The organism is Novacetimonas hansenii, assembly GCF_014843995.1.
Lineage (GTDB): Bacteria > Pseudomonadota > Alphaproteobacteria > Acetobacterales > Acetobacteraceae > Novacetimonas > Novacetimonas hansenii.
In genome coordinates this window covers 2,453,536-2,511,206 of sequence record NZ_CP062147.1, presented here as the reverse complement: position 1 = coordinate 2,511,206, position 57,671 = coordinate 2,453,536, and the positions used below count along the sequence as shown (strand labels likewise).

Annotated in this window: 47 protein-coding genes (2 of these 47 only partly in view); 27 read left to right on the top strand and 20 right to left on the bottom strand. The window is 54.8% G+C overall.

Annotated features, from left to right (window positions below):
- Nucleotides 1–794 carry the 5' portion of an aminotransferase-like domain-containing protein gene (locus IFJ82_RS10975; RefSeq protein WP_192266500.1) on the bottom strand. It extends 568 nt beyond the left edge of the window, so only the first 794 of its 1,362 coding nucleotides appear in the window; it begins with the start codon at nucleotides 792–794; its stop codon lies beyond the left edge, outside the window.
- 170 nt (nucleotides 795–964) lie between these two features.
- On the opposite strand from IFJ82_RS10975, the gene IFJ82_RS10970 reads away from it, so the two are divergent.
- Both IFJ82_RS10970 and IFJ82_RS10965 read left to right on the top strand, forming a co-directional pair.
- On the top strand, nucleotides 965–1,825 hold the full coding sequence (locus tag IFJ82_RS10970; protein WP_192264569.1) for a DMT family transporter: 861 nt from the start codon (nucleotides 965–967) through the stop codon (nucleotides 1,823–1,825).
- 443 nt (nucleotides 1,826–2,268) lie between these two features.
- Nucleotides 2,269–3,183: a dihydrodipicolinate synthase family protein gene (locus IFJ82_RS10965; RefSeq protein WP_192264567.1), complete on the top strand. Its 915-nt coding sequence runs from the start codon at nucleotides 2,269–2,271 to the stop codon at nucleotides 3,181–3,183.
- 125 nt (nucleotides 3,184–3,308) lie between these two features.
- On the opposite strand, the gene IFJ82_RS10960 is transcribed toward IFJ82_RS10965, so the two are convergent.
- Entirely contained in the window at nucleotides 3,309–3,977 is a 669-nt protein-coding gene (locus IFJ82_RS10960; protein WP_159107947.1) for a DUF1826 domain-containing protein, read from the bottom strand.
- A 386-nt stretch (nucleotides 3,978–4,363) separates the two neighbouring features.
- Here IFJ82_RS10960 and zigA point away from each other — a divergent pair, with 386 nt between their 5' ends.
- Nucleotides 4,364–5,587 carry a zinc metallochaperone GTPase ZigA gene (gene zigA, locus IFJ82_RS10955; RefSeq protein WP_192264565.1) on the top strand — a complete coding sequence of 408 codons (1,224 nt, stop codon included), beginning with the start codon at nucleotides 4,364–4,366 and terminating at the stop codon, nucleotides 5,585–5,587.
- A 368-nt stretch (nucleotides 5,588–5,955) separates the two neighbouring features.
- Here zigA and IFJ82_RS10950 read toward each other — a convergent pair whose 3' ends face one another.
- Nucleotides 5,956–6,849 carry a LysR family transcriptional regulator gene (locus tag IFJ82_RS10950; protein ID WP_192264563.1) on the bottom strand — a complete coding sequence of 298 codons (894 nt, stop codon included), beginning with the start codon at nucleotides 6,847–6,849 and terminating at the stop codon, nucleotides 5,956–5,958.
- 921 nt (nucleotides 6,850–7,770) lie between these two features.
- Here IFJ82_RS10950 and IFJ82_RS10945 point away from each other — a divergent pair.
- Nucleotides 7,771–8,631: an aldo/keto reductase gene (locus IFJ82_RS10945; protein ID WP_192264562.1), complete on the top strand. Its 861-nt coding sequence runs from the start codon at nucleotides 7,771–7,773 to the stop codon at nucleotides 8,629–8,631.
- An 81-nt stretch (nucleotides 8,632–8,712) separates the two neighbouring features.
- Here IFJ82_RS10945 and IFJ82_RS10940 read toward each other — a convergent pair whose 3' ends face one another.
- Both IFJ82_RS10940 and IFJ82_RS10935 read right to left on the bottom strand, forming a co-directional pair.
- Nucleotides 8,713–9,456, bottom strand: coding sequence for an SDR family oxidoreductase (locus IFJ82_RS10940; RefSeq protein WP_192264560.1), 744 nt, complete (start codon nucleotides 9,454–9,456; stop codon nucleotides 8,713–8,715).
- A 30-nt stretch (nucleotides 9,457–9,486) separates the two neighbouring features.
- Nucleotides 9,487–9,882 (bottom strand): (R)-mandelonitrile lyase, encoded by a 396-nt coding sequence (locus IFJ82_RS10935; protein ID WP_062809307.1) that lies wholly within the window; start codon nucleotides 9,880–9,882, stop codon nucleotides 9,487–9,489.
- Nucleotides 9,883–9,997: 115 nt separating this feature from the next.
- Between IFJ82_RS10935 and IFJ82_RS10930 the strand changes: the two genes are divergently transcribed.
- Nucleotides 9,998–10,894, top strand: coding sequence for a LysR family transcriptional regulator (locus tag IFJ82_RS10930; RefSeq protein WP_003619176.1), 897 nt, complete (start codon nucleotides 9,998–10,000; stop codon nucleotides 10,892–10,894).
- A gap of 244 nt (nucleotides 10,895–11,138) precedes the next feature.
- Here the strand turns inward: IFJ82_RS10930 and IFJ82_RS10925 are convergent, their stop codons facing one another.
- On the bottom strand, nucleotides 11,139–11,738 hold the full coding sequence (locus IFJ82_RS10925) for a TetR/AcrR family transcriptional regulator (protein WP_081254453.1): 600 nt from the start codon (nucleotides 11,736–11,738) through the stop codon (nucleotides 11,139–11,141).
- A gap of 131 nt (nucleotides 11,739–11,869) precedes the next feature.
- Here IFJ82_RS10925 and IFJ82_RS10920 point away from each other — a divergent pair, with 131 nt between their 5' ends.
- Nucleotides 11,870–13,093 (top strand): MFS transporter, encoded by a 1,224-nt coding sequence (locus tag IFJ82_RS10920; RefSeq protein WP_225578642.1) that lies wholly within the window; start codon nucleotides 11,870–11,872, stop codon nucleotides 13,091–13,093.
- Nucleotides 13,094–13,303: 210 nt separating this feature from the next.
- Here the strand turns inward: IFJ82_RS10920 and IFJ82_RS10915 are convergent, their stop codons facing one another.
- From IFJ82_RS10915 to IFJ82_RS10905, 3 genes are all read right to left on the bottom strand, one after another.
- On the bottom strand, nucleotides 13,304–14,863 hold the full coding sequence (locus tag IFJ82_RS10915; protein ID WP_225578641.1) for an oligopeptide:H+ symporter: 1,560 nt from the start codon (nucleotides 14,861–14,863) through the stop codon (nucleotides 13,304–13,306).
- A gap of 1 nt (nucleotide 14,864) precedes the next feature.
- Entirely contained in the window at nucleotides 14,865–17,213 is a 2,349-nt protein-coding gene (locus IFJ82_RS10910; RefSeq protein ID WP_408901685.1) for a TonB-dependent receptor, read from the bottom strand.
- Between the two features lie 725 nt (nucleotides 17,214–17,938).
- Nucleotides 17,939–18,394 carry a hypothetical protein gene (locus tag IFJ82_RS10905; protein ID WP_003619186.1) on the bottom strand — a complete coding sequence of 152 codons (456 nt, stop codon included), beginning with the start codon at nucleotides 18,392–18,394 and terminating at the stop codon, nucleotides 17,939–17,941.
- Nucleotides 18,395–19,123: 729 nt separating this feature from the next.
- Between IFJ82_RS10905 and IFJ82_RS10900 the strand changes: the two genes are divergently transcribed.
- Together IFJ82_RS10900 and IFJ82_RS10895 are read left to right on the top strand one after the other, a co-directional pair.
- Nucleotides 19,124–20,188 (top strand): hypothetical protein, encoded by a 1,065-nt coding sequence (locus IFJ82_RS10900; protein WP_062809301.1) that lies wholly within the window; start codon nucleotides 19,124–19,126, stop codon nucleotides 20,186–20,188.
- A gap of 319 nt (nucleotides 20,189–20,507) precedes the next feature.
- Nucleotides 20,508–21,122, top strand: a complete 615-nt coding sequence (locus IFJ82_RS10895) for a YceI family protein (protein WP_192264558.1) — start codon at nucleotides 20,508–20,510, stop codon at nucleotides 21,120–21,122.
- Nucleotides 21,123–21,246: 124 nt separating this feature from the next.
- Here the strand turns inward: IFJ82_RS10895 and IFJ82_RS10890 are convergent, their stop codons facing one another.
- From IFJ82_RS10890 to IFJ82_RS10855, 8 genes are read right to left on the bottom strand one after another with little or no spacing between them, the layout of a single operon-like run.
- The gene (locus IFJ82_RS10890) at nucleotides 21,247–22,161 is read right to left on the bottom strand and encodes a LysR family transcriptional regulator (protein WP_003619191.1); all 915 of its coding nucleotides are present in this window, start codon (nucleotides 22,159–22,161) and stop codon (nucleotides 21,247–21,249) included.
- Nucleotides 22,162–22,170: 9 nt separating this feature from the next.
- Nucleotides 22,171–22,590, bottom strand: a complete 420-nt coding sequence (locus IFJ82_RS10885; protein ID WP_192264556.1) for a hypothetical protein — start codon at nucleotides 22,588–22,590, stop codon at nucleotides 22,171–22,173.
- Nucleotides 22,591–22,640: 50 nt separating this feature from the next.
- Nucleotides 22,641–23,930: a cation:dicarboxylate symporter family transporter gene (locus IFJ82_RS10880; RefSeq protein WP_192264554.1), complete on the bottom strand. Its 1,290-nt coding sequence runs from the start codon at nucleotides 23,928–23,930 to the stop codon at nucleotides 22,641–22,643.
- Nucleotides 23,931–23,955: 25 nt separating this feature from the next.
- Nucleotides 23,956–24,924, bottom strand: coding sequence for an LLM class flavin-dependent oxidoreductase (locus IFJ82_RS10875; RefSeq protein ID WP_192264553.1), 969 nt, complete (start codon nucleotides 24,922–24,924; stop codon nucleotides 23,956–23,958).
- A gap of 4 nt (nucleotides 24,925–24,928) precedes the next feature.
- Nucleotides 24,929–25,939 (bottom strand): LLM class flavin-dependent oxidoreductase, encoded by a 1,011-nt coding sequence (locus IFJ82_RS10870; RefSeq protein WP_075631841.1) that lies wholly within the window; start codon nucleotides 25,937–25,939, stop codon nucleotides 24,929–24,931.
- Complete coding sequence (locus IFJ82_RS10865) at nucleotides 25,936–27,717, bottom strand: hydantoinase B/oxoprolinase family protein (RefSeq protein WP_192264551.1); 1,782 nt, start codon at nucleotides 27,715–27,717, stop codon at nucleotides 25,936–25,938. The genes IFJ82_RS10870 and IFJ82_RS10865 overlap by 4 nt, the downstream gene beginning before the upstream one ends.
- A complete protein-coding gene (locus tag IFJ82_RS10860) occupies nucleotides 27,714–29,792 on the bottom strand; it encodes a hydantoinase/oxoprolinase family protein (protein WP_192264549.1) in 2,079 nt (692 codons plus the stop codon). The genes IFJ82_RS10865 and IFJ82_RS10860 overlap by 4 nt, the downstream gene beginning before the upstream one ends.
- Before the next feature lie 36 nt (nucleotides 29,793–29,828).
- On the bottom strand, nucleotides 29,829–31,100 hold the full coding sequence (locus IFJ82_RS10855; RefSeq protein WP_192264547.1) for a pyridoxal-phosphate dependent enzyme: 1,272 nt from the start codon (nucleotides 31,098–31,100) through the stop codon (nucleotides 29,829–29,831).
- Nucleotides 31,101–31,356: 256 nt separating this feature from the next.
- Between IFJ82_RS10855 and cofH the strand changes: the two genes are divergently transcribed.
- From cofH to IFJ82_RS10800, 11 genes are all read left to right on the top strand, one after another.
- The gene (gene cofH, locus IFJ82_RS10850; RefSeq protein ID WP_192264545.1) at nucleotides 31,357–33,759 is read left to right on the top strand and encodes a 5-amino-6-(D-ribitylamino)uracil--L-tyrosine 4-hydroxyphenyl transferase CofH; all 2,403 of its coding nucleotides are present in this window, start codon (nucleotides 31,357–31,359) and stop codon (nucleotides 33,757–33,759) included.
- A gap of 35 nt (nucleotides 33,760–33,794) precedes the next feature.
- Nucleotides 33,795–34,805, top strand: coding sequence for a glucose-6-phosphate dehydrogenase (coenzyme-F420) (gene fgd / locus IFJ82_RS10845; protein ID WP_192264543.1), 1,011 nt, complete (start codon nucleotides 33,795–33,797; stop codon nucleotides 34,803–34,805).
- A complete protein-coding gene (cofE, locus tag IFJ82_RS10840; RefSeq protein ID WP_075594895.1) occupies nucleotides 34,802–35,572 on the top strand; it encodes a coenzyme F420-0:L-glutamate ligase in 771 nt (256 codons plus the stop codon). The genes fgd and cofE overlap by 4 nt, the downstream gene beginning before the upstream one ends.
- Complete coding sequence (gene cofD, locus IFJ82_RS10835) at nucleotides 35,569–36,534, top strand: 2-phospho-L-lactate transferase (RefSeq protein WP_192264541.1); 966 nt, start codon at nucleotides 35,569–35,571, stop codon at nucleotides 36,532–36,534. The genes cofE and cofD overlap by 4 nt, the downstream gene beginning before the upstream one ends.
- A 70-nt stretch (nucleotides 36,535–36,604) precedes the next feature.
- Nucleotides 36,605–37,213 (top strand): 2-phospho-L-lactate guanylyltransferase, encoded by a 609-nt coding sequence (gene cofC, locus IFJ82_RS10830; protein WP_239026117.1) that lies wholly within the window; start codon nucleotides 36,605–36,607, stop codon nucleotides 37,211–37,213.
- On the top strand, nucleotides 37,198–38,463 hold the full coding sequence (locus tag IFJ82_RS10825; protein ID WP_081380259.1) for an MFS transporter: 1,266 nt from the start codon (nucleotides 37,198–37,200) through the stop codon (nucleotides 38,461–38,463). Before cofC ends, IFJ82_RS10825 begins: the two co-directional genes overlap by 16 nt.
- A 76-nt stretch (nucleotides 38,464–38,539) precedes the next feature.
- On the top strand, nucleotides 38,540–39,340 hold the full coding sequence (locus IFJ82_RS10820) for an IclR family transcriptional regulator (RefSeq protein ID WP_062809288.1): 801 nt from the start codon (nucleotides 38,540–38,542) through the stop codon (nucleotides 39,338–39,340).
- A 453-nt stretch (nucleotides 39,341–39,793) separates the two neighbouring features.
- Complete coding sequence (locus tag IFJ82_RS10815; protein WP_075594900.1) at nucleotides 39,794–42,121, top strand: TonB-dependent receptor; 2,328 nt, start codon at nucleotides 39,794–39,796, stop codon at nucleotides 42,119–42,121.
- An 84-nt stretch (nucleotides 42,122–42,205) separates the two neighbouring features.
- Nucleotides 42,206–43,543: an MFS transporter gene (locus IFJ82_RS10810; protein ID WP_192264538.1), complete on the top strand. Its 1,338-nt coding sequence runs from the start codon at nucleotides 42,206–42,208 to the stop codon at nucleotides 43,541–43,543.
- 49 nt (nucleotides 43,544–43,592) lie between these two features.
- A complete protein-coding gene (locus IFJ82_RS10805) occupies nucleotides 43,593–44,558 on the top strand; it encodes a cupin domain-containing protein (protein WP_075623878.1) in 966 nt (321 codons plus the stop codon).
- Nucleotides 44,559–44,763: 205 nt separating this feature from the next.
- Entirely contained in the window at nucleotides 44,764–45,588 is an 825-nt protein-coding gene (locus IFJ82_RS10800; protein WP_080545428.1) for an IclR family transcriptional regulator, read from the top strand.
- Between the two features lie 9 nt (nucleotides 45,589–45,597).
- Here IFJ82_RS10800 and IFJ82_RS10795 read toward each other — a convergent pair whose 3' ends face one another.
- Complete coding sequence (locus IFJ82_RS10795; RefSeq protein ID WP_192264536.1) at nucleotides 45,598–46,437, bottom strand: alpha/beta fold hydrolase; 840 nt, start codon at nucleotides 46,435–46,437, stop codon at nucleotides 45,598–45,600.
- Nucleotides 46,434–47,360 (bottom strand): cupin domain-containing protein, encoded by a 927-nt coding sequence (locus tag IFJ82_RS10790; protein WP_192264534.1) that lies wholly within the window; start codon nucleotides 47,358–47,360, stop codon nucleotides 46,434–46,436. Before IFJ82_RS10790 ends, IFJ82_RS10795 begins: the two co-directional genes overlap by 4 nt.
- A gap of 489 nt (nucleotides 47,361–47,849) precedes the next feature.
- Between IFJ82_RS10790 and IFJ82_RS10785 the strand changes: the two genes are divergently transcribed.
- Genes IFJ82_RS10785 through IFJ82_RS10765 form a run of 5 tightly spaced genes read left to right on the top strand, consistent with a single transcriptional unit; the run spans nucleotide 47,850 to nucleotide 53,583 of the window.
- Entirely contained in the window at nucleotides 47,850–48,722 is an 873-nt protein-coding gene (locus tag IFJ82_RS10785; RefSeq protein WP_192264532.1) for an IclR family transcriptional regulator, read from the top strand.
- Between the two features lie 19 nt (nucleotides 48,723–48,741).
- Nucleotides 48,742–49,527, top strand: a complete 786-nt coding sequence (locus IFJ82_RS10780) for an SDR family oxidoreductase (RefSeq protein ID WP_239026116.1) — start codon at nucleotides 48,742–48,744, stop codon at nucleotides 49,525–49,527.
- Nucleotides 49,528–49,540: 13 nt separating this feature from the next.
- Nucleotides 49,541–51,229 carry a thiamine pyrophosphate-binding protein gene (locus IFJ82_RS10775; RefSeq protein WP_192264530.1) on the top strand — a complete coding sequence of 563 codons (1,689 nt, stop codon included), beginning with the start codon at nucleotides 49,541–49,543 and terminating at the stop codon, nucleotides 51,227–51,229.
- An 8-nt stretch (nucleotides 51,230–51,237) separates the two neighbouring features.
- The gene (locus IFJ82_RS10770; RefSeq protein ID WP_192264529.1) at nucleotides 51,238–52,062 is read left to right on the top strand and encodes an aspartate dehydrogenase; all 825 of its coding nucleotides are present in this window, start codon (nucleotides 51,238–51,240) and stop codon (nucleotides 52,060–52,062) included.
- 18 nt (nucleotides 52,063–52,080) lie between these two features.
- Entirely contained in the window at nucleotides 52,081–53,583 is a 1,503-nt protein-coding gene (locus tag IFJ82_RS10765; RefSeq protein ID WP_225578638.1) for an aldehyde dehydrogenase, read from the top strand.
- Here IFJ82_RS10765 and IFJ82_RS10760 read toward each other — a convergent pair.
- Nucleotides 53,578–53,829: a hypothetical protein gene (locus IFJ82_RS10760; protein WP_192264527.1), complete on the bottom strand. Its 252-nt coding sequence runs from the start codon at nucleotides 53,827–53,829 to the stop codon at nucleotides 53,578–53,580. The genes IFJ82_RS10765 and IFJ82_RS10760 overlap by 6 nt on opposite strands.
- A 392-nt stretch (nucleotides 53,830–54,221) precedes the next feature.
- On the opposite strand from IFJ82_RS10760, the gene IFJ82_RS10755 reads away from it, so the two are divergent.
- The 3 genes in view from IFJ82_RS10755 to IFJ82_RS10745 are tightly spaced (at most 55 nt apart) and all read left to right on the top strand, a layout consistent with a single transcriptional unit that may run on beyond the window.
- Nucleotides 54,222–56,384, top strand: coding sequence for an alpha-ketoacid dehydrogenase subunit alpha/beta (locus IFJ82_RS10755; RefSeq protein WP_192264525.1), 2,163 nt, complete (start codon nucleotides 54,222–54,224; stop codon nucleotides 56,382–56,384).
- Nucleotides 56,385–56,439: 55 nt separating this feature from the next.
- Nucleotides 56,440–57,180 (top strand): SDR family NAD(P)-dependent oxidoreductase, encoded by a 741-nt coding sequence (locus IFJ82_RS10750; RefSeq protein WP_062809276.1) that lies wholly within the window; start codon nucleotides 56,440–56,442, stop codon nucleotides 57,178–57,180.
- 24 nt (nucleotides 57,181–57,204) lie between these two features.
- A protein-coding gene (locus IFJ82_RS10745) for a dihydrolipoamide acetyltransferase family protein (RefSeq protein WP_192264523.1) crosses the window boundary here: on the top strand, nucleotides 57,205–57,671 show its 5' end (the start). It continues 784 nt past the right edge of the window; the window shows 467 of its 1,251 coding nt (coding positions 1–467); it begins with the start codon at nucleotides 57,205–57,207; the stop codon falls past the right edge of the window.

Here is a 57,671-nt window from a genome sequence, read left to right as displayed (position 1 = left end):
AGGAGACCCGCAGAAGAAGCAGTATTTAAAAGGCGAAAGGCAGTCTGGGGTGAAACCATCGCCCCCGTAGGATTGTGCAGCACCGAGTTGGTAAGATAAAGATGCGGTTTTTCATGCAGGACAATCCGTTCGAAAGCTTCGATGTCCGGGCCAGTCGCGGTATATGGAACCCCTATAATCCGGATTTCATGTGCCCGGAGCAAGGCTTGGAAATTGAAGTAACATGGATCATCCACCAGTACCGTATCACCGCGACGCAGCAGCAGGCGGCAGATCAGGTCAACAGCCTGCGTACCCGAACCTGTCAGCAGAACCTGATCGGGGCTGATCTCCAGCCCTTCTTCAGCAAACTGGGCTGTCAGGAAGCGGCGCAGGCGCATTGCGCCCCTGGTACTGCCATATTCTGACAGAATGGCGTTTTCTCTACGTGCCACGGCCCGAAATGCCTTGCGCAGGGCTGCATTGGGCATCCATTCCGTCGGAAGCCAGCCGCATCCCGGCTTTAGAACTGTAGGGTCGGAATCAAGGGACTGGCGCGATACCCAGAACGGGTCGATGGCCCTTGCCGCCGGTGTCGTGGCATCTGCCAGCGCCAGAGGAGGAAGTGCGCGCCCTGTCACATAAAAACCCGATCCCTGACGTGGTGCAATAACTCCCTCGGCAGCAAGCCGATCATAAGCCTGCACGATGGTGGAAGGGGAGGCCTGCATGGTTCTGGCCAACTGTCGGATGGATGGCAGGCGATCACCAGGAACAAGGGCGCGGGTTGCTATGCGTTGTCTGATCGCCTCCATGATGGTGGATGTGCGTGTCTGTGGATGTCCCAATGCCAGCCCCGGAAAGTGTATGGGTATTATTACCAATACAGTTTTTCATAACTGTATCATATTGTGGCTGGTCCGAGCAATTTTATCTTCATAATTTCGAATATACGCAGACATCATGATACCAAGGATTCCCGTCGATGAAACGGACAACAGAAGGATGGGGCAGCGGTTTGCTCGCTGTCATCATCTTCAGCGGTTCTCTTCCTGCAACGCGGGTTGCTGTTGCTGATTTCTCCCCGATTTTCCTGACCTGTGCACGGGCCGTGATTGCTGCCCTGCTGGGGGGGATTTTCCTGGGCGCATTCCGTCAGCCTCGGCCGCAACGATGCGATAGTGTTCCGCTCATTCTCGTGGCGGTCGGTGGGGTGGTTGGTTTTCCACTGCTGACGGCACTAGCGCTGCAGCATATTACCGCTGCCTATTCAATTGTGTTTATCGGCTTGCTACCACTGGCAACAGCAATTTTCGGGGTTTTGCGTGGTGGCGAGCGACCAAAGCCTGCTTTCTGGTTATTCTCCATTATTGGTGCGACTGCTGTCGCCGGGTTTGCATTTTATGGCAGTCAGGCCGGGAATTTTACAGGTGATCTCCTGATGGTGGCGGCCATTCTTGTCTGTGGTCTTGGATACGCGGAAGGGGCAACACTCTCCCGCCGCCTGGGGGGATGGCAGGTTATTTCATGGTCCCTGCTGTTGTCTCTACCGCTCATGGCGCTGATTGGCCTGGCCTACCTGCCCACCAGTTGGGGGAATATCCATGTCTCTTCATGGATTGGCCTTGGTTATGTTTCAATTTTCAGCATGCTGATCGGCTTTATCTTCTGGTATCGTGGTCTGGCGATGGGGGGGATTGCCAGTGTCGGGCAGCTTCAGTTGCTTCAACCTTTTTTCGGGCTGCTGCTTGCTGCATTTTTGCTTCATGAACCGATTGCGTGGACTATGCTGGCTTCAACGTTTATCGTTGTTTTATGTGTGGCTGGTGCAAAACATTTTTCCTGACTATGGTGGATAATACAGATCGTTGTATAATCGCGACTTCTGCCGACCTATGTCCTCGCCGAAACCAACGACTGCGGGTGGCTGACCACCCGCAGGATATGATGGAATGCAACAGGTAATTCCATCATCGTCGGCGTAATGTGCTATTCGGGAGTTTTTCCTGCTCTGGAAGGGGATAGTTCCGCGCCAGATGCCTGCATGTGCACATGGGCGCTTGTGCCGCCAGTGCTTACATATCTGGGGAGTCTGGAGTTTTCCAGACGGCCTCTGTGCCCATGCCAGGGTGGCGGCTGTCGCAGCGATTGGATATCGTGCTCAGGGCGAAGGTTCTGCCTGTGTCGTAGTGGTGGTAAACAAACAGCGTCTTTGCCAGGTGACGTGCTGAATCAGGCGTTATCTGAAATCGATGGGCCTCAATGTTTCATCAGGGAATGATATTTAACATGTCTATTTTTCATGGTCTGTCGGCGTTTCCCATTACGCCAGCCAATGAACATGGCGCCGTCGATGCGGAAGGTGTCATGCGTCTGACAGATCATCTGTCGATCAATGGCGTGGATTCCATTGGCCTGTTGGGCAGTACCGGAACTTATGCCTATCTAAGCCGTGTCGAGCGGCGTCGCGCTGTTCGTGCGGCGGTCAAGGCTGTCGGGGGGAAAACGCCCCTGATCGTGGGGATTGGTGCGCTGCGTACTGATGATGCGCAGAACCTTGCACGTGATGCCGCAGCCGAAGGGGCGGATGGATTATTGATGGCCCCGGTTTCCTATACCCCCCTGACACAGGACGAAGTGTACCAGCATTATGTTGCGGTGGCCGGTGTCACGTCTTTGCCGCTGTGCATTTATAATAACCCCAGCACGACCCGTTTCAGTTTCGGGCGTGAGTTACTGGAGCGGCTGTCTGATGTCCCTAATATCGCGGCCATAAAAATGCCCCCTCTGGCAGAGGGGGCATTGGCACAGGAGTTGACGGCATTACGGGGCAGCCCGGTTGGAAAACTCAACATCGGCTACAGCGGGGACTGGATCGCCGCTGAAGCCCTGCTGGCCGGATGTGATGCATGGTTTAGTGTGCTGGGTGGTTTCCTGCCAAAACTGGCCAAGGCACTGGTGACTGCGGCCTATGCAGGTGATGTTCATGCAGTGAACCATTACCAGCAAACCCTGCAGCCGATGTGGCTGCTCTTCAGGGAGTTTGGAAGCCTGCGTGTGGCTTATGCCGCGACCAATGCCATGGGGCTTTTGACGGCCCGACCGCCTTTGCCGATCCTGCCACTCGACTCCCACAACCAGAACAGAGTTGTTGAGGCACTGCAGGCATGCCTTGGCCATGATGGCGCGATGATTATGTCGTGACGCATGTATGATGATGGTGCGCTTATGACTTCATATGGACTGATGTTGAGCCGTGATGGTCGCATGTCCTGTGACATGCGAGGGCGCAATGAAAAAGCGGGGTATCTCCGTCTCCGTGTGCGTCATCAGATGACGGTATCAATGATGAGGTGAATGCCAGATGTCGTCTCGTCAGGGGCCGCACGACAGAAGCGATGCAGACATCCATGCCCACTGTCACGCGTCCCTTTGATTAACGCCACGGCGTATGGTGGCAGGGACGTGATACCCGCTGAACTGCGCCACTCTGTGCTGCTGGACCCATAGCAGCATACAAGCCTGAGCCTGTTGGGGGCAGGCGCAAACTCGGGCCCATCCGTGGCCCCCACCAATAATCTGAGGTGTTGTCGGCTGTCATGTGTGATCGCCGAAAACAGGCTCGATAATTCGATTGCATCGCCAAGGACCAGCGGCGACAGCTCCCGGTTTGCGGCTTTTGATGCAAGGACATTGGCAATCTCAGTGGAACTGGCCAACATGTCAAAGATCGTCCCGGACGAAGCGGGCTTCCCCAATGCCATCTGCCATGTGTTCGGAACCCTGCGCCCCCAGACGACCATGTCGATTTCTGCGCGATGCAGATCCAGCAGGACCGCAGCATGGGCGCAGGCAATCACATGAGGGGCAGGATACGCCGAGGGAGGAGGGGCGGTATCGCCGAGTGCTGGAGCTGGCCAGCTTTCCATGAACAGCATGGCGGTGCCGTATTGTTGAGTCTTCTGGGGCGGGATGTCGAGGGCCGCTTGGAACTCCATGGGGTGTCTTTCCATAAAAGGCTATGTCCGGGGAAGCGAAGGCATGAATCGGATGCTTGACGTTATGTGATGGTCGCCTGTATTGTTATATTATAACATAACGTTTTTCAACGCCGATCACGAGGGCCTAATGGACACAACCGTCGAGATGCACCCATCGTCGCGGATGCTCGCCCGAATATCATGGGTCAGTACGGCTGGCTTCGGGGAAAACTGCCATGTGGGGGATTGGAACTGCTTTTATCGGCATGTCGATCTTCCTGCCGATGATGCTGTTCCGGTGCCATTAGCCCGTCTTGTTTTTTGCAACATACAGAAGGTTTTTGGCCCGACTTTCGCGTGCGGCGATGTGCCGAACCTGACACAGCACTGAAGGACGATCTCTGATGGATAACAGGCTTCCCGTTACCGTACTGTCCGGCTTTCTTGGCGCGGGCAAGACGACCCTGCTTAATCATGTCCTGAACAATCGCCAGGGACATAAGGTTGCGGTTATCGTAAATGACATGAGCGAGGTCAATATTGATGCTGATCTGGTGCGTGAGGGCGGCAGTAATCTGTCGCGTACAGATGAAAAGCTGGTCGAGATGACCAATGGCTGTATCTGCTGCACCTTGCGTGACGATCTTTTACAGGAAGTACGACGTCTCGCAGGGGAGAATAAATTCGATTATCTCCTTATTGAATCGACAGGGATCGCCGAACCATTGCCAGTGGCGGCTACGTTCGAATTTCGTGATGAAAATAATATCAGCCTGAGTGATATTGCGCGGCTTGATACGATGGTTACGGTGGTGGATGCGGTGAACCTGCTACGTGACTACTCTTCGCGTGATTTCCTCAGGGATCGCGGCGAAACTGCGGGCGAGGATGATGAGCGCGCTTTGGTTGACCTTCTGGTCCAGCAGATTGAATTTGCGGATGTCGTCGTGATCAACAAGGTCTCTACCGCCATGCCCGATCAGGTGGATGCAGCCCGCAAGATCATTCGTGCCCTGAATTCAGATGCCGATATCATCGAAACCGATATGGGGCAGGTTCCAATCAACCGGATACTGAATACCGGGCGTTTTGATTATGACAGGGCGCATCAGCATCCATTGTGGTTCAAGGAACTTTATGGTTTTTCCAATCATATGCCAGAAACCGATGAATATGGCATCCGTAATTTCGTTTATCGTGCGCGTCGTCCTTTCGTGCCTGAGAAATTTCAGGCATTTCTGGACAGAAGTTGGTCCGGGGTTGTCCGTGCAAAAGGGCATTTCTGGCTGGCGACCCGTCCTGAATGGGTGGGGGAGATGAGCCAGGCAGGTGCGCTGGTGCGCAGCGAGGCCATGGGATTATGGTGGGCCTCAATTCCAAAAAACCAATGGCCAGACAGCGATCAATGGCGTGACTTTGTTCTGGGGAACTGGGATCCAGTTTACGGCGATCGTCGGCAGGAAATTGTCTTTATTGGGACGGGAGAGATGGATGAGATCGCATTGCGTCGTGATCTCGATGCCTGCCTTGTCGCAGAGGTGAGATTTTTTGATCCGGATCTTTATACCGGTTTGGCGGACCCGTTTCCCATCTGGCGGCGGCAGGTTGAAAATCATGAACCAGCCTGACCGATGAGATCACCACGCATATAGTTGTCCCTGGGATATTATTAGCCTTGATCTGGCGTAGGTCATGGTCATGAACTGAGTGCTTAATATGTTCAGGATATGATTTCGTGGCGCAGTCCCCTGTCATTTTCGATCATGACGGTGGGACTGTATCAATAATACCGGCAGATCCGGAACCGTAGATCATCTGCCATGATACGACGCGGTGACGGGCAGAGAGATACGTTCCGCTTCTGTTGATGTGTCATGGGTATATATTTATGGTATTTAAGTAGGTTATGTATGATAAATTTATCTGAAATGTCCTGTATATATTTCTTTATCATTAATAATTATATATAATATTCACCTTGTTTCATTTCTATATTTCAACGGTAGCGTAGTGCTTCAACCAGGGTAAGAAAAGCCGGTGAAGATTGGCGCCTGCTGGGATAATAAATGTAATAGCCATCCCAGTAAGGCGACCATTTTTCGAGGACACGAACAAGGCGTTCCTGAGAGATATAGGGAAGTGCAAGGTCTTCCGGCAGGTAGGCAAGGCCAAAGCCGTCAAGCGCTGCCTCGATGATATTAAAAATATTGTTGAAGGCAAGCTGACCATCGACCCGGATCTTGATCTCTGGTCCGTCTTTCTCCTGAAACTCCCAAGGCCAGAAGCCACCCAATGTCGGCAGGCGATTGTTGATGCAGGTGTGGCTGACCAGATCGCGGGGATGAAGCGGTGCTGGATTATTCTTGAGGTAGGATGGCGCGCCGACGACCGCAAACCGGATATCGGGACTGATCCGGGCAGAGATCATGTCCTTGGCCAGTTGTTCGCCCATGCGGACGCCTGCATCCAGGCGTTCGGTTACGATATCCGTAAGCCCATTGTCCTGTACAAGTTCCACCTTGATGTCCGGGTATTGGTGCAGGATGGTCCGTAATTTGGGCCACAGGATGTGCTTGATTGCATGGTCCGACGCACTGAGGCGAATGGTGCCAGCAGGCTTGTCACGTAACTCGCTAAGTGCATCAATATGGGCATCGACCTCATCAAGCAGTGGTCCCACCCTGTTTAACAGCCGTTCGCCAGCCTCGGTCGGGGATACAGCCCGGGTTGTGCGGGTCAGGAGCCGGATGCCCAGCCTGGATTCAAGATGACGTATGGTATGGCTGAGGGCTGATTGCGAGATGCCGATTTTGGCTGCTGCTCTGGTAAAGCTCCGTTCCCGCGCGACGGACAGGAAAACTTGCAGATCATTGAGGTTTTCGCGCGGCATTTATGAAATATCCTCATCCTGATGTGCGGGATGTAGTGTTTAATTGAAAAGACGGGCAACCGGTAGGTGGTTCTTTGCATACTGTTGAAATGAGCAAGGCGGAGGGCAGAGAGCCGATGCATCTGTCCTGCGGGATCAGGGGGCTTGGCAGATGACAGGTGGGTCGTTGTGGGAATGAGGACGGTCACTGATAATGTGCGCTTAGAGAGGGGAGGGGGCTGACGTCTGGCTATTTACCGGGGGGCATGTTCACAATACGGATCGGAAAGATCAGAGCCATGCCATCATTTGCAGCATATCTGTTTATGTTCTTTCTGGACACGGCATTGGTCTGGAGTTTTTTATTTATTAAGTTCTGATTTTTGTTTAAAATCACGGATTTCCAAATTATTGCAAAATAATTAATTTTTATTTGTTTGTAATTAATTTGTATTTAATAATGTTAATGCAGTCTGGGCTGCTAAGTTATGATATTTTCTTGATGTATATTGTGTGGAAGGCATTCTTATTTACCGAACAAGGGAGCGTATCGCCCTTATTCCTGATTGATGAATTTTTCTCATAACAACATGCTGATTTGATGCGCTAGTGGTCAGTGAGGTGTATTGATAAATAAGGGCACCCAGCAAATGATTGACATGTGTGGTGTATGCGATGTGCAACACATGCATCTCAGTGGCGGTAGGAGTTGGAACGGACCATTTTGTGCATTCAGGTATCAGGCCAGTCGTAACCAGATCCTATGCCGGATTGTTGGGGGATGGGCGCAAAACTGCAAGTGTTAAGGAATGCAGGTGCAGGCTCCGGTTGCATGGCATGTGACGGATCGTGACGTTCAATGCGTGTCCTTATGCCCTGCCCTGATGATGGTGGGCGTCCACATCATCGGCTTTGACCTGTTTGGATAAGGAGGCGTATGACATGACGCAATGTCCCATTGTGACACTGAATAACGGCGTGGAAATGCCCCTGCTCGGGTTCGGTGTTTATCAGATGGCGGATGCGGTTGAGTGTGAAACCGCTGTACTGGAAGCTTTACAAACAGGTTATCGCCTGATTGATACTGCTGCTGCTTATGAGAATGAAGAAGCAGTAGGACGTGCAATCGCTGCGAGTGGGATTCCACGAAGCGAGATTTTTGTTACCACAAAGCTTTGGGTGCAGGATGCGGGCTATGAAAATGCCAAGGCAGCGTTTCACCGTTCCCTTGCGCGTTTGAAACTCGACTATCTCGATCTCTATCTGATCCACCAGCCGTATGGGGATGTGTATGGGTCCTGGCGTGCAATGGAGGAGCTTCAGGAATCTGGCAGGACCCGTGCGATTGGAGTAAGCAACTTTCATCCTGATCGGGTCATGGACCTGATTGCCTTTAACCGGATCAGGCCCGCGATCAATCAGATCGAGACGCACCCTTTTCATCAGCAGAGAGCAACACAGGAATTCCTACGCGAAAATGGTGTTCAGATCGAATCCTGGGGACCTTTTGCCGAGGGCAGGAACAATTTGTTCAGTAATCCTGTATTAACGGAGATCGCGTCCAGGCATAATCGTTCCGTCGCGCAGGTCGTGTTGCGATGGCTGTTGCACAGACAGGTGGTGTCTATCCCAAAGTCAGTCAATGCAGAGCGTATTCGAGAAAATTTCTCGATCTTTGATTTTGACCTTGATACAGAAGATATGATGTCAATTGCTACGTTGGATACCGGGAAGAGCGCTTTTACCGACCATCGTGATCCAGAGCGTATCAAGAAAATTGCCAAGATACGCTTCAAGACCTGATGTCGGTGCTGCGTTGGTCTGCCAACGCAGCATATTTTAAATTTTATGGTATCAGAAGGATTTTTTCTATGGAGTGGTACTTTACCATGCCTGATTCGTGGGACCGACTGTAAATTCGTTAATTGTTGTATCTGCCGGGGCTGAGATGGCAAATGCGACGACATTGGCGACCCGCTCGGCAGGGATGGCATGCTGATCGTAAAGTTTCTGCATGGCGAGCGCAGATCGTGGATCAGAGATACCGCCAAGCAGCTCGGTCTTTACGGCTGCGGGATAAATCGTGGAAGTCCGGATATTGGTGCCTTCCAGTGCGGATTCCATGCGCAGGACCTCCATGAAATCACGAACAAACCACTTGGTGCCGCCATAGATCGCACTGCCCGGATAGGCCTTGAGACCAGCGACGGAGGAAACGGCAATCACCTGTCCTGATTTCTGCTTCAGGAAGTGTGGCATGACGGCGGCGACACCGTTCAACACTCCTTTGATGTTAATATCAACGGCAGTATTCCATTCATCTGTTTTCAAGGCAGACACAGGTGCTGTTGGCATGAAACCGGCGTTGAGAAAGATGACATCAATATGGCCGTATTTTTTTATGGCGGTGTTGATCAGCGCTTCATTATCTGCCGCTTTCGTCACATCCGTTACGGCATAGGTGGCGGTGCCCCCTTGTGCTTCGATAGCACTGACAATCGTCTGAAGGCGGCCCTCTCTGCGCGCACCAAGAACAACCTTTGCCCCCTGCTGCGCCAGAAGGCGTGCTGTTGCTTCGCCGATGCCTGATGATGCACCGGTTATGACCACAACCTTATCTTTGATCATTGAATGGATACTTTCTGTAAATGACTTTATTCAGGCGCCATATTGTTGATCGGAAACCTGCTCCATCCAGTCGACGACCTTCCCATTCTCTACTTCCTGAATGGCGATATGCGTCATGGCTGTTTGTGGTGCCGCCCCATGCCAATGCTTTTCTCCTGGTGCAAAGAAGACGACATCGCCAGGATATATTTCTTCGATAGTTCCATTCCATCGTTGCACACGACCAACGCCTGATGTCACAATGATGGTCTGGCCAAGCGGATGCGTATGCCATGCTGTGCGCGCACCCGGTTCGAATGTTACGTTCGCGCCCTGCACCCGATCGGGGGCTGTCGGATTGAAAAGCATATCAACACGAACCGTCCCCGTGAACCAATCGGCGGGCCCCTTGAGAGATGCTGTATGACCTATGCGGAAAATTTCCATGATATGTTCCTGTCTGTTTGGGTGGCTGACTGGCCAAGCCTGAAAACAGGTAAAGTATCTTGTTGCGCCTGATTAGACTGTTTGGCGTACGTGCATCATTGAAATAAGTTCAGCAATGCCACGCGATCATATCAACGAAATGACGGCCTTCCTGACCGTCGCCAGGGAACGAAGCTTTACGCGTGCTGCCGCGGAACTGGGCGTGACGCCTTCTGCATTGAGTCATACGGTGCGGGGGCTGGAGGAACGGCTTGGACTCCGTCTGCTATCCCGTACCACAAGGAATGTGGCAACAACAGATGCCGGGGAACGGTTGCTCAGACGTGTGGGGCCACTGCTCGAGCAGGTTTCCGCTGAACTTGACCTCATCACATCTCTTCGTGAAAAACCTGCCGGCTCACTTCGTATTACATGTACGGATGCAGCCATAGAACTGGTTTTTCGACCAAAACTGGCAGAATTTTTGCGGAAATATCCAGATATCCATGTCGAACTGAGTATGGATTATGCCTTCGTCGATATCGTTTCGGAACGTTTTGATGCTGGTGTTCGTATTGGTGAATCTGTGGAAAAGGATATGTGTGCCACACGCATAGGTCCAGATTGGCGTTTTTGTGTTATCGGATCGCCGGATTATTTTGATCGCTGTCCCGCACCTGTCATGCCTCGTGAATTGGGCAACCACAACTGCATTAATATGCGGATGACAACCGCTGGTGGAAATCTTAGATGGGAATTCCGTGAACCAAAGGGGCGGGAGATTGCACTTCGCGTTTCGGGACAAACGACATTCAGCAATTCAATGCTGGTCCTGGGCGCGGCCATTGATGGTATTGGCCTTGGATATGTCCCTTATGATCTTGCAAAACCCTATATCGAAGCAGGGAAATTAATGGAGGTTCTATCTGATTGGAGTTTGGAGTGTGAAGGGCCCTATCTTTATTATCCCAGCAGACGTTTGCATTCACCGGCTTTCGCGGCGTTTGTCGAGGCAATGCGTTATCGAAGCTAATCATGAAGTGGGGATTTGGCAGAAACCTTCATGATCGGATTGCCCATTCATTCTATGGTGATGTGATGGGATGAAACATCCTCATGAAAATTGTGATTTTCTGATCTGTATTTATTGAAAATTCTGCAATATGGAATGAAACCGGCATTCCTGATAAAACCAGAAGATCTCTCTGTCGGGGAAAGAGTATTGTATAATAATAGCCTTATCCTGCATCGCGTTGTGGAACAGGAATATTCAAAAATCATTCTTGATCCGCCGATATGCCTGATGATTGAAGAAGCAGTCGTGCCAGTTTTCCGGCCTTTATCACAGGTCCGGGAGGATAAAAGACTTGGCCGGCGGTATAGACGCCTTCCATTAACAGGATCAATCCGTCCGTTAGCAGATCGGGGTCATTTGCTTTCAGGTTAGATACTTTCTGCTGTATCCATTCGCGTATTTCGTGTTTCAGACGTGCAGCCTCCCGGCGTACGGGATGGTCTGGATCTGGATATTCGACAATTGCATTGGTCAGCGCACAACCGCGGTAGCCGGGTTGGGCTGCCCGCAGGGCCAGATCGTCGAAATAGGCCAGAATCTGTGCGCGGGGGTTATCTGGGTGGTTGTGACAGATTGCGTCGATCCGCCCCCAGAATGTCTGCTGGTAATCAATCAGGTACGCAGTCGTCAGCCCATCCTTGGATTCAAAAGCCCTGTAGAGGGAGGGTTTGGTGACGCCAGCTTTCTGAACGATCTCATCGACCCCAACCGCACGTATCCCCTGATTATAGAACAGTTCACGCGCCGAGCTTCGGATTTTATCTGCAGCACAGGGATGGGGCACAGCTTTGTGAGACGACATTTCCAAACTCATGACTTGACGATGTTACCGATCGGTACTTATGGTTGGGATAACAGAACTTACCGGTCAGTAATATGAAGATTTCCGTTCCCCGAAACAAGAGAACACAACGACCACATGTTTTCGTTCTGGTGGTTGGGCTCACGTTTCTCTCTCTGCTGGTTTCTGCCGGTGTGCGGGCGACACCGGGTGTTCTGATGATGCCGTTACAGGAAACATTGGGCTGGAGCCGGAGCAGCATTTCCATTTCTGCCGCTGTAGGAATCTTTCTTTATGGCCTTGTCGGGCCATTTTCCGCGGCTCTTATGCAGAAATTCGGAATCCGCCGCATGTTGATCGGTGCATTGTTGCTGATTGGCCTGTCCGCATTGCTGTCACTGGATATGACACAGCCGTGGCAGTTTTTTCTGACCTGGGGCGTATTGACCGGTTTCGGCACCGGGGCGGTAGCAATGGTGCTGGGAGCCACGGTGGTAAACCGCTGGTTTGTGGCCCGGCGCGGTACGATCATGGGCCTGCTGGCCGCCAGCACGGCAACCGGTTCATTACTGTTCCTGCCAGGCCTGGCCGCACTTGTTCATCAGTTCGGGTGGCAGGCAGCGGTCATGGCTGTCGCCGCAATGACCCTGATATTGGTGCCCCTTGTGGCTTTTTTCCTGCCCGAACATCCGCAAGATCGTGGGTTGGTGCCCCATGGGGCCGCGCCGGATCATGCGCCGTTGCGATATATGGACCAGAACCCATTACAAACAGCCATCACAGCATTGGTGATGGCCGCACGAAAGCGGGATTTCTGGTTTTTGTTTGCCACCTTTTTTGTCTGCGGCTTCACCACCAATGGCCTGATTGGCACGCACTTCATCGCGATCTGTGCCGATCATGGTATCGGTGAGGTCCCGGCGGCGGGATACCTTGCCATGATGGGGATGTTTGACCTTTTTGGCACCACATTTTCTGGGTGGCTGACGGATCGGCTGGATGCGCGCTGGTTGCTGTTTTCCTATTACGGCCTACGGGGTGTGTCGCTCATTGCGCTACCCTTCATCGATTTTTCGCCCGAAAGCCTGACCATCTTTGGAATATTCTATGGTCTCGACTGGATCGCAACAGTCCCGCCAACCCTGCGTCTAAGCAACATTGCGTTTGGTGAGCATTCGGCCCCCATTGTGTTTGGCTGGATCGTTTTCGGACATCAGATCGGGGCTGCCTGCGCCGCGTCTCTCGCCGGCCTGCTGCGAGAGGCGCAGGGAAGTTATCAGGATATGCTTGTGCTTGCGGGTCTCGCAGGCGTGATGGCCGCCTTCCTTGCCATAGGTATCGGAAGTCATCGGAATTTGCCAAAGCCCGTGAGCTGAACAAATGGGGGACAGCAATACGGATCATGCAACATTTGACAGGATGGGACCGCATGACTTTTGGGGGGGGGGGGTGCCGCTCTCCCTACAGGTGCGCCGTTGCCTTGTGGGCTGAACTCCCTTGATACGGGCAACGGCTATTCAAGCAGTTTCTCAGGTTGTGTTGCTATGGCTGTCCGATCGGGACATCATGTAATCCACTGTTTTTCATCAATTCGGGGCTGTTTCATTTTCCTTGTACCTGTCCTGATGTGTCGGGATGGGACGCGTGCGTTTTTCCAGTATGCGCAGCACTGGTAACAGGAGGATAATCATTACCGCCCCCGCGGCGGCCAGCAGGGTGAAACCATGAAAAAATGTATGGAAGATGGAGAGGCTGTCCCTGACAGACGCCGTGGTGTGCAGATGGCGGATGCCCATTGTATTTGCCAGTACGCTGCCGCCGTACATCGCCACACCGGTGGAAATATAATAGACGGCAACGGACATATTGCGCACACGTGGGGCCAGGTAAGTCATGATGACCGACAGGCCGAGGCCATTCATGATCAGTCCAGCCACCGAGATGGCGGCATAGGCCCCGAACATGCCCCATGGGGCGCGGAGCCCGGATGCCGGACCCGCCGTATTCATGTATAGGATCAGAAAGCCTATGACGATGAAAAGTGATCCGCATGCATATTTCGTCGAGAGTGCAATGGTGCCGAACTTTTTATCCAGAAAGCGGTAAAGCGCGACGAATGCGGGCCCGATCAGCATGGTCAGGCCCGCATTGATGGCGACAATCTGCGGTGCAACAAGCTGGAAGAGCGTAATCCCCCCCAGGCTGAACTGGCGGTTGAGGTTATGTAAGGCATAAAGCACAAAGGTCGAAGTCGTCTGTTCATCGAAAATGCCGTAGAACATGGCCTCCGCAACCAGGATCAGACAGAGTATGATGCCTGGACGCTCCGTGACTGTGGCATTGTGCCATAGCACGGTCCAGAATACCGGGATTGCGCTGGTAACGATCCAGAATATCCAATGACCGCCAGCCGGGAAATTCAGGATAATCCAGTAGAAAAGGGCGACAAGGCCGATCTCGCCCATCGCCCGGGGGACGGCCTGTCCCGCGTCAGGCCTTTCGCCAGCACGATTTGTTGTGGTGCCCCCTTGCGGTTCACCGCCGAGGCTGCGTCTGTTAAGCAGGGCCGTTATCGCGCCGAGGAACAGCCCCGTCGCACATATCCCGAATGCAATGGCATAGCCATACCGCTTGCCGATCCATGGCACGAGGAGAAACGAGAACATGGCCCCAAGATTGACGGCAAAGGTATAAAGGGTCGCAAGACCGTCCGCCGATCGTTCCTTGGTTGCATGGCGTAGGACCAGCATTGCCATGTTCGTGCGTGTCAGGCCGTTCGTAACCGCGATGGTTGCCGTGGCCGGAAGGAAGAGCATGGGCCATGTCGTAGACAGACCGAGCAGGACAAGGGCTGTAAACTGGATAAGGCAGCCATAAAGGACCGTTCGCGTGGGGCCAAGTAGCGCCTCGCCCAGACGGCTGCCCAGCAGTGTGCTGACCAGTGCAAGAGCGTTGAAGCTGCCAACGAACAGGTTGGCCTGCGGCGCGGGCAGCCCGCGTATATCCAGCAGGTAGATCAGCAGAATGCTGAGCATGCCATAGAAGCTGAACCGCTCGGCAGCTTCCAGGAACAGGGCCACCCCCAGACCGTATTGTCGCGCTGGTAAGGTGGCTGGCAGGGGGCTGCCCGGTATTTTGGGGGGCATGTTAGAAAGACGCGTGCACGGATCCGAAGAACTGTCGGGGTGCGCCAATGAACAGGGTTGGAGAATCCCCGGAGATGGGATAGCCGAACAGCCCCATGCCGCCGACATAGGTGGTGTTGAAAAGGTTATAGATGTTGAAATTGATGCCGAAGTTTTTCATGAACCCGATTGATCCGAAATTATAGGATGCCGACAGACCGGCCAGCCAGTATGGCGCAACATGGGTATCGTTGACATAGGAAAGCGGGCGGGAGCCGGTATAAGTTGCATTGAAGGTCACGCGTGCCCGGCGATAGGCATAGGACAGGCTGGTTTTGTACATCCAGCTTGGATAACCCACCTGCTTTTTCCCCTTCAGGTTATAATAGGTCCCCTCATAGTCAACGCCACCGCCATATTGTTCCTTGGCGTAGCTCAGGCTGTTGAAGAATTCGAGCCCCTTGACCGGACGTAACGTCAGGGATGCATCCACGCCGGTGATTGCCTCCTTGCCTGTATTGACGAAGGAATTGATGGGATCGGTTGGTGTTCCCGCCGTGATATTTTCCAGCCGGTTGTAATAATCAACGTGGTAGGCATCTGCCTGTGCTGAAATTTTTGCGCCATTGTAACGATAACCTCCAAGGAAGGTCCAGGTACGTTCAGGGCGGATTTTTGTTTTGACAGACTGGAATTCAGACTGGTTTTCAACCGACCACGCGCCATCGGACATCAGGAAAGGATTATAAGTATAGGCGCGCATGTTTTCCGCAATGTCGATATAGAATTCGTGATGGCTGAGGAAATGATAATCTAATGAGACATGCGGGAGAAAGGCGCTGGCGGCTGTCAGGCTGCCGCGGGGAAGTTCAGCCTGTCCGGTCAGGGACTGGTTATTATAGCTTGCACCGCCATGGGTCGTCGTTATCAGGGAGCGGAAACCCGCACTGATCTGGAGATTGGGCAGGATGTCGTAAGTGTCCTGCAAGTGAAACTGGAAAGTGTTGGTGTTGAAGGAATCCGAAAACCATGTTGCATAGGGATTACGGAAAGGGCCCATCGCATTGCGTGGCGTTCCCTGGCCAAGGGCTGGCTGACTGTAGAGTTCGGCAGGGAACGAGTATGAATTGTTTTCATACCATACGCCGGTGTCAATGTGATTTCCGGCGATCGTATAACGAAAAGACTGCGTGAACCCGATCCTGCGAATGCCCTGGTGGCTGACGAGTTGGGAAAATGGTGCCCCGGTCGGGGATGGGAACGTCGGGCTTGCTTCATAGTCACCACTGGACACATGGGCATACAGGACCGTATTTTCTTCAAGATGCGGGGCCAGAGTTAATTGGCTGGTAATGGCGGACAGATAATTACGCTGGATCTGTGCACCGTCATATTGTGTGGCATTTGATTCATCGGTCGCATTGCCCAGTGAGGCGATGTTGGATGTGTAGTTGCCCTGTGCCGCAGCATATGCCTCCGCATAATTGGGTGTCAGGAAGTCAGAGCCTGTTGCCCCAAATTTCTTTAGCATGTTCAGGCTGTAATTCATGTAATTGTACTGGTTGAATTCGGACCAGTCGAAGATGGCGCTGATCTTGCCCCGATCCTGGATCGGCTGGACAAGTTTGAAGTTCGCCTGATACTCTAGCTGGTCGCCGTACCCCTTCCATTTGTCGTTGTCGGTGCGGGCAAAACTGGCACGGAATTTTGTGCCTGTTGCATTAAGGGCACCACTGTCAACGCTACCAAATGTGCGGAATGTTGCGTTGCTGCCAAATGTCTGTGACAGGTTCCCTCCGGCTTTGTCCGCTGGATCGGATGTAAAATACCGGATCACGCCGCCCAGGTTTTGCGCCGATGGAACATCCACGGCTCCGGCCCCCTGTGAAACACCAATCGATGAAATATTGTCCTGAATCACGGCTTCGTTAATATCGAGGCCATTATATTGCATGAACCCCTGATCCCCCAGAGGAATGCCATCCAGCGTTGCCCCGATCTGCGATTGGGTGAACCCACGCAGATATAGCGTATTGGCAACCCCATCGAGGCCGAAAGGATCATCCGAACCGAAGCTGACGCCAGGCGTGGTTGCGGCAAGGATCTGGAGCGGGCTTGTGCCAGGCACGAAGCGATCCATGACTTCGCGGCTGACGAACTGTTCTGGCCCGTGGGAGACATGCCGGTTCCCTGATACAGCAATGGATTCCATGCTCGGTGCGGTATCATGGTGTGGCTGTTGCTGCCTGTCGTGATGACGTGCCTTATTCCCACCACTGATCGTATGATGTGTGAGGGCAACGTCCGCTCCGTAGGACCGTCCAGTCCATATGATGACCGTTGAGAATAGGAACAGACTAAACGTTTTCATGAGTGGAATCCAAAATTAACTTTTTAAAAGTTGTTTTTGGCTTCTATCTTTCGACATATATCATGTCAATTGATTAATATATGAAATAACAATATATAAACACTATATTTTATAGCTATTTATGGGGAGATATCACGTCCAGCAGATTTCTATATGTAACTGTAAAGGCATTTGTTGCCTGATCTGATACGGCTTCGGCATCATGGTAGTAAGAAATGGCATCAAGTTATTGCGGATTTTTATAAGGTATTTATATGTAATTTTGGCATTTAAATTGTATAATAATAAATTTTTTAATGGTACTTATTTTCGTTTGTATATTTGTTTTATTTTAGGTATGTTTTCTTGTGGTTATTTTGTAGTGTTGAATCTGCTCCATACTGTCTGATTTTCTTATCAAATCGAACATGTCAAATTTCACGAAAAAACATGATAAATAGTCTTTGGTTTACGTAAAAATAAACCGGAAGTTTGCTGTCGGCTGCCTATTTTCAAGGCATTCAACCTTGGATAAAATCTTGCAACCTGCTCGGAACAGGCAAGGCCGGGCATTATGGAGGCTTGAACCGTCACTCGGGCCACCACTGGCTTTGGGGCATGGCACGATGTTTTCGTGTGTCCTTGTATCGGGCTTACGTTTAAGCAAACCCGAGAAAGGTCAGGGTTGTTAGAGTCAATGTTCAGTAATCGTTGGTTTTCCTGTGAAAATCTGTGGCAGATTTTCATTACTGATCTATTGACCCGGACTGTTCGATAATAACCCTTATGCCCCATGTCTTCCCGGCATCATTTGTTGTGAGAACAACCTGATATGTTCCATTATTGGGAATGATAATATGGTCGAGTGGTGTATCTGTTGCAGGCCATGTAATGTTTTTGTCATCATAATGCTTCAAAGACACCGTCATAGGCATAGATGATGTGGCGGTAATACCGCTTATGATGGCAGCCTTTTGGATATCTTTCGGCAGCAATGTTTCAATCGCGCGGATATCCACGTCCCCCCCGCGGTTGGACGGAATGCTCAGGATGGCGGAAATACATGTTCCGTATTCCTTATAGCTATCACTGGTGCAGGGCGATTGGGTTGTCACGCTGGCCGGGGTGCCATCGGGCAGTTTCACATCGGTCGCATATGCGTGACCAATCATTGTCAACGCTGGAACAAGGGCAAAAAACATTTTTCTCATAGTTACAGAGACACCTTATGGAGAATTACGATAAACTCACAATCCTATCTGATGGTTTAAATTTCTCCCCACAGGATACGCGTACCAGCATCGGTCAGTTAACATACGATCTTATAATAACATATTCCCTTTGGAAAATCTTTCCATTGAGTGAGGTGGAGTGCCATATGAGGCCCGGCGATGGCATTTGTGGGGATATATCGTGCATCCAGTGCAATGCATGACGGTGGCATGTTATATCATCCCTTGGCATGTTTTTGTCCGCTATGGCTTTGGTGGGAAAATGCAGTTCCGGTTGAACGGGCCTGATCTCCCTCGCATCGAAGTTACAAAAAATTTCATCCAGTGCTTTACCGACTGTCGCGATATGGGGCGCAGAATGCGACATATCAAGATAAGTCAGGTGATAGGTTAATAAACCCGGCTGTAATTTTATGTAGGCCAATATGTGATGAGATCCATCATCAATGATATGTTGCTTTTTTGTAACTTGAGACTGAGGCTCTGACCTGCATCCTCAATGAATATGCCTGCAATGATGACAGGTCTGGTTATGCTCGTTGAGAGATGAAGTCTAATTCTGATATAAATTAAGAGAAGCACATGTTATATGATATGAAATGACCGGGTCATTTGTAACGGCAAGTGTTCAGTCAATGCCCTGGAATATTCGAAATACGATATGACGCACCATATTGAGAGATACAGAGTTATATTTTTATGAAAAAACTTACGATGGTGCCGCTCATTCTGTTATTGAGTAGCTGTTCTGGTGTCGGTTCCCAGAGGCTGGATCGTGATCAACTCGATTATTCCCAAGCACTGATTGGCTCTTCCAAGCAGCAAACGCTTTTGAATGTCGTACGCTTGAGATATGCGGATACGCCAGGATTTCTGGATACAACCCAACTGATTTCTGGGTACCAATTGCAACGCAACATTTCCATCGGGGTGGGGTCAGACTCTAATCCGCTGCGACCTGCAGGCTCTATTGGGGCGCAGATACAAGAAAGCCCGACTTTTACATTCCAGCCGGTGACAGGGGATGCTTATGCCCAGACGTTTTTGCGTCCGCTTCCTCCAGGTAGCCTGCTGCCCCTGGCGATGGGGGGATTGCCGATAGACATCTTGTTCCGTCTGGCGGTTCAGTCTGTTAATCTGATTAATAACGCGGGTTCCATAGGGGGAGATGTCGGGAAAGGTTCGCCCGAATTTTTTGAACTTATCTATGACCTTCGTCGCTTGCAGATAGCTGGCCTTTTAGGGATTCAGCTTGAACATAGTGAGGAAATACCGGGGAAGACCCCTGCGTTTGATCGGGTATTCCTTACGGTGTCACCAACCAACGATCCACTTCTGGCCGAAGTTGTGAAGGCTACGCGTCGTTTCTTTGAAATGGGTCCAAAGGATGAGCGTGTGGAAGTGGTATATGGTGCAGGAAAACCGCAACATGGCCAGATCAGGCTTCTGACCCGCACAATGCTGGGGGTTCTGGGGCAGATTGCATATCAGATTGATGTTCCCCAAGAAGACATTGATTCTGGGCGCACGCTTCCAAAAATAATATCAATTGGTCGCAATACAAAACCTACAGTTTTTATTCATGTCAGCAATGAACTCCCTCGCGTATCATTTGTTGAGATAAAATACAATAAAAAATTCTATTATATTTCTGATACGGATTTTCCTAGCAAGCTTGGTTTTACAATGCTTCAGATACTTATGGAACTTTCAAAAACCACAAAAAATCCAGGTGCGGTTCTTACAATACCTGTAAATGGATAGTCTTTTATTTTTCTTTATATAGAAAGAGAGTTTTATTTTTTTGATGGGTGAATTTTATTCCAAGACATCTACTATCTACCACTCTGGCTGGGATCGGGAAGAGGGGGGCGGTCCTTCATTTCGTCGGAAGCCATGGACGTCTTATCCCTTCTCTCCGGCGTGGCTGGTGTAGTATTGTTTCCTGTATGGATGGAATGACCTTCCGCACTTTTCATGGATCAATAGCCCCTACATGGGCACAATGACCATGCTTGGCATGCAGGTAAGCTCTTGAGGCCTTGCATGCTGTGGTTTCATGCTGTGGTTAAGGATCTTTGCCATGTATCAACGTCTGTCCCGCACTGTCCTGCTGGTGGCATCCATTTCTGCCATCCCGACCTTTGCCTCTGCCCAGGCTGTTGCCGATCCCGCACAGGTCCAATCGGGTGCCTACACCATCGAACCCAGCCATACACAGGTTGGTTTTTCACTCCTGCATTTCGGGTTTACCTATTATGATGGTATGTTTTCGAATGTTTCCGGGACACTGGATCTGAATGCTAGGGTCCCTGCACAATCGAAGCTGTCTGTAACGATCCCGATTGCCTCCGTGCAGACAACAAGTGATAAGCTTACGGCGGAGCTCAAGGGGGAGCAATGGTTTGATGCCGCAAAATTCCCAACCGTAACATTCATTTCCACAGAGGTCAAGTCAATTGGTAAGGCCGACGCCGTGGTCAAGGGCAATCTGACCCTGCATGGTGTGACGAAACCCGAGATATTGAAGGTACATTTCATCGGTGCGGGCACCAACCCGATGGACAAAAAATACACTGCTGGATTCGAAGCAACGGGTACAATAAAGCGTAGCGATTTCGGTGTGAAGACGTACGTCCCCTATGTCGGTGATGAAGTGAAGTTGCGTATCGCAGGCGCATTTGAAAAGCAGGAATGACGTTTTGCACCCCCCTGCATCGGGCCTGTCGAAGCCACTGGTTTTGGCAGGCCGGGTGAAAGCAGGCTGTGTGCGGCATGGCTGTTGTCGATGTCCAGCCGCCTTTGTGGAAGGTTGCTTGTGGTTAGTGCATATCCCATTCTGCTTTGCCCTTGAAGTGATCGGCAAGAAAATCTGATAGTACGCGGACCTTTAAGGCAAGATGGCGTGCTGAAGGATATAGTGCGTGAACACCAAGCGCAGGTGGTTCAGCATCGCGCAGAAGCGTAACCAGCGTGCCTTTGTAAATTCCGGGACCAGCGATGAAGCTTGGCAGGCATGCGATGCCCAACCCCCGTTCCGCCGCAGTCATGCAGGCTTCACCGTTTGAAAATGCAATCCTCCCCGAGATGGGCACTGACATAGGCTGACGCGAAGTCGGGTTGCAGAAGGACCAGATGTTGGGCGTTCGAAAATTGGTATCGATGATACAGGCATGGCGTGACAGTTCGTCCGGGTGGGTTGGGACGCCGTGTATCGCAAGATACCCGGGCGAGGCGACGGTAACGATCCGGGTGTCGCATAACCTGCGTGCGATCAGACTGCTATCGGAAAGCCGCCCGATGCGCACGGCAAGATCAAAGCCATCCTCCACAAGGTCAGCCAGGTGATCCGAAAAACTGACGTCGAGGCGAATGCTGGAGTAGCGGTCCGCAAAGGCAAGCAGGGCAGGCATCAACTGGATATTGCCAAATGACATTGGCGCGGTGATTCGCAACCGTCCTGATGGAGTGCCGGAGATATTACGTATGGAAGCATCCAGGTCGTCGCGTTGTGCGAGGATGACCTTGATCCGTTCGTAATAGGCCTGCCCGATTTCCGTTGGGGACAGTGCGCGCGTCGTCCGCTGTATCAGTTGTACGCCCAGTTCGGATTCCAGACGGGACAGCATCTTGGATGCCTGCCCGCTGCTGACGCCGATGCGTTCAGATGCGGCGACAAAACTTCCCGTCTCCAGAATGGCGACAAACAGTCGGTCAAGGTTCAAACGATCAACCATGGAGCATCATTATAGCAGATGCCCCAAAAAGATAGCAGGCAGGCATGTAAGGGACTGTTGAAAAATATGGGACTGATAACATACTGGGATGATAAAAGTTTTTGTGATGCTTCTGTCAAAAGTTCTGAGAGGTATCGCTTTATCAAGGGATAAGATAACGTCTGGAATGTTCCCTTTGCTTATCAATGGGTTGTTTTTGAACGGTCTTTGAATGTCGATGAGATGCCATCCGGTGTGGCCGGGACGCACGAAAGATGATGTGGGTGATTCATGCGCAAGCCCGCACTTGTAATCCCTGTGTCCGGGGCGGACGAAGGGGCGCAGGGCTAAAAGCCTGCTGTCTGGAGCATTTCCATCGAAAACCGGTTCGGTGAAAATGCTCCAGTTTATGGTTTTTACGCGCATCTTCACCTGTTTGAATGCACGCATCCAAACAGGATCTGCCCTAACTTGCTTGTCCCGCCATTTCCGGCCCGTGCCTATCCAAGTTCGCGTGCCATTTTTTCACGGTCCAGCTTGCCTTCCCACGCACCGATAATGACCGGGGCGACGCAGTTCCCCGCCAGGTTGCCCACGGCACGGGCAATCCCGATAAACCAATCCACCGCCAGTAACATGGTCAGGCTGGCGAGCGGGATGGAGGGCATGGCCTGCAGGGTTGCGGCCAGCACTACGATCGCGATGCCGGGCACACCATGTGCGCCCTTGGATGTAAACAGTGCCGCCGTCAGCATGATGGCCATCTGCCAGAAGCTCAGGTGCGTTCCCGTTGCCTGCGCAAGGAAGATCACCGCAAGCCCGAGGTAGATCGACAGGGCGTCAAGGTTAAAGGAATATCCCGCCGGAACCACAATCCCGACAACCTGTGAGGATACACCTAGCCGTTCCAGTTTTGCCATGACACTGGGTAGCACCGCATCAGATGTGGTGGTCGTGAAGGTGATGGCCAGTTCTTCGCGGAAGTAGCGTGCAAAACGCAAAGGCCTGACCCCTGCCATCCGCAGGCAGCCGCCCAGCACCACGGTCAGGAACACGATGATGACAAGATAGTACAGCCCGACGAATGCCGCCAGGTGCATGATCGCATTTATGCCATAGCGTGCGGTTGTTGTTGCCATCGCGCCAAAGACCCCCAGCGGGGCAAGCGAGATGATAACGCGCATCATGCGTGAAAACAGGGTGGAAAGGGCCTCCAGCAGATGCACAAGCGGCGTTCCCGCCGGGCCGATCAGGCTGAGGCAGCATCCAAACAGGATCGCAAAGAACAGGATTTGCAAGATGTTGGCCTGGGCAAAGGCGTCGGCGGGCGAATGTGGGACCAGTGATACGATGAACCCCGTAATGCCACCATCATGCAGGAGGCTGGCATTATGCGCATAAGACGCCACCATGCGGGTGTCTTCGTCCGTCGGGGTAAAGACAATGGCCCTGCCGGGATGGAGCAGCATGGCCACCCCGACCGAGCCAAGAAGCACGAATGTGGTCATGCCCTCGAAATAGAGCAGGGCTTTCGCCCCAAGACGCCCGACGTTGCGCAGGGAGCCGGCCCCCACAATGCCCATCGTCACGATGCAGAACAGCAAAGGCCCCACGGCCATCACGATCAGGCGCAGGAAAATGTCCGTGACCCAACGTGTCTGCATGGCAAGGGCAGGGTGGATCACCCCAAGCCCCAGGCCCAGCACGCTGCCGATGACAACCTGCCAGAACATGCCGGGACGCCATGTGCGATGTGCTGTCCCGGTGGGGGAAAGGGGGGCGGTGTTCATGCAGCTATCCTCGGGAAGGGGCCGGTCAGGCGGCTGGGGCAGGGGGGGCGATGATTTGCCGCAGTTCGTCGGGAAAGCGGAGCGATGACAGGACAAGTTCGTCAAGCCCTATATCCCTGTAGGCGTCGATGGCGGTACGGACTTCCCTTGCCGTGCCTGCAGCGGCATGGTTGGCGATAATGCGGTCGTCAATCAGGTCGTCCACCCGTGCCCAGTCGCATGCGGCATAGGCTTCGCGTAATGCGTTCTGGTCCAGGGTGCTGCCTGCGCAGGCAAGGTTTTCGCGATGATGTTCCCCACGCAGGACAAAGGCCAGAGCGCGGCGGACCTGCTGGCGGGCTTCGTCACCATCGGGGGCGACGGCGGTGTAAACGAGTGCCGATTTATACACCGTCCGTCCACTGCGTGCCTCGCCCGCCCTGACATGATCAAGCGCACGGGCGATGAATTGTGGTGAAGTGCCCGCACTGATCAGTACGCCATCGGCCTGCGCTCCGGCCAGTTCAAGCATGCGTGGCCCTGACGCGGCCACCATGATGGGAATATCGTGCGGCCGGGCGGAAAGGGTACGACCGGCGATCGTGAAACATTGGCCCGTATAAGTAACGTTGCCGCCATCAAGAAGCCGGCGGGCGATCTCGATGGTCTCACGCATGGTCTGCAACGGACGGGCCGCCTGCATGGATATGGATTCAAGGTCGCGTGGTGATCCCGTGCCAAAGCACAGGACCACACGGCCGGGAAACCATTCATCCAGCGCAGCCGCCGCCATCGTGGCATAGACCGGGTGAACGGTGTAGGGACTCATTGCCATCAGCGCGATACCCAGCCGTCGCGTCTGCTGCAACGCCATGGTGCTGTTGACGATGGGTTCGCGCTGGAACAGGTGCGATGCCATCCAATAACGCGCCAGGCCGCATTCATCCGCCGCAAGGGCCAGTTGCGTCAGGTCGGCGGGAGATGTCGCCCCATCGGACGACAGGCTGAGTTTCATTCCGTCATAACTCCGGGATGACCTGTTCGGCGAAAATCTGCATCTGTTCACATAATTCGTCGGGCGAACTTGCGGCAAAATACAGACCAAGGAAATGGGTTACCCCGGCGGCTATCAGCCTATGCATCTTGGCCACCACGGTCTCCACGCTACCGACAAGGTTGATGTCCTCCATCCCTGTGGCGGACTGTCCCTTCAGGGTGGATGAACGCAGCGACATCAGGTGTTTGTGCATCTGGCTTTGCTGGTATTTTGCAATCGCTTCCTCGTCCGTCCTGGCGACATAGGCGACGAATTGCGGGGCAATGGCAATCGTGTCGGGGTCTCGGCCTTCCGCCGCGGTATAGTCACGCAGCATGGAAACCATGTTGCCAAGCTGCTCCGCAGGCATGCCGGCGGGGATCCATCCGTTGCCCCACCGCGCCACACGTTGCAGGTGCTGCACTGAATTGCCACCAAAATATAGCGGCAGGTCGGGTTGCAATGGTTTGGGAAAGAACTCGACATCGCGAAAATGATAGTATTTACCCTGAAAGCTTGCCTCACGTTCATTAAACAATTCGCGCAGGGCGCGTACGCCCTCTTCAACCATCTCGCCACGATGCACCTTGGCATCTGGCCACAGGGCGTTGAACTCCTCCCGGTAGGCACCGACGCCCACGCCGATTTCAAGCCGACCGCCTGACATGTGGTCCAGGGTTGCGATCTGTTTGGCTGTCACCACAATGTCACGACGCATCGGCAGGACAAGGATGCCCGTGCCAAAGCGTAGCGTCGTGGTCTGCGCGGCCAGCCATGCATAGGTTATCAAGGGCTCCCAAAAACGTGGCGGCGTGGGGAATTCTGACCGCACATAATTCTGGGTCGTCATGTGGTCATTGCCCCACACGGAATGATAGCCGAGGGCCTCGGCATGTTTTGCAATCCGTAGCAGCGTTGACGGGTCGGAAAATGGGATGGGGAAGGTCAGCCCCTCCATCCCGGTCGGGAGGCCGACACTGACGAGTACGGTCATGTTCGTGTTCCTGCCTTGGCCATGCCATTACGATGGCGATATGTTGCGTCAAGATCAACCTGTTCATTGGCATCAAGTATGACGCCATAAAGCGTGACGGCACATCGGGGGGAAACCAGGCCATTCCTGACATCGTGTGCCACGCGTTCGGGGCACCGTCGCGTGGGATCACCGATCCCGCCGCCGCCGGGCATCTTGATGGTCAGGTGCATGCCTGCCGGGATAACCTGGCGCCCCTTGCCACGCAGGGGCGTGGAATCGCCCAGCACCAGCCGCCCGGCCAACCCATCCATTCCACCCGCACGCCCACGTGGCGGGTGAAGAACGCGGTCGAAATTCGCGCTCAGGGTAAAGGGGCTGTGCTCGGTGCTGGAGACTTCCATGACCTGTCCCAGCCCCCCCCGGAATTCGCCCGCCCCCCCGGAATCGGTCCGGTATTCCTTGGAATGGATCAGGATTGGTGACATGGATTCCGTGATTTCCACCGGCACGTTGCGTACCCCGCTTGGGAATGCGGTGGCGGACAGGCCGTCGCGGCCGGGTCGTGCGCCGGTCCCGCCTGAATGGAATGACATCACATTGAATGTCCGTGCATTTGCAAGCTCTGCAGGGGCGACATCCACCATCCCTGCGCCGCCAGAGGCAAACAGGTTCCACAGGCATGATGTGCCTTCCGCCGGTACGGCAGTCGGGCCAAGGATCTGTGACAGGCACCCGATGACGACGTCAGGCAGGAGCTGTCCTATGATATGCCGTGTTGCGACTGGTAATGGATAAGGGGCGTTAAGGATCGAATCTTCGGGCGCGCAGATGCGTATCACCTCCAGCGAGCCCGCATTATTCGGGACCCTGGGGGCGACCATGCATTTCACGCCAAAACTGGCATAAGCCTCCGTATAGCAGAACGGGACGTTGATACCGAAACGCGACGGAGGGGACGACCCTGCGAAATCGACACAGATCCCATCGGTTTCGATGCTGAGGGTCGCGCGGATCCTTATGGGCAGGTCATATCCGTCGGAATACATCTCGTAATGGCTGCGGCCAGGGGGCAGGGCGCGTATCGCATCAAGCATGGCAAGGCGCGACGTGTTGATGATGTGTTCCGAAAGCATTTCGATGTCATCAAGGTGGAATTCATCAAGCATCTGTACGAAACGCTGCTGGGCTACTGTATTGCATCCCATCAGGGAATAGACATCGCCCACCACCTGTTCGGGTTCACGTACGTTACAGTGGATGAGGTCCATCAGGGTCTGGTCGACCTCTCCCCCCCGGGTCAGATAACGGATCGGTACAAAAAGGCCCTCTTCAAAAATGGTGCGGCCTTCTGGTCCCATGCCGCGACCGCCAATGTCGATTACATGGCAGGTGCTGGCCGCCATCGCCACGACTTTCGCTGCGCGGAAAATTGGTGTCAGAACGGTAAAGTCATGAAGATGCCCGGTACCTTTCCACGGGTCGTTGGTAATGAACGTATCCCCCTCCCGCATTGTGGCGACGGGGAAGCAGTCGATGAAATGCCGGATCGCGCGTGCCATCGAATTGACATGGCCCGGGGTTCCGGTCACGGCCTGGGCGATCATGCGTCCCTGCACATCGAAAATCCCTGCGGACACATCGCCTGCTTCACGGGTGGAGGTGCTGAACCCTGTTCGCACCAGCATCAATGCCTGTTCCTCCACGACCGACAGCAGGCGGTCCCACATGACCTGTAACCCGATACGTTCCAGGCCGTCCGTCGGCGGGGGGGGCGTGTTCTTATTCTGGCTGGTCATGCCTCGATCCTTGTCATGACGATATGGCCCAGTTCATTTATTGTCGCGCCAAAGCAGGCGGATACAAAAGTTGTCGTTTCATCTTCCACAATCAGGGCCGGGCCATTGACGGTGGTCGTAACCGGCAGTTCCGCGCGCTGGTATATGGCGACATCGATCTGCCGTGACGTGCCGGGGGCGATGATCCTGCCCATGACCGGTTGCGCCGTGCCCGTGGTGGGAATGCCCGATGGCGGGGGCAGCCGGGCATCAACCGGCGCACTCAGCCGCAACGTCCATCCCGTTATCTGTACCGCAAGGTTGGGGATGGTCCGCCCGAACTGCCGGGCGTATGCTGCCTCGAACAGGGTGCGCAGGGTATCTGGGTCGCGTATCCGCGTGGGCGGGATGTGTACCTGCACTTCATGCCCCTGCCCGTGATAGCGCATGTCAGCAACCCAACGGGCTTCCAGCCTGTTGAGATCACCGCGTATCGCCGGGCCGATGACAGCATGCGCTTCCTCAAGCATGCCCTGATGCAGGCGTTCAAGGGCACCCAGCCCGGAGGTTGCATCCAGCGTCAGCAGATGGGTGCGCGCGATGTCACAGGCGATCGGGGTCAGCAGAAAGCCGATCGCCGATCCTACGCCCGCGCCCGTTGGGACAATAACCTGTCGGATACCAAGTTTTTCCGCCAGCCGCGACGCATGCAGGGGGGCGGCGCCCCCGAACGCGATCATGGTGCGTGATGTCAGGTCACAACCTTTTTCCATGGCGTGTACACGCGCGGCATTGGCCATTGATTCCTCGACAATCTCGATAACGGAACTGGCTGCCGCCGCGGGGGACTGACCCGTGATCATGCCCACGGCATCAACAAGGGCCGATTGCGCCGCAGTCGTATCGAGCTTCATGCTGCCCCCGGCGAAGGTTTCGGCACGAATGCGTCCACAGACCACGTTGGCGTCCGTGACCGTCCCGCATGTCCCACCGCGACCATAACAGGCCGGACCTGGGGTTGATCCCATGCTTTGCGGCCCGACCTGGATACGTTTCATCGCGTCCACTGTCGCGACGGAACCGCCGCCTGCCCCGATTTCCACCATGTCTATGACAGGAATGCGGATGGGAAGCCCGCTTCCCTTCAGGTGGCGGTAATGGCGCGCGACCTCGAAAAAACGTGAAAAGAGGGGCTGGTTATTGTCAATCAGGCAGATTTTTGCCGTCGTCCCTCCCATGTCGAATGATACGATTTCCGGCAGGACATAATGCGCGGCGAGTGCCACGGCCAGTACAGCCCCACCGGCAGGCCCGGATTCCACCAGCCGGATCGGAAAGTGACGCGCATGCGCGCATGTGGCGAGGCTGCCTGAGGAGGTCACCATGAACAGGGGCGCCGTGACGCCCCGTTCATGCAGCCGGGTTTCAAGGCGCCCGAGATAGGTGTCCATCACCGGTTGCACATAGGCATTCGCACAGGCGGTGGACCAGCGTTCGTATTCCCGGATTTCGGGCGAGACCTGTCCCGACATCGTGATGGAAAGGTCGGGCGCATGGGATTGGAGAATTTCGCGTGCCCGTTTTTCATGGGCAAGGTTGGCATAGGAATGCAGGAAACATATTGCCACGCTCTGGATATCGTGGCGCCGAAAGACGTCAATGGCGGCAATGATGGCGTCTTCGTCCAGTGGCGTTATGACCTGGCCCGCAGGCCCCAGCCGTTCACGGATCGGCAGGCGCAGGTGACGCGGTACCAGCGGCGGTGGCCGTTCCATCAGGATATCGTACTGTTCGAAACGGTTTTCATAGGCCATTTCAACAGAATCACGAAAACCCTCTGTCACGAGCATGGCGCACCGTGCGCCCTTGCGCTCAATCAGCGCATTGGTGGCAAGCGTCGTGCCATGGATGATGAGGGATAAGTCATTATATCCCACATCTGCATCGTGCAGGATCAGGTCCATCCCCTGGAGGAACGCATCATCGGGCATTGCGGGGGTTGTCAGTACCTTGCGCGTGTGGACCCTGTCCCCCACGCTTAATACAAGGTCGGTAAAAGTCCCGCCTATATCAACGGAAAGTTTCGGAGTGGGCATGATATTCCCTGACTGAATTCTGGGTGTCCGGCATGGTCATGCGCCATGCCCTGTATGAAGTGAGGCCAGATCCACGCCATAGACATCGCGTGCCGTATCAAGGGCATCGTCGAGGATGGCGGAATCCAGCATGGCGATGGGTGGGGAGGAGGGTGTTTTCATACCACTCGCGGTGCCCAGTACGACCACGCGGTCATGCGCGGAAATCGTGCCTGCGCGTACCAGATTTTCCACAGCGGAAAATGCAGCGGCAGAAGAAATTTCAAGCCAGGAACCTTCTGTTTGTGAAATCCTGTCCTGCCATTGCAGCATGCTGGAATCCTCGACCTTGACCGCGATCCCATGGCTTCGCCGCAAGGTATGAAGTGACTGGAACGTGCCACGGTCGGTCCCGATGGATGTCGCGATCGACCTTCTGTTCTGGCGCGTGGCGGTTGTATATTGTGCCCCTGTTTCCATGGCATGACATAGGGAGCCAGAGCTTTCCGCCGCGACCATGCGTGGCAAGCGCCGGGTCCACCCCATTTCAAGCATTTCCTTGAACCCGCGCCAGATCATCGAAAGCGCGTCGCCATAACAGACAGGGAGTACAACCCATTCCGGAATGTCCCAGCCCATGTCTTCGGCGATTTCATATGCGATGCTCTTGTATCCCTCAATCGCGATGGGGTTGCTGCCTGTCACCGGCATGCAGAAAGGGGAGATTGCAAACCAGCCCATCCGCGTGACGCCCTGCCGCAGGAGGGCAAGTCGGTCGTCGGCATGCGCAGTGACAAGGACAATCCCGCCAAGAGCGCGCATCTGTGTCATCATGTTGCGTGGTGCGTCGGGTGTTGTGAAAATCACGCAGGGCATCCCCGCCCTGGCGGCGTAGGCGGCAGCGGATGCCCCAGCATTGCCCGAGGAGCTTGAGACGATAACGGATCTGCCCGATGCCCTGGCATAGGATACCCCCACGCAGGCCAGCCGGTCCTTGAACGATCCGGTTGGATTGCGCGTTTCATCCTTGAGCAGCAATGTCGCAAGCCCAAGTGCTTCTGCTGTCCTGTCCAGCGCAAGCAGTGGCGTTCCCCCTTCGCCAAGGGTAACGGCCTGTTGCGCCGCGACCGGCAGCATGGGGCCATATCGCCACAGGCCGCGTCCCTGTGGTGTACACGGACGTGGCGCCGTCAGGGCCGGATCATATGTAACTTCCAGGCCGGCCGCCAGGCTCCCCGTGCAACGGGTGCATCCGTCGAGGCTGTCGCGCAGGGGGTAGGGTGTGCCACATCGCAGGCATCTTAATCCCGTGGCATAAGTGTCAGGCATGCGTGCGTTCCCGATATCAGGGTTCACAAGAATAAATCTGTTCCGCTGAGCGGAATAAACAATATGTTTCCTTGAACACGTTTCGATGATGAATTGAGACTTGCTTTCTTGTCAATTCATTGTTTAAGTTATTTCACGAAAATAACAAAATCGCGTTTTTTGTTCCGTTATATAGAACATTTTGTTTCTGGTTCTGGTTGGTATCCTGCTTTCGTTACGGATGTATCGCAACAGGTGTGTATCGTGGGGCAATGTGATGGCCATATTTGAAACGACGCAATACGCCCCGGAACATCATGCACAGGCGCAAGCCCTCCTGCGTGAAGTACAGGGCATGTCGGCACAGTCCTTGCATGCAGGGGCATTCGCCCGTGCGCGATCGCTGTCCGGTCGTGTCGTGACTTATTCGCGCAAGGTTTTTATTCCACTGACACGACTATGCCGCGATCAGTGCGGATATTGCACTTTCGCCGCGCGCCCGGTGGATGTGCCCGCGCCGTATCTCTCGGTCGAGGAGGTATTGGCGATCGCAGGGGCCGGGCGGGATGCCGGCTGTCACGAGGCCCTGTTGACGCTGGGGGATCGACCGGAAAGCCGGTATCACGTCGCACGCGAGGCGCTGGCGCGGATGGGGTTTGACTCCACGGTTGATTATCTGGTGCATGTCTGTGACGCCATCATGCGGCAGACAGGGCTGATGCCGCATGTAAATGCGGGAATATTATCCAAAGAAGAAATGCAGCGCCTGCGTGCGGTCAGTATCTCGCAAGGGATCATGCTGGAAAGTACGGCGACGCGGTTGTGTGAACGTGGGGGACCGCATTTCGGGGCGCCGGACAAACGCCCCGAAATCCGTCTTGCCATGATCGCCGAGGCGGGGGAACAGGCTATTCCCTTTACCAGCGGGATACTGATCGGGATCGGGGAGACACGCCTCGAACGTATCGACGCACTTCTTACCTTGCGTGATCTTCACCGTAAATACGGCCATATTCAGGAAATCATCGTCCAGAATTTCCGTGCCAAGGCTGAGACGCGTATGCATGGGTGCGCAGAGCCGGATCTTGACGACCTGTTGTGGACCGCAGCCATGGCGCGGCGTATCATGGATGATGAGGTGAGCATACAGGTGCCCCCCAATCTGTCCTATGCCGTGTTTCCCCGTATCCTCGAAAGTGGCATTTCTGACTGGGGCGGCATTTCACCCGTGACGGCGGATCATGTCAATCCCGAGGCACCATGGCCACAGGTAGCGCAACTGGCCCGTGCCTGCCGTGAATACGGGCTGGAACTGGCGCAGCGCCTGCCGATTTATCCCCGGTATGCGCAGGATCTGGAACGGTGGGTCGATCCGGCGCTGCATGCGATGGTACGGCGCAACATGGATGCGGAAGGTTTCGCGCGGACGGATGGCTGGAGCCCCGGCCTGGATGTCGGTCTGCCCGCGCCCGCCATGGGCGGGAACAATGTCGGGCGTGACCTGCAGTTCATCCTTGGGCGTGCGATGCATGGTGACAGGTTGGGTCGTGCGGAGATCGTGCGCCTGTTCCAGGCCCGTGGGGATGAGGTCGAGGCCGTACGCATCGCGGCCGATGACCTGCGGCGTACGACCTGTGGTGATGTTGTGCGCTATGTCGTGACCCGTAACATCAATTATACCAATGTATGTGGGCTTTCCTGCCGTTTTTGTGCGTTTTCAAAGGGGAAGACACATGAACATCTGCGCGGTGCGCCTTATGATCTTGCGTTGGAAGAAGTTGCACGACGCGCGCGTGAGGCATGGGAACGCGGGGCAACGGAGGTATGCATGCAGGGCGGGATCAGCCCTGATTACACACATCAGACCTATATGCAGTTGTTGCGTACGGTCCGGCAGGCAGCACCCGGATTGCATGTCCATGCATTTTCCCCGCTGGAGATCGCGCATGGCGCCCGGCTGGCCGGTGTATCGCTGACAACATATCTCGAACGCCTTCAGGAAGCTGGCCTGGGGTCCTTGCCAGGGACAGCGGCCGAGATCCTTGACGATGGGGTGCGTGAGCGCCTTGCCCCCGGTAAGCTGGGAACGCGCGGATGGCTGCAGGTGGTGGAGGCCGCGCATGCGGTCGGGCTGCGCACCACATCCACGATCATGTTCGGCCATATCGAATCCCCCCACAGTTGGGCCGCGCACCTGCTGCACCTGCGTGACCTGCAAGGCAGGACGGGGGGATTTACCGAGTTCGTCTGCCTTCCTTTCGTACATATGGAGGCCCCGATGTTCCTGCGCGGTGAATCGCGCATCGGGCCGACCTGGCGCGAAGTGGTCCTGATGCATGCGGTCGCGCGGCTGGTGCTGAATTTCTCAATCCCCAATATCCAGGCATCATGGGTCAAGCTTGGCGCGCCGGGGATCGGGCGGTTGTTATCGTGCGGGGCGAATGACCTGGGCGGGACATTGATGGATGAGAGCATCTCGCGTGCTGCTGGCGCCGTGCATGGGCAGGAGTTCAGCCCGGCGCAGATGGAAGACGTAATCATGGCATCGGGGCGCCTGCCCCAGCAGCGTACGACATTGTATCAGGCGGTACACGAAGAACGCCGGGCCTGCAGCATGCAGGCGCGCCCACTGGAGGCCAGGGTGCAGACACCGTGGAAAAAACGTAGGGATCATTTCTAGCAAGCAAACGTTATCCCGATCGGGATGGGGGTATAATGCTCAGGTTTGGTTACAAGGCTTCGGCAGAACAGTTTTCGCCCACACAACTGCTGGCACTTGCCTGCGCGGCGGAGGAGGCGGGGTTTGATTCCGTTTTCATCAGCGATCATTTCCAGCCGTGGAAGCATACGGACGGGCATGCGCCATTTTCGCTATCATGGCTTGGCGCGGTTGCGGCCCGCACCGACAGGATCGTGCTGGGCACCAGTGTTCTGACCCCTACATTCCGCTATCACCCGGCTATGGTGGCGCAGGCGTTCGCGACGTTGGGGGTCATGTTTCCCGACCGCTTCATCGTCGGGGTCGGAACGGGTGAATCCCTGAACGAGGTCCCGGCGACAGGTATTGCATGGCCGGAATTCCGCGAACGTTTTGCCCGCCTGCGTGAGGCCGTCGATCTTATGCGTGCCTTGTGGACGCAGGAACGGGTCACTTTTGACGGGCAGTATTATCATACCCGGAACGCCACCCTGTATGACCGGCCAGATGTCGCGCCCCCTGTCTATGTCGCAGCGGGCGGCCCGCTTGTCGCGCGTTATGCCGGGTATATGGGGGACGGGTTCATCTGTACCAGCGGAAAGGAACCCGCATTTTATGATGAAAAGATCATTCCAAATATTGAACAGGGCCTGTCACGGCGGGAGGGCGCGACCAGTGGTTATGGCCGGATGATCGAGATGAAGGTGTCATTCGATACGGACATCAAGGCCGCGCGGGAGGCCACGCGCCATTGGGCAGCGCTGGCTCTGTCCGCGGAGGAAAAGCATTCGGTGGCCGACCCTATGGAAATGGAGGAACTGGCCCGCGCGCTCCCGCTGGAGCGCGCGGCCGCTCGATGGCAGGTTTCTGCCGATCCAGAGGAACATGTGGAACAGGTTGCAGCTTACATCAGGCGTGGTTTCAACCATCTGGTGTTTCATGCTCCTGGCCCGGACCAGCAGCGTTTCCTGTCGCTGTATGCGAAAGAGATCCTTCCGCGCCTGCGGCGACGGTTCGGGGCGGCATGAATACCGCACAGTACACCGCCATTGCCCTGCCTGGCATTCCCGACGTGCGCAAAGGGGATGACCTGGCGCGGATTGTCATGGATGCGCTGGATCAGATGGGGCAGGTGTTGCAGCATGGTGATATCATCGTGTTGGCCCAGAAAATCGTCTCTAAGGCGGAAGGTCGCGTTGTCCTCCTTGATGAGGTGACTGTCACGCCCGAAGCCCGCGACCTGGCGCACCGCGTCAAGAAAGATCCGCGGCTTGTCACTCTTGCGCTTGCGGAATCGGCGCGTGTCGTGCGGGCGCTGCCGGGATTGCTGATCCTTGAGCATCGATTGGGATTTGTCATGGCGAATGCAGGCATAGACCAGTCCAATGTCAGCAGCCCTGATGGGCAGGCATGCGCCTTGCTGCTGCCTGTTGACCCTGATGAAAGTGCACGCAGGGTAGCGGATGCCCTGTATGCCCGCACCGGGTGTCGTATCGCGGTGCTGGTCAATGACAGTTTCGGTCGCCCATGGCGACAGGGTACCGTCGGGGTGTGCCTGGGGGCGGCAGGGTTTCCTGCCGTGCAGGACCTTCGCGGGGAATGCGATATGAATGGTCGTGTCCTGCACAGCACCGTCGTGGGACTGGGCGATGAAATCGCCGCCGCGGCATCCCTGCTGATGGGGCAGGCGGCACAGCGGCAACCGGCTGTGCTGATCCGCGGATATGCATGGGACGCGCCGGAATGCAATGCCCGCGCACTTGTGCGTCCGCTTGCGGAGGATCGGTTCCGATGACATATGACCATGTTGCAGGACGCAGGTTCCTGGCAATTTCAGGCGGTGTCGGGGGCGCCAAGCTCGCACTTGGGCTATATCATGCCCTGCCACCGGAGGATCTGTGTATCATTGCCAATATTGGCGATGACTTTGAACATCTCGGGCTTTATATCTGCCCTGACTTTGATACCCTGCTTTACACATTGTCCGGCGTTGCAAATCCTGTGCAGGGATGGGGGCGTCGTGATGAGACATGGACCTTCATGCAGGTCCTGCGCCAGATCGGCGATGATGCCTGGTTTCTGCTGGGGGATGGGGATCTGGCGCTGCATGTGGAGCGGACCCGCCGCCTGCACCGTGGGGAGGGATTGTCGGCGATCATGGCCGACATCACGCGCCGGATGGGCGTAGGTTGCACCTTGCTGCCCGCCAGTGATGCCCCCCTGCGAACTTTTGTTGATACCAGCGAAGGACGGTTGGATTTCCAGACCTATTTCGTGCGTGAACGCTGCATCCCGGTTGCGACGGGGATTGCCTTCGAAAGCATCGGCGCGGTCCAGCCCCACCCGGAGATCCTGTCACGTCTGTCTGATCCGGCGCTGGCGGGGATCATCCTGTGTCCCTCCAATCCTTTTCTGAGCATTGATCCGATCCTTGCCGTGCCTGGCCTGCGTGACGCATTGCGACAATCGCCCGCACCGGTCATTGCTGTATCCCCCGTGATTGCCGGAAAGGCGGTGAAGGGACCGACCGCGAAATTGATGGCTGAACTGGGGCTGGAGGTCAGTGCAGCATCTGTCGCGCGGCATTATGCTGATTTTGTCGATCTGTTCGTACTTGATGAAACGGATGCGGCATTGCGTCATGACATTGATGTGCCCTGTGTAACGGCGCAAACGCTGATGACCACGCTGGAGGATCGTGTGGCGCTGGCCCGGCATGTGTGCCAACTGGCGCAGGCCATGGACAGGAACGGGTGACATGACGGGGATATGGGCCATAGTGCCAATCAAGGACACACATTTTTCAAAAAGCCGGCTTGCCCCGGTGATGTCCGACAGGATGCGTCGGCAACTGGCCCTGATCATGTTCGAAGATGTGCTGACAGCCCTGCTGCACGCGCCAGGGCTTGAGGGGATCATGGTACCGACACCAGATGCGGAAATCACCCGCATCGGGCGTCGGTACGGGGTCGAAATCATGGCTGAACCCACGCCCACTGATTACAACCGGGTTGCCCGGCAGGCCGCATGCCGTATTGCGGAACAGGGGGGGGATGCCGCGCTGATCCTGCCTGCCGATATTCCCCTGCTGACATCAGGTGAGGTGCAGGCCGTGCTGTCTGCGGCCAGTGCGATGCAGGTTGCCATCCTGGCCGCGCGGGACGGGATTGGTACAAATGGACTGTTGTTACGCGGTCCAGACGTCATGGTGCCTCATTTCGGCATGCACAGTCTGCATCGGCACAGGCAGCTCGCGTGTAGCCATGGCCTGTCCCACACAGTGATGGATTTTCCGGGATTTGGATTCGATATCGATACGAGTTTGGATATATATGATCTGTGGATGCTGGCGTCACCGACGGAAACGGGACGTTTTGTGGAGCAGGCCATCCGCAGGGGTGAGATCAAGGTAGAAAAGCCATGTCAGGTTATGTAGAGACCCGCTCCGAAGTGCCGGGACAATCGCTGGAAGATATGGCAGGGCGGTCCACAGGGACATCGCCCACAGCGACATCCTACGCCTTGGTGCCACTGATCGTACTGTGTCTTGTGTATATCCTGTATGCGTGGGACCGGATGGCGATACCCGTTGAACTGGTGGAAATCAGCCGTGCCTATGGCTTGCAACCTGTCACGGCGGCAACGCTTTCATCAATCTTCACGCTTGGTATCTCGCTGTTCGTACTGCCTGCGGGACTGGTCGTCAGCTATCTGGGGATACCGACCTGCTTTGTTGGCAGCATTATCCTGTTTTCGCTGGCAACGGGGTATACGGCCATCGGGATCTCCGCGCCGGACCTGCTGGTGGCGCGGTGTGTAACGGGACTTGGCGAAGCGGTCTTCAGTGTCTGCCTGCTGTCATTCCTCTCCAGCCTGTCGGAACGGCGCAAGGGCATGTTCATTGGTCTGTCCACGACCATTTATGGTCTGTCGGGCATTGTGGGCGCACCGTTGATCGGTGCGGTACAGCATGGGTTCGGGGACTGGCGGGCCATTTTCTATCTGCTGGGTGGTGGCGGGCTGGTGTTCGGGGTCATCCTGAAATTTGCCCTGCGACAGATGACTTTCGTGGCTTTGAACCAGAGTACGGCCACGGTTAGGGAACGCTTCGCCTGTGCGATGTCCGGGCAGATGCCACGCCTATACGCAATCATCGCAATCAGTGGCATGGGAACCTATTCGGTGATTACCATGCTGGTGAATTTCGAACGCACCTATAATTCCCTCTCGCTGGCCCGTGCCGCGATGCTGTTCAGTTTTTTTAGCATCGGCAGCATCCTTGGCGGGGCGCCGCTGGGTCTGGTTGCGGATATCGTTGGGCAGAAACGGGTTATCGTCGCTTCCGCATTTACCAAGATGATTGCGGGAACACTGCTTTTCATGTTGCCATTCCATGCTATCTCCACAACGTTTCTGGCCATTATTTTTGGTATTGGGGTGGGGGGGATCTATGTGAATGCCTGCGCCATCATACAGCGTCATGTGGCGGCATTCGCTGCGCCGACCGCAACGGGTATCCTGTTATGTATCTACTATGGAACGGCATCGGTATCCGGGCCAGTGTTTCAGCAGGTCATGAAACATCTGGGCGTGGGGATGGGACCCGTTGTATTCTACGGTGTGCCTTATGCGATTGCCGGTTGCATTGCGTTGACGCTTGCGCTTCCGTCACGCAAAGCATCATAGCAGGTGGCATCTTTCCCGTTGAAATGCTCTCTCGGGTCTGACAGCCTGATGGTTCATTCTTGCAGGGATTATGCCAATGACAGGCCCGCAGCGACATGATGAATTGAAAGTGGAAGGAAACCAGTCCCTTTCCAATGCTCTGTCCCTGATTGATGTGCTGCGGGCAAGTCATATGGACAAGGGGGTGCGCGAACTGTCGCGTGAACTTGGCCTCGCCCCGAGTATTGTCCATCGCCTGCTGGTGAGCCTGCGTGAACGTAATTACGTTGAACAGGATCCGGTGACTACGAAATATCGTGTCAGTGCCCGTATCTTCAACGCGGCGGGGTCACTGCCACCTGCCTGCGCATTCCTTGACAAAGGCATGATTGGCAAACTGACACAGTTTGCGCAGCATGTCGGGATGGATGGCTATGTCGGGGTGATGCGTGGGAACAGCGTGATCTATGTCGCGACCACTGCAACACGTTTTACAACGGCAGATGCAACGGTGGGAGATCAGACCTATCTTCATACTACGGCTTTGGGAAAGGCCCTGCTGGCGGGATTGGAAAGCCGTAAGCTGAACACAATTGCACGGATGATCGACCTGACCCCCCGTACCGACAGGAGTATCGTATCCACGCGAAACCTGATGCAGGAAATCAAGGCGGTGCAGCGTGACGATGTTGCATTCTGTCGGGGCGAGAACCTGGAAAATATTTTTGCGATTGGCGTTCCGTTACGGAATGATGAAAATCACACGGTTGCATCCGTCAGTTTTGCCACACAGGAATATGCGCATTTCATGCAGGCGCAGGATATTGTGACGCAATATCTGCGTGAGAAAGTCCAGGTCATGTTTCCCATGACAGGATCTGTGCCGGCTTCTTTTTGAAAATACACATGATTATTGCGTATGTCCTCATTATATAAAATAAAACCATAAATATAAAAGAAAGATCTGTTCATATATGGACAGATGGCGGCGTATCGCCATGCATCTGTTCATGTTGCGCTTATGCTGCACAGCTTGGATTAATATGTTTTGGTAAAGAAATATAATTGACAAGCAAAGTAGCGAATACATAACATATTTGAAGCACATGTTCATATATGAACAAGTTTGCAGCCAATGCAATTGTTTTGAGTTCCGTAAGCGCCGATTTCCATAAGGATGGTTCCTGCTGTCTTTTTTGGCTTTCAGTTTGCGTCTTCGTTCTCTCTGTCCGTTATTTAGTTGATCATTGCGAGGATGATACAAATGCGTAATTTTTCCCGTCAGGAGAGGTGTCGAATTCCTCTGGTCAGCATGACAACCGCGTGTGCGCTTGCGGCACTTTTATCTAATATGCCTTCGGAAATGCAGGCCGCGGAGAAGCGCAAGACCCCTACGGATTCGGCGGCGCCATCGCATGAAAAATCTGCGGCCACGACGGAAAAGACCACGGCCCCATCCGGGCAGATGGAACATATCCGTGTCGTACGCAGTACCATACGGTCCAGTAATGGCGTCACCGGGACTGCATTGGGGGGCGGATTGATGACGCGCCAGCATGAGGCCCGTTCGGTCCAGACCATTTCGCGCGATTATATCTCCAAGCAGGCCCCCACACAGAATCCGATTACGTTGATGTCGATGAACCCTGGGGCCAATGTTGTCAGTGCCGACCCTTATGGGTTGTCAATGTCGCAGATCCGCATACGTGGACTTGATAGTAGTGAAATCGGCTGGCTTTTCGAGGGCATGCCACGAAACAACTCCGCCACGAACCTGATGTTCGGGAACGAGGTCGCAGATGCAGAAAATCTGCAAAGTCTTGTAACGCAGCCCGGTTCGGCAAATTATGACACACCCACGATGTCTGCTTCGGGGGGGATGTCGCAGATTTTCATGATTGATCCTTCGCATCATCGCGGGGGCTATGTTGATTTCGCCTATGGCACCTACAAAACCAACCGGGAGTTCATTCGCCTTGAATCCGGCGATATCGGCAGGACAGGTGTCCGTGCATGGTTGTCCTTTTCCCACACAGATTCGGATTCATGGCGTGGTTCAGGTGACAATGAACGCCAGCACCTTGATTTCAAGCTTGTGAAGGATTTTCATAATAACAGCCGGATCGCACTTGCCGTCGCCTATGATAACCAGGTTATCCAGAACCTTCTGTTTCCCACCAAGGCGCAGTTTGACAAATTGGGGGCCAGTGCCAACTATAGCTCCACCTACACTCCGGGGAGTACCTCATATTATAAACAGCATCTGCTGCCGTATAATGACGTGATCGTCAGTGCGCCGAGTGTCTGGAACATTGATACTGCAGGGCATTTCCGTATCGATGAAACCCCATATTTCTTTTATGGCTGGGGTCCTGTCGATGGTGCGGTTAACCTCAACCTTAACAATCCGGTTTATTCCGGGACACAGAAAGTCTTTATCAATAAGGCCACCAGCGGTTTTAGCCAGGATGCTACGACAGGTGTTGCGTCCACCGCGCAGGTGTCGCAGATGTTCCGTCCCGGAAGCGTGACAAAATTCACATGGAAGCAGGGCCATAATACCCTGTCCGCAGGGTTCTGGTATGAATGGATGTCCAACCATTCATTGGGAAGCGTCACGCGGATGGATCAGACAACCGGCGTGCCTGCGAATATGTGGGGCAACAGCTATTATCTGAATACGACCGGAGGTCAGCGCTTATATACGCGAAACACCATGACCTATTCACAGACTTACATGATGTTCATTGGTGATACGCTGAAGCTCCTGAAGGACAGGCTCACGCTGAGCGCCGGATTCAAGTATACGTACCTGAACCGGGATGGATATAATTACCTTGAGCAGGGAAACCAGCGCAAACATGTCCTGTATCAGGTTCCAACCCCATATTTTTCAGCGCATTACAACATTGATTCACATCAGCAGATCTATGTTGCCGGTTCGACAAATTTCCATGTTCCCTCTGATTCCAATATGTATAATCTTTATAATCTCACCAGTGGTACCCTCAGCACCGGCATAAGCTCCCAGAAGTCGGAATATAGCATCGAAGAAGAACTTGGATATCGCTATCAGAACCATATTTTTGCGGCGGATGTCTCATTCTTCAATTACAACTTTACCAACCGGCAGCTTGCCCTTCCGGTCTGGCAGAATGATACCCTTGTTTCTGAAAATGTGAACGCGGGTGGTCAGACGTCCCGCGGGGTCGATGTGCAGATCGGGATGGCACCTTTCCATCATTTCCGTCCCTATGTGTCTTTTGAATATCTTTATGCCCGGATGGACAATAATCTGGCGTATGGCACGACCGTCCTCAATACAAAAGGAAAAACGGCGATCGGATCGCCGCACTATCAGGGGGCTCTGGGGATAGATTACGATGATGGAAGGATTTTCGGGAACCTGAACCTGCGTTACACCGGAAGGCAATATTCAACATTCATGGATGATGAAAGTATCCCGGGTTATATCACCGATAACATCACCCTTGGCTATCGCTTCCCAAAGCTTGCGTTCCTTAAGGTGCCGCAACTTCAGGTTAACCTTCAGAACCTGACCAACAGCATGTACAGGACCGGCATCTACACCTTTACGCCCAGTGCAAAGATCAGTGCCCCGACCTATTACATCAATCCCGGCTTTGCCGCATTGTTTACATTCAGTTCCTCGTTCTGATGCGCACTCCGTGCTGCCTGCCGCAGGGGGGCAGCACGGGCATGTTGTAAAAACCATGGATAAGGCAATCGGGTGTCCATAATAATGAATGCTGATGACGGGAGTGTTGCCGAATGTATTGCCCGCCTCGAAAGCCCATCTTCGGACGGTTGGCGGCATCGGGTGCGTCTGGTCGTTGGAATGGCAACTTTCCTTGATTCCTTCGATATATTCTCGATTGCCTTCGTCATGCCGGTAATGGCGCCCCTGTGGCATCTTTCACCAGTGCAGGTGGGGATGGTGTTCTCTATCGGTTTTCTGGGGCAGATGATCGGGTCTGTGGTATTCGGTTTTTTTTCAGAACGTTACGGTCGTATTCGCGCACTTTCGGTTGCTGTGTTTATATTCGCGGTGGCCACACTCCTCTCCGCGCTGGTGCAGTCCGCAGCGCAGTTCGAGGCCCTGCGGTTCATACAGGGGCTGGGACTGGGCGGGCATGTGCCGATTGCCGCGACCTATATAACAGAGATCTCCCGTCAGGCCGGACGGGGCAGGTTTGTCCTGCTTTATGAAAGCATTTTTGCGGTTGGCAATGTGCTGGCCGCGATTATCTGCCGTATATTCCTGTCGGCTTTCGGCTGGCAGTCGATATTCTGGCTTTCTGGTGTGGCTGGTGTGCTGCTACTGCCGTTTGTCGTGCGCCTGCCGGAATCGCCGCGCTGGTTATGCGCGCGCGGGCAGGCGCGTTATGCCCTTGATCTGGTCCGTGGTCTTGAGACGGGCAAGCCGCAGGGCCCTGGCCCGTTGCCTGTATCGGTCCATGGTGGGACTGCCGGTCGCCGGCGCGTGTCCTTATTCCTGCCGCGCGATAGCCTGCGCCTGCTGCTGCTGACCGTTCCGTTATGGTTCGCGCTGGGGTTCCTTAATTATGGGCTCGCGACGTGGTTGCCCATCATCTACACACGTCAATTCAGACTGCCTGTGTCCGATGCACTGGATTATAGCATCATTCGCAGTGTCATCATCTTTATCGGCACGATCGCGTGCAGTTTGGCCATCGACGCCATTGGACGCCGTAAGATCGTAATGGGGGGCTTCCTCTGTGCGGCATTGCCACTTGTTGCCCTGGCACTCATGGGCAGCGCGATGACCGCTGGGTGGGTGTTTTTCATGACCCTTATCACCAGTTTCTTTGTCGCTGTCCTTATGCTGGCTGTTTATCTCTATACCCCCGAACTCTGTCCCGCGCAGGCGCGGGGTGCGTTTACCGGGTTTAATGCCGCCGTTCTGAGGTTTGCGTCCATGATTGCGCCCGGTGCGGTGGGACTGGGCATGAGCCACGGTTCCATTGCCGGGGTGTTCATGCTTTTCGCCGCTGTTGGCCTGATGGTCAGCGGCATAAGTTTCGTAATGGCTCGGGAGACCCGGCATCTGGTTATGTGATGCCATTGCCGTGACCCTGTCCCGACCTTTTTTACAGGATATCAGGTTAATGACAGATGCCGCCGACACATGCGCGCATATGCAGATCAGTCTGGATCAGCATATCGGGCGTTTTGCCGATAAGGTTTTTGATTGGGAAGCTTTTCCGGCCAATATTGGTTATGCCGAACTGGCGCGCGGGCAGATGCGCTATATCGGGGGAGGGGGATCCCCTAAAGTTTCAGACAGGACGACCCTTCCTCCCACGCATTTCACCCTCAGCCTGCTGGAGGAGGAGACCGGTACCTATGCGGCTGGACATTCGCACGAAATCGAGGAATCTTTTCTTGTGCTGGAGGGGGAGTTGACGGTGGGATGGGAAAAAGATGGCTCCGTCATCGAGGCGACTTTGGGGCCTTTGGATATGGTCCAGAATCTGCGCGATGTTCCACATGGGTTTCGTAATGATGGTGCGCAGAAGGTGCTGATGTCCGTGACCGTTGATTCCGGGCGTCCCCTGCCGCCACATAACGTTTTCCATCCGGCACAGGTCGAGGGTACGGTGGCCCGCGCATTTGGCGCGCGACCGGGATGTACGGTGCGGGAGGGAACGCTGACCGACAGTCCGCTGCACACCCTGATTGCACCGTATCTGGTACGTTTCGCTGACAGCCATCAGATCACGGAGGCCGCAGGTTTTGAACGCCGGGTGTATGTCGGCGTGGGGGGCGCACCAGCCACAGCGGTGCGCAAGGAATTGTTCATCATTCCCCCCGGATGTGCGATCATGGCAATTACGCGGCCAGTAGAAGAGGCCATGCTTGTGATCGCAGGGGCGCTTGTCGTGGGCTGGCAGTCGGCGGCGGGTGGTGTGGAACGACGCCTGGGACGGCATGACCTCGTGCTGGCGCCAATGGGGCAGGCACATTATTTCCGCAATGACGGGGATGTGACGGCAGTGGCGTGGGTTGTGATTGGCGGGGTGGACGCGGACGATTTCGTATATTCCACAGCCATGGAGCGTGTCGCGTCGTAACAGGGCATCGCGGTTTAGAAATACGTGCAGGCCGGGAATATGGGCATGTCGATCAGTATGAAGCGATCATGCGGGTTTTTGAATCATAATCCCCGGCAGGACGAAAGCCGCAATATATTGCAGGACATGGGTAAGGGGATTTTGGGTGTTTAATCCCGGAAAAGTGGGACTGGTAAAAAATTTCATCACGGCCTAGGATCGGTATATGGTTATGCCCACCGATCTTTCGTCGCCTGAGTGTGCCGTCGATGGCGCGGTCGTTGATGACCGCTATATTGTCCCTGGCCTTGTGCGTGGGCTGGCGCTTCTTGAATGTTTCGGGGCGGAACGACAGGAACTGTCAATTGCCGAGATGGTGCGTATGACAGGCCTGTCGCGCGCCACCGCCTTTCGCCTGACCTACACACTGGACATGTTGGGTTATCTGGAGCGTGTCGGCAGCGGCAGGACATATCGCCTTGGGACCAAGGTGCTGTCATTGGGATATAGCCTGCTGGCCGGTCGGGATCTGGTGGATATCGCGACGCCATTTCTGGAACGGCTGCGTGACGAGACGCGGTGTTCCACCCACCTTGTCGTCCGTGAAGGCAAGGATATCGTGTATCTGGCGCGCTGTGCGGGAAATACGCGACTGATCAGTGGCATTACTGTCGGCACGCGCTTTCCTGCCTATGCCACCGTGACGGGGCGGGCGATCCTTGCACATCTGCCCATGGCTGAAGTCGTCATGGAATATGAAAAACATGCTTTTCACCACTACACCCCGTCCACGGTCGGGACGCTTGGCGAACTGGTGAGTCAGTTGGAGTTGGATCGTAATCGCCCCAGCCTTGTCAGTTGGGGATATTTTGAACCGGATGTCGCGACGATTGCCGTGCCGATCCGTAATCGGGCAGGTAAGGTGGAGGCTGCGATTAATGCGACCTGCCCGCTTGATACCTATTCACGGGAAGAATTTGAAACCCGGATATGCGCCGCAGTGGAACGTACGGTACGCGATATTTCACGCGCGATGGGATATCTGTCGTAATCTCCTGCTTCAGGCGGGAGGGGATTTGCAGAATTCCTCCAGAACCTTGTTAAAGGTTTCGGGATATTCGTAATAAGACGCATGTCCCGCCTGTTCCATGATCCGCAGGATACAGCCCGGCACGGCAGTGGTGATTTCTTGTATTGCACGCATGGGCACGATCACATCCTCGCGGCCGGTCATGATGTAGACTGGTCGTTGTAGTCCCCGCAGATCCTGTATCAGGTTCCCGGTTGCCAGAAGATGCACCGCCTGTGTGTATCCTGCCACTGATACCCGGCCCATTGCGGCCACTGCTCCGGCAATCTGTTGTGCTGTTGCCTGCGGGGACAGGGTGCGTCGGGCGCGTTGAGCGGCCATTCCTGCCGGTCCCAGGCGGGTTATATCGTCAATCCGGCCCTGCAATGCCGGCGGAAAGGGGCTGTTGGGCGGCAGCCCCAGTCCGCTTGCCGGTGCAGAAAGGATCAGGTTTGCCACGCGGGATGGGATGCGCAAAGCCATGCGGGCAGCCGTCAGTGCGCCCAGAGAATGCCCCACCAGATCACATTGCTTTATGCCGTTATTGTCCAGCAGGCTGCTCAGAATATCTGCATAATCATCAACGACGGGGCGTTCCATGGGAAAAGGCGCACTTTCGGCATAACCGGGAGCGTTCCATGCGATAACCTGTCGTCGGGTGCCAAATGAGGTCAGTTGTGCCTGCCATGACCGGGCGTCGGAGCCAATACCATGCAGCAGTACAAGGGGACGTAACATCGCCTCCTGTGCTGGCATGGCGTGTGCCCAGCTTATGTTCAATGGCCCGTTGCGCAAACCCTGCAGAAGGATGGAGCGGATGTCATATGTCATGACTGTGCCTCGAACTGGATATCATCGGGCTGTGCGGTGCCGATAACGCAAAGCAGCGTAACAGGGGTAAGTTCATTATTGCGGAAATAGTGACGACGCCCGGCGGGTGTAAGGATGACATCGCGTGGGCCGATCTGCTGCTCCACGCATATGCCGTCTTCCTCCCACCCAACGGTAATGTGACCCTCTAGCACCAGGAAGGCTTCTTCCACTTCACGGCAGTAGGGCCTGACCCCGACAAAGGGTGGAATCAGAAACATCTCCTTACGCACGGTTGTCGCCTTCACACCGCCTTCACCCACATAAATCTTGCGTCCAAACCCTGCGGGCAGCCAGTGCGTTTTCTGGTTGTCATACCGGATGACATTGCGGGCCATCAGTTCACTCAACGGGAGTTCATCTGCCGATGTCAGCAGATGCGTATGCCCAGGCTGTGCGCCAAAGGCCACCGCAAGTTCCGCGCTGGTATCCTTTGGGTGGTAAAGATAGCGTGGTGGTAGTGGTTTTCCAGCCCCGACCATGACCGACAGCATGACAGGTTCTATGCCTGAATTACGAAAACCATGTGCTATATCACGGGCATTCAGTATCATATCCTTGGGGCCAAGTGCGACTTCTACCACTTCACCCTCTGATTCCCATCCAACGGTCAGCACGCCGGACAGGATGAAGAAGGCTTCTTCGATTTCATGGGCGTGGCATGCCGCAAATTTCCCCGGTTCCTTATAAATCAGGCTCATGGTGAAATGTTCAGGGCGTAACGTGGTGGTATCGCCACTTTTGGGCGAGCCACCAGATCCGATCATGCGCATCTGTGCGCGGGCCAGTTCCGGGTATCCGGCGTTCGATGGGAAGGCATTCCAATCAAACTGTCGCGTTGCATAACGTTGTATGTGGTCTTGGAAATCGTCTTGCAGGGACATGTTCTGAACTCCTGACCTGCCGGCCTTATGCCGGGATTGGATCGGGTGATGAAGGTGCGTGATGGGGGCTTTCAGTCTTTGTGTAAGCCGCCTGTCACACGCTAATAATTGTTCATAATATAACCATGGGTTCGTATTCAATCAAATATATGGATCGGAGTCTGTGTGGAAATCTGACAGAATTTGTAGGAATTCGTCTGAATGGACGTTGCCTTGCAGATGTTTAAAAATGAATATTATGTTGTTAAATAAAGAAAAATAAATGGATTTTGTCTTTAATGACGCTGGTTGTCATTCCAATAATGTGATGCCGAAATAAGTTGATCGAGATATTCATCTGGGATATAAAATGTTCATATAGTGATTTAATGTTCAAATATGAACATATTTGCGATGCGCTGACTTGCTTACAAAAGCATGTGCTTATGTGCGTAAGTTATGGGCAGGGCTGCTGCAGGATTGTCTGGACATGAAAGGCGTGGCTGCGAAATGGACGAATATGGGCAGGATATGCACGAAGTCACCGTGGTCAGGCCGGAGGGGGAAAGTCATTACCTGTCCCCGCCGGTACAACGTGCCTGCCGGCTTTTGCGATATATTGCAGAGGGTGGTTCATTTGCGAACATCAGGGCCGTTGCAACGCAACTTGACATAAGTCGTACTACATTGCTGCGGCTTTTGCATACGTTCGAGGTCGAACGTTTTATCGAAAAGGTCTCTGGCGGTGGGGATTACCAGATTGGTATCGACTTGGTCGGCATGGTGGGCGACCACGCCTATGGGCAGGACCTTGTGCGGATCGGCATGCCGGTGATCGCCCGGCTTGCGGAGGAAACCGGACTGTCAGCGCATCTTGGGGTTCTGGATGGTCTGGATGCCATGTACCTTGCCCGTCGGGTGCCAAATGTCCCGTTGGCCAGCAATATTACGGTGGGTTCGCGTATCAGCGCACATGCAACCACACTGGGCCGTGCGATCCTTGCCGTTATGGATGCAGAGACAGTGCGGGCAATGTATGCGGGATGTGTGCTTGGGCAATATACGGACATGACACCAACCACCTGGGAAAGCCTTGAGGCACGCCTTCGGGCGGAGCGCGAGATGGGATATTCTGTCAGTGATGGTGTCTACAGCAATGGGGTCAGTTCTGTCGCCGCACCCATTTTCGGCCATGGTCACAAGGTTCTGGCCGCACTTAATGTGACTGGTCCTACCTCCTTGTTCAAGATGTCTCTTCGCAGGGAAACACAGATCATCGAACAGGTCTGCAAGGCTGCGCATATATTGTCGGTGCGTATCGGTGATCGTGAAGAGGCTGCGCCACCAGTCGGCAGCCATTGTGACCTGCATGTCGGAAGATGACGGGGGTATTCCTATGAACATGGGATTGAATGACCGCGTTGCCGTCGTGACGGGAGGATCATCGGGGATCGGGCTGGCGACGGCGCGTGAACTGCTGCGTAATGGCGCTTATGTCGCCATCTGTGGTCGTGACGCCAATCGGTTGGCGCATGCCCGTGCCGAATTGGTAGGTCTTGCAGGGGCGGGGCGGGTATTGGCTGTTCAATGCGATGTCCTGGAAAGCGGGCAGGTGCAGGCATTGCATGATGCGGTGATGGCGTGGCGTGGCGGGTGCCATCTGCTGGTCAATAATGCGGGCCAAGGGCGTGTTTCCACATTCGCGGATACGGATGATGCAGGGTGGCGCGAAGAGCTTGATTTAAAATTCTTCAGTCAGATAAACACGATCAGGGCATTTCGTAAAACCCTGTCCCATGATGGCGCGGGGGCTATTGTGGCGGTGAACTCATTGCTGGCATATCAGCCGGAACCCCATATGGTATGCACTTCGGCGGCACGTGCCGGGGTGCAGAATCTTTTGAAATCGCTTGCATGCGAACTGGCGCTTGCCATCCGGGTCAATTCGGTTGTGGTCGGGTTGATCGAATCCGGTCAATGGCGACGGCGTTTCGAAGTACGGGCCAACCGCAATCTTGGTTATGACGCATGGCTGGCTGATATTGCGGCGCGCAGGACTATACCGCTGGGCCGGTTGGGAAAGCCGGAAGATGTGGCTCAGGCGATCGTATTTCTTGGCTCTTCCGCTGCGCATTATATTACCGGTGCCCGAATTGAGGTCTCAGGCGGTCTTTCACGCCAGATATGATGGAAAACACTTCATGGTGAATGCAATGACCGGGGAGGTTCCCGATACGGGGATGTCCGTGGGCGAACAGGTTGCGCAATGGTTGGAGACAATCGGGGTTACGACCGTGTTCGGCGTTATTTCGATCCATAACATGCCAATACTGGACGCGTTATATCAAAAGGGCTGCATCCGTTTTGTTCCCGCGCGGGGGGAGGCAGGTGCAATGAACATGGCCGATGCCTATGCCCGTGTCAGCGGATGTCTGGGGGTGGTGATTACCAGTACCGGCACGGCCGCAGGGAATGCAGCAGGCAGCCAGGTAGAGGCCCTGACCGCCTGTTCACCGGTGCTGCATATCACGACGCAGGTTGATCGCCCCCTGATGGATCGCGATCGTGCGGCCATTCATGATGTGCCGCACCAGCCCGTCATGCTGCGTGGTGTATCCAAATCCGTGTTCCGTGTGTGGGAAGCACGAACCCTTCTGCCGATGCTGGCGGCGGCGGCGGCGGCGGCGCTCAGCGCCCCCATGGGGCCGGTTTCCATTGAAATCCCGATTGATGTCCAGCGTGAACGTGCTGCTGTTCCCCTCTATATGCCGCGTCCATATGTTGCACCAGTCATCCCCGATCCGGTGGCGCTTGATCACTTTGCGACAATGTTGCGCCGCGCGCGACGGCCCGTCCTGTGGTTGGGTGGGGGGGCAAGGAAGGCCATGGCTCAGGCTGTCTTGCTGGCGGATCGGGGATGCGCTGTCGTGACCAGCACGAACGGGCGGGCTATCGTGCCAGAAAACCATCCGGCCACGTTGGGGGCATTCAATATGTCTCCATCGGCACAGGAAATCTATGCACGTTCTGACCTTGTCATGATTGTCGGGTCACGCCTGCGTGGAAACGAGACATGTAATAATACAATGCCATTGGGGCAGGCGCGTATACAGGTGGATGCGGATGCAACCCAGGGGGGACGGAATTACGCGGTTGATCTGTTTGTGCATGGCGATGCGCAACTCGTGCTACAGGGGGTTGTGGATCGTATTCCTCAAGATCTTGATACAGAAAGAAAATTTCTTGAAGATGTCAGGCATGCACGTTGTAGCGCCGAGGCAGACCTGCGGCAGGCGCTGGGGCCTTATGCTGTCGTTGCGGATACATTGCGTCATCATGTATCGGAGGAAAAGCTCCCGTTCGTGCGTGATGTCACGATCGCAAATTCCATGTTTGGCAACCGTTATGTGACTTTGGCCGCCCCGAACCTGGGGGTGCATGCGCTTGGCGGTGGCATCGGGCAGGGGATCGCAATGGCGATTGGAGCTGCATGCGCTGCACATTCTAGAAAAACCGTGGCATTGCTGGGGGATGGCGGGGCCATGCTGTATATCGGGGAACTGGCCACGGCTGTTGAGCAGCAGGCTGATATTGTCTTTGTACTGATGAATGACCGGGGATATGGCGTGATCCGCAATATCCAGGATTCCCAGTACGGTGGGCGGCATTGTTATACATTATCGAATACGCCCGATTTTGCAAAACTGTCGGAAGGTATGGGGCTGGCTTATCGCCGTGTCGATGATGCGCAGGCTTTTCCCGGCACATTTGCACAGACCTTGCGAATGGAAGGACCGGTCTTGCTGGAGGTCGACATGCTTGCGATTGGTCCGTTCGCACGCAGCTTTACGGGCCCCCCCGCAGGGGCCGCTGGCAATGGTGTGGCCTGATGGGATGCATGCGGGTCAATATGGGGGTGATCGGATGTGGTGCGATGGCCGCCACGATGATGCAGGCCCTGTACGCAGCGGGAATGCGTTTCCCGACCCTGACATTCCTGGTGCCGCAAGGAAGTGCGGAGCGGGTTCGCGACCGTATCAGAACATGGCAGGAGGGCGACACCTGCCCGACGGTCGTGACAACATATGATGCGTTTATGGCGGCCCGTCCCGATATCGTGGTTGAATGTGCCTCACAGCAGGCGGTCACGATGTACGGCGCGGATGTTCTGGCGGCGGGCGTGCCGCTGGTTCTGGCCTCTGTCGGGGCATTGGCTGATGATGATGTGCGTACATCCCTGCAGCGTGCTGCATCTTTTGGCGGCACACGTTATCTGGTCGCGCCAGGTGCGATCGGGGCGCTTGATGTTCTGGTGGCGGCCCGTCTGTCGGGTCTGCGCGAGGTGATCTATCATTCCCGCAAGCCACCACAGGCATGGCGTAGCACACTGGCTGAGCAGAAAATGCCGCTGGATACACTGTCTGTCCCAGAAGTATTTTTTGATGGCACGGCACGTGCCGCAGCCCTGGATTATCCCAAAAATGCCAATGTGGCCGCCGCCATTGCCTTGGCCGGGGTTGGTTTTGAAAAGACCCGTGTCAGGCTGATCGCGGATCCCGGTATTACGGGCAACATCCACGAGATTGTTTTTGATTCAGGGTGTACAACCGTTTCCATCCGTTTGGAGGGACGTGCATCCCCTGATAATCCACGCACTTCCCAGACTGCTGGGTACAGCCTGGCGCGTCTGGTGATAAACCATGTGACATGTGAAGTGATCTGAAAAATCCGGAGCAACGCAATGACGTTACAAGATCCCTTTCCAGAAACGGATATGCCCGATGGCAGGATTTATGTCGGCGGTGAATTCCGTGTTGGTACTGGCGAGGAAATTACGTCCTATTTTCCAGCGGATATGCGGATCAATCGGGTCATGCGTGGTGCGGGAACCGCCGATGCGGCGCTCGCACTCGAACGGGCGCAGGCGGCGGCGATGGCCCCTGCCTGGCGCAACCTCCTTCCCCATCAGCGTGCATCATATCTGTATGAAATTGCGGAGGCACTTGCACGCAATGCTGACAGGATCGCGTGGATACAGACACGTGATACAGGCAAGACCCTGATGGAAACGCGCGCGCTGGCCCAAAGTGCCGCCGCGACATTCCGTTATTATGCCGCCGTTGTAGAAACGCGCGAAGAAGCGATAACGCCAGCCCGTGGCCCTTATATGACACTGTCCTGTTATGAGCCGGTCGGTGTTGTCTGCGCGATTACACCATGGAATTCGCCCATTGCAAGCGATGCGCAGAAAGTGGCCCCCGCGCTGGCGGCAGGCAATGCGGTGGTGCTGAAGACTGCGACATGGACGCCGCTGGTTGCGCTGGAATTCGCACGTATCATTGATGCAACCAGCCTGCCGAAAGGTCTGTTTTCAGTATTGCCCGGAAGTGGGGAGATCGTTGGCGAATATCTGGTCAATCATCCCATGGTCAGGCGTATTTCCTTTACCGGTGGCACCCGTGTCGGGCATGCCATCGCCCTGCATGCCGCAAAACGCATGATCCCGGTATCGCTGGAACTGGGTGGGAAATCGCCCACCATCGTATTCGCCGATGCGGATCAGGATGTGGCAATCGCCGGGATTCTTTATGGTATCTTCTCTTCATCAGGACAATCCTGTGTCGCGGGATCGCGACTTTTCATCCATGAAGACATATATGAAAGTTTTCTGGAGCGTCTTGTCAGGGCAGCAAAAGGCCTGAAGGTCGGACACCCCTTCGTCCCACAGACTCAGGTTGGGCCGCTGGTTCATGCCGCACATCTGCGCACGGTGGAGGGATGGGTGGAAAAAGCACGTAAGGCGGGTGGTGATATCCTTGCGGGTGGGCGGCGACCGGAAGGCAGCATGTATGATGCAGGGATCTATTACCAGCCTACAGTGATTGCTGGACTGCCAAATGCGTCCGAAGCCTGTAGGGAGGAGATATTCGGCCCTGTCCTGACGGTGCAGAAATTCTCTAATATTGGGGAAGTTATTGCATTGGCCAATGATAATCCTTACGCGTTGGCATGCGGTATATGGACACGTGATAACGTGCAGGCCATGCAGGTGGGGCGGCGTATTACCACTGGCACGGTATGGATCAATACCTATAAGCAGTTTTCCATATCCACGCCTTTTGGCGGAGAGAAGGAAAGCGGCATGGGCAGGGAAAAAGGTCTTCAGGGACTTCTTTCATACATGCGGCAGAAATCCTATTATATTGGCATGTCTGAAATCCCGCATCCTTGGGCCGCGTCATGAGAATGCAGGCGTATTCCCGTTGTTTGAGGACGGCATATCCTGATTTTTTGTAAAAATTCTAAAAGAAAAATCTGCACAATGTTTCAGATGGCTGATGAACAGGCCCGCTGAAATTGGCAGGACATAACCGCCCATCCCGATGTAATGGCACAACAGATCCACAGCACGTGTCATGGGCGAGCGTCCATCATGGATAATCCGTGCATATAGTCCATGGTAAAAGGCCTGCCGAAGCAATTCAGGCATTGGACTGCGATTGCTGGGTATTTCGGAAACTGGACGAAAATTTCAGTTTTCAGTTGGCTTTTCAATTTCCCTTCTGACGGTGTGTTGATCCGGCTTCACGGTCTTTAGCCGCACCACAGCCATGTCATGATCGTGCAGATCGCCATCATAGCGCACCCTGAGCATTTCCATTGTTGGATACCATGGGCGGTTGGCATCTTTTTGTGTCAGGAGCCCCTTTCATGGGAAACGCGTGGATATGTTTCGCTACAATGTATCCACTCGGGATGGATATCACCTATTTTTTACATAAAGAGCAGTTATATTTATACGAATGTATCCAATTAACTGATACTCGTTGCGGGCAACCTTACCCGCCCGTGTGGGGGGACGTCATATAAGGAACAGGCCTGATGCGCACCATTCCTCTGGAACCCCAGGCATCATGGGTGCAGCTTCGCTCTACTCAGGAAGACTGGGATGCGATGGAACCTGCCATTTTGGATACAATGCTGGTTCGGTTAAGTCTGATACGGGCGTTTGAAGAAAGTGTTCTCGATCTTGCTGGTAGTGGTCTGGTCCATGGGCCAGCCCATTCTTCGATTGGGCAGGAAGGCGGTGCCGTGGGAAGCATCCTTCCCCTGTTGCCGGGGGATCAGGTCAATGGTTCCCATCGTGGCCACCACCAGTTTCTGGCAAAGGCGCTGGGATATGTCGCGCAACATCAACCGCTGACATGCACGGCCCCTTTCGATGGGGCAATCCGGGAAACCCTGCATGGTGCCCTTTCTGAAATCATGGGGTTGCGTACCGGGTTCTGCCTGGGACGGGGTGGGTCTATGCACCTGCGATGGGCCGAGGCCGGGGTAACGGGAACAAACGCCATTGTCGGTGGTGGTGTCCCGCTTGCCGCAGGTGCAGCGTGGGCAGACCGCCTGGCTGGGACACACAATGTATCCGTGACCTATTTTGGGGATGGGGCTGTCAATATCGGTTCCGTCCTTGAAACCATGAACCTTGCGGCGGCATGGAAACTGCCGTTGATCTTTTTTATTGAAAATAACCTTTATGCGGTCTCCACCCATGTGAATGAGGCAACGGCCGAAGCGCGATTGTCGTCACGGGGGCTGGCCTTTGGAATTCCTTCATGGCAGGTCGATGGGATGGATCCTGTCGCGACCTTCATGGCGATGAACGAAGCCCTGGCGGTATGTCGGGCGGGCAATGGTCCGGCGGTCATCGAAGCCACAGTTTATCGTTACTTTCACCAAAATGGAAAACTTCCTGGCAGTGCCTTTGGCTATCGTGACAAGAATGAAGAAGCCGCCTGGCGTGAGCGGGACCCGATAGAGCATGTCGGGCGTGAAATGATACGGCGCCAGCTTATCACATCGCAGGACATATCCGACCTGCGTGAACGATGCCGGGCGATCATGGAGAATATATCATCAGAATTGACGATTATGGAAGGGAACCAGCGCAGCATCCGAGTTGAGCTTTGGCCTGCGGCATCATTCCGCGATGTCGGGATTCGCAGTGACCTTGGTGAGATCGGTAATCTGCCCATCCTGTCGAAAGATGTTTCATCTGAAGGTAAGAAACGAAAATTTGTTGATATCGTTGCAGATGTCATGAACCGACGTATGGAATGTGACCCCCGTATCGTTGTTCTGGGAGAAGATGTCCATCGTCTCAAAGGTGGCACGAACGGTGCTACACGTGACCTTGCGACGCGCTTTCCTGATCGTGTCTTTGGAACACCAATCAGCGAAAATGCATTTATGGGCCTTGCAGGCGGCCTTGCCATGGATGGGCGTTTCCGGCCGGTGGTGGAGTTCATGTATCCCGATTTCATGTGGGTGGCGGCTGATCAGGTCTTTAATCAGGTTGGGAAGGCGCGGCATATGTTTGGTGGTGCGATTGATGTTCCCCTTGTCCTGCGTACCAAGGTTGCAATGGGAACGGGATATGGATCGCAGCATTCCATGGACCCCGCTGGTATTTTCGCGACGGCTCCGGGGTGGCGTATTGTCGCACCGTCCTGCCCTGCTGATTATGTGGGGCTGATGAATGCTGCCCTTGCGATCAATGATCCCGTTCTGGTTATTGAACATGTTGATCTTTACCAGACCATATCGCCGGAGCCGCATGATCTTGATGGTATTATCCCGCCCGGTTCAGCAGCATTGCGCCGGACCGGGGACAAGGTCACTGTTATTACCTATCTGGCGATGGTTCAGCCCGTAATTGATATCGTGGATGAACTGAATGCGGATGTGGATGTCATTGACCTGCGCTGGCTGGATCGGGCCAGCCTTGATTGGGATACCATAGGGGAAAGTATCCGTAAGACAAACCGTGTACTTCTGGTGGAACAGGGCGCACGTGGGACATCCTATGGCGGCTGGCTGGCAGATGAAATCCAGCGGCGTCTGTTCGACTGGCTGGACAGCCCGGTCATGCGGGTGACGGGGGGAGAAGCTTCGCCCAGCATCTCGAAAGTTCTGGAACGTGCGGCATGTGCCGGACGGGATGACATCAGTATTGCCCTGGGGGAACTGCTCGCGCTCGCCTAATGGCGGTTGTGGGGGCCCCTTTGGGCATTGGTCCCGTTTAATAATGGAGACTGCAATGCAGGAATTTACAGGTCGTATCCTGCTCCTGACCGGGGCAGCAGGGGGCATTGGCCGTGAAATCGCCGCGTTTTTCTTTGCACGTGGCGCCAGCCTGCTTCTGGCGGATCTTGATGAAAGCGCCGTAATCAACATGGCGCGGCAAATGGACCCACAGGGTGAACGTATCATTGCCGCGCGGTATGATGCCGCGTGTGAACACGATGCCGGGATTATTGCCAGTCTGGCGCATGATCATTTCGGCGGAGTTGATTTCGTGGTGCCGGGGGCGGGGATTTATCCCCATTGTCCGGTGTCGCAGATGGAGGGGGCTGACTGGCGCAGGGTTATTGCGATCAACCTCGACAGTGTTTTCTATCTTTGTCGGGCGGTCATGCCCATTTTGCGTGAAAATAGCGCCATTGTCACACTGACATCCGTTGCGGCCCATCGTGGTAGCCAGAATCATGCCCATTATTCCGCATCGAAGGGCGCAGTTCTTAGCCTGACGCGTTCGCTTGCCATTGAGCTTGGCGGGCGTACCCGCGTCAATGCGGTTTCTCCGGGGATTATAGAGACCGCGATGACGCGTGAACTCCGTGGAGAAAAAGGGGACATCTTAAAGGCCCAGACACCGTGCGGCCGCTTTGGTCAGCCGCGTGAGGTGGCGTCCGTCGTGGCATTTTTGTGTGGTGATGATGCAAGTTTTGTGAATGGGGAGGTCATCCATGTCAATGGTGGCCTCTATATGGCCGGCTGAGCCCTGTCAGTGAGGTAGATCTTCATGGCCGTCAATATTTGCATGCCCGACCTTTGCGCATCGTCCGGAACGATAACGCTGTCGCGATGGCTTCGGGCCGAAGGGGATGCGATTTCTGCCGGGGATATCCTTGCGGAGATGGAAGCTGACAAGGCGACGATAGAAATCGAGGCACCGGCAGGTGGGATTCTGGGGCGTATTTTGGTTCCGGATGGTACTGAAGGTGTCAGTGTTGATCAGGTCATCGGAATGGTCGTCGATCCTGGCGAACCCATCCCGGATGCGCTCGGCAATCTGAATGTTCAGGCCCCGGCGGCAATATGTCCCGATACAGGCCCCATGACGCAGGCTGTGTCCCCGTGTAGCGAGAGGGGAATATCCCTGCCGGACATAAGTGGGGACGTTACGAGGACGCGGGTTTTTGCCTCACCAGTTGCGCGCCGTCTGGCGCGGCTGCATGAGCTTGACCTGCGACGGGTTGAGGGAAGTGG

What these genes read in the sequence shown, in the direction of transcription:
- IFJ82_RS10970 (WP_192264569.1), top strand. Translation starts at nt 965, where the DNA reads ATGAAACGGACAACAGAAGGATGGGGCAGCGGTTTGCTCGCTGTCATC.
- IFJ82_RS10965 (WP_192264567.1), top strand. Translation starts at nt 2,269, where the DNA reads ATGTCTATTTTTCATGGTCTGTCGGCGTTTCCCATTACGCCAGCCAAT.
- IFJ82_RS10960 (WP_159107947.1), bottom strand. Translation starts at nt 3,977, where the DNA reads ATGGAGTTCCAAGCGGCCCTCGACATCCCGCCCCAGAAGACTCAACAA.
- zigA (WP_192264565.1), top strand. Translation starts at nt 4,364, where the DNA reads ATGGATAACAGGCTTCCCGTTACCGTACTGTCCGGCTTTCTTGGCGCG.
- IFJ82_RS10950 (WP_192264563.1), bottom strand. Translation starts at nt 6,849, where the DNA reads ATGCCGCGCGAAAACCTCAATGATCTGCAAGTTTTCCTGTCCGTCGCG.
- IFJ82_RS10945 (WP_192264562.1), top strand. Translation starts at nt 7,771, where the DNA reads ATGACGCAATGTCCCATTGTGACACTGAATAACGGCGTGGAAATGCCC.
- IFJ82_RS10940 (WP_192264560.1), bottom strand. Translation starts at nt 9,456, where the DNA reads ATGATCAAAGATAAGGTTGTGGTCATAACCGGTGCATCATCAGGCATC.
- IFJ82_RS10935 (WP_062809307.1), bottom strand. Translation starts at nt 9,882, where the DNA reads ATGGAAATTTTCCGCATAGGTCATACAGCATCTCTCAAGGGGCCCGCC.
- IFJ82_RS10930 (WP_003619176.1), top strand. Translation starts at nt 9,998, where the DNA reads ATGCCACGCGATCATATCAACGAAATGACGGCCTTCCTGACCGTCGCC.
- IFJ82_RS10925 (WP_081254453.1), bottom strand. Translation starts at nt 11,738, where the DNA reads ATGTCGTCTCACAAAGCTGTGCCCCATCCCTGTGCTGCAGATAAAATC.
- IFJ82_RS10915 (WP_225578641.1), bottom strand. Translation starts at nt 14,863, where the DNA reads ATGCCCCCCAAAATACCGGGCAGCCCCCTGCCAGCCACCTTACCAGCG.
- IFJ82_RS10910 (WP_408901685.1), bottom strand. Translation starts at nt 17,213, where the DNA reads ATGAAAACGTTTAGTCTGTTCCTATTCTCAACGGTCATCATATGGACT.
- IFJ82_RS10905 (WP_003619186.1), bottom strand. Translation starts at nt 18,394, where the DNA reads ATGTTTTTTGCCCTTGTTCCAGCGTTGACAATGATTGGTCACGCATAT.
- IFJ82_RS10900 (WP_062809301.1), top strand. Translation starts at nt 19,124, where the DNA reads ATGAAAAAACTTACGATGGTGCCGCTCATTCTGTTATTGAGTAGCTGT.
- IFJ82_RS10895 (WP_192264558.1), top strand. Translation starts at nt 20,508, where the DNA reads ATGTATCAACGTCTGTCCCGCACTGTCCTGCTGGTGGCATCCATTTCT.
- IFJ82_RS10890 (WP_003619191.1), bottom strand. Translation starts at nt 22,161, where the DNA reads ATGGTTGATCGTTTGAACCTTGACCGACTGTTTGTCGCCATTCTGGAG.
- IFJ82_RS10885 (WP_192264556.1), bottom strand. Translation starts at nt 22,590, where the DNA reads ATGCGTGCATTCAAACAGGTGAAGATGCGCGTAAAAACCATAAACTGG.
- IFJ82_RS10880 (WP_192264554.1), bottom strand. Translation starts at nt 23,930, where the DNA reads ATGAACACCGCCCCCCTTTCCCCCACCGGGACAGCACATCGCACATGG.
- IFJ82_RS10875 (WP_192264553.1), bottom strand. Translation starts at nt 24,924, where the DNA reads ATGAAACTCAGCCTGTCGTCCGATGGGGCGACATCTCCCGCCGACCTG.
- IFJ82_RS10870 (WP_075631841.1), bottom strand. Translation starts at nt 25,939, where the DNA reads ATGACCGTACTCGTCAGTGTCGGCCTCCCGACCGGGATGGAGGGGCTG.
- IFJ82_RS10865 (WP_192264551.1), bottom strand. Translation starts at nt 27,717, where the DNA reads ATGACCAGCCAGAATAAGAACACGCCCCCCCCGCCGACGGACGGCCTG.
- IFJ82_RS10860 (WP_192264549.1), bottom strand. Translation starts at nt 29,792, where the DNA reads ATGCCCACTCCGAAACTTTCCGTTGATATAGGCGGGACTTTTACCGAC.
- IFJ82_RS10855 (WP_192264547.1), bottom strand. Translation starts at nt 31,100, where the DNA reads ATGCCTGACACTTATGCCACGGGATTAAGATGCCTGCGATGTGGCACA.
- cofH (WP_192264545.1), top strand. Translation starts at nt 31,357, where the DNA reads ATGGCCATATTTGAAACGACGCAATACGCCCCGGAACATCATGCACAG.
- fgd (WP_192264543.1), top strand. Translation starts at nt 33,795, where the DNA reads ATGCTCAGGTTTGGTTACAAGGCTTCGGCAGAACAGTTTTCGCCCACA.
- cofE (WP_075594895.1), top strand. Translation starts at nt 34,802, where the DNA reads ATGAATACCGCACAGTACACCGCCATTGCCCTGCCTGGCATTCCCGAC.
- cofD (WP_192264541.1), top strand. Translation starts at nt 35,569, where the DNA reads ATGACATATGACCATGTTGCAGGACGCAGGTTCCTGGCAATTTCAGGC.
- cofC (WP_239026117.1), top strand. Translation starts at nt 36,605, where the DNA reads ATGTCCGACAGGATGCGTCGGCAACTGGCCCTGATCATGTTCGAAGAT.
- IFJ82_RS10825 (WP_081380259.1), top strand. Translation starts at nt 37,198, where the DNA reads ATGTCAGGTTATGTAGAGACCCGCTCCGAAGTGCCGGGACAATCGCTG.
- IFJ82_RS10820 (WP_062809288.1), top strand. Translation starts at nt 38,540, where the DNA reads ATGACAGGCCCGCAGCGACATGATGAATTGAAAGTGGAAGGAAACCAG.
- IFJ82_RS10815 (WP_075594900.1), top strand. Translation starts at nt 39,794, where the DNA reads ATGCCTTCGGAAATGCAGGCCGCGGAGAAGCGCAAGACCCCTACGGAT.
- IFJ82_RS10810 (WP_192264538.1), top strand. Translation starts at nt 42,206, where the DNA reads ATGAATGCTGATGACGGGAGTGTTGCCGAATGTATTGCCCGCCTCGAA.
- IFJ82_RS10805 (WP_075623878.1), top strand. Translation starts at nt 43,593, where the DNA reads ATGACAGATGCCGCCGACACATGCGCGCATATGCAGATCAGTCTGGAT.
- IFJ82_RS10800 (WP_080545428.1), top strand. Translation starts at nt 44,764, where the DNA reads ATGGTTATGCCCACCGATCTTTCGTCGCCTGAGTGTGCCGTCGATGGC.
- IFJ82_RS10795 (WP_192264536.1), bottom strand. Translation starts at nt 46,437, where the DNA reads ATGACATATGACATCCGCTCCATCCTTCTGCAGGGTTTGCGCAACGGG.
- IFJ82_RS10790 (WP_192264534.1), bottom strand. Translation starts at nt 47,360, where the DNA reads ATGTCCCTGCAAGACGATTTCCAAGACCACATACAACGTTATGCAACG.
- IFJ82_RS10785 (WP_192264532.1), top strand. Translation starts at nt 47,850, where the DNA reads ATGGACGAATATGGGCAGGATATGCACGAAGTCACCGTGGTCAGGCCG.
- IFJ82_RS10780 (WP_239026116.1), top strand. Translation starts at nt 48,742, where the DNA reads ATGGGATTGAATGACCGCGTTGCCGTCGTGACGGGAGGATCATCGGGG.
- IFJ82_RS10775 (WP_192264530.1), top strand. Translation starts at nt 49,541, where the DNA reads ATGGTGAATGCAATGACCGGGGAGGTTCCCGATACGGGGATGTCCGTG.
- IFJ82_RS10770 (WP_192264529.1), top strand. Translation starts at nt 51,238, where the DNA reads ATGCGGGTCAATATGGGGGTGATCGGATGTGGTGCGATGGCCGCCACG.
- IFJ82_RS10765 (WP_225578638.1), top strand. Translation starts at nt 52,081, where the DNA reads ATGACGTTACAAGATCCCTTTCCAGAAACGGATATGCCCGATGGCAGG.
- IFJ82_RS10760 (WP_192264527.1), bottom strand. Translation starts at nt 53,829, where the DNA reads ATGCCTGAATTGCTTCGGCAGGCCTTTTACCATGGACTATATGCACGG.
- IFJ82_RS10755 (WP_192264525.1), top strand. Translation starts at nt 54,222, where the DNA reads ATGCGCACCATTCCTCTGGAACCCCAGGCATCATGGGTGCAGCTTCGC.
- IFJ82_RS10750 (WP_062809276.1), top strand. Translation starts at nt 56,440, where the DNA reads ATGCAGGAATTTACAGGTCGTATCCTGCTCCTGACCGGGGCAGCAGGG.